At 68.1% G+C, this 56,538-nt stretch carries 55 protein-coding genes (1 of these 55 only partly in view); 20 read left to right on the top strand and 35 right to left on the bottom strand.

Annotated elements, in window-relative coordinates:
• Together A3OM_RS0100275 and A3OM_RS0100270 are read right to left on the bottom strand one after the other, a co-directional pair.
• On the bottom strand, nt 1-135 hold the start of the coding sequence (locus A3OM_RS0100275) for an isopenicillin N synthase family oxygenase (protein WP_018041724.1). Its footprint begins 927 nt before the window's first position; the window shows 135 of its 1,062 coding nt (coding positions 1-135); the start codon lies at nt 133-135; the stop codon falls past the left edge of the window.
• Between the two features lie 2 nt (nt 136-137).
• Complete coding sequence (locus tag A3OM_RS0100270; protein WP_018041723.1) at nt 138-1,478, bottom strand: PLP-dependent transferase; 1,341 nt, start codon at nt 1,476-1,478, stop codon at nt 138-140.
• Between the two features lie 503 nt (nt 1,479-1,981).
• Here A3OM_RS0100270 and A3OM_RS0100265 point away from each other — a divergent pair.
• Entirely contained in the window at nt 1,982-2,197 is a 216-nt protein-coding gene (locus A3OM_RS0100265; protein WP_018041722.1) for a hypothetical protein, read from the top strand.
• A gap of 37 nt (nt 2,198-2,234) precedes the next feature.
• Here the strand turns inward: A3OM_RS0100265 and A3OM_RS0100260 are convergent, their stop codons facing one another.
• The 4 genes from A3OM_RS0100260 to A3OM_RS0100245 form a co-directional block, all read right to left on the bottom strand.
• Nucleotides 2,235-2,618, bottom strand: coding sequence for a hypothetical protein (locus tag A3OM_RS0100260; protein ID WP_018041721.1), 384 nt, complete (start codon nt 2,616-2,618; stop codon nt 2,235-2,237).
• A gap of 87 nt (nt 2,619-2,705) precedes the next feature.
• On the bottom strand, nt 2,706-2,915 hold the full coding sequence (locus A3OM_RS0100255) for a molybdopterin-binding protein (protein ID WP_018041720.1): 210 nt from the start codon (nt 2,913-2,915) through the stop codon (nt 2,706-2,708).
• A gap of 12 nt (nt 2,916-2,927) precedes the next feature.
• Entirely contained in the window at nt 2,928-3,710 is a 783-nt protein-coding gene (modA, locus tag A3OM_RS0100250) for a molybdate ABC transporter substrate-binding protein (protein WP_018041719.1), read from the bottom strand.
• A gap of 37 nt (nt 3,711-3,747) precedes the next feature.
• On the bottom strand, nt 3,748-4,803 hold the full coding sequence (locus A3OM_RS0100245) for an NAD(P)-dependent alcohol dehydrogenase (RefSeq protein WP_018041718.1): 1,056 nt from the start codon (nt 4,801-4,803) through the stop codon (nt 3,748-3,750).
• Nucleotides 4,804-5,010: 207 nt separating this feature from the next.
• On the opposite strand from A3OM_RS0100245, the gene A3OM_RS0100240 reads away from it, so the two are divergent.
• Nucleotides 5,011-5,361 (top strand): winged helix-turn-helix domain-containing protein, encoded by a 351-nt coding sequence (locus tag A3OM_RS0100240; RefSeq protein WP_018041717.1) that lies wholly within the window; start codon nt 5,011-5,013, stop codon nt 5,359-5,361.
• Nucleotides 5,362-5,388: 27 nt separating this feature from the next.
• Here A3OM_RS0100240 and A3OM_RS0100235 read toward each other — a convergent pair whose 3' ends face one another.
• From A3OM_RS0100235 to A3OM_RS0100220, 4 genes are all read right to left on the bottom strand, one after another.
• Complete coding sequence (locus tag A3OM_RS0100235; protein ID WP_245257750.1) at nt 5,389-6,300, bottom strand: alpha/beta hydrolase; 912 nt, start codon at nt 6,298-6,300, stop codon at nt 5,389-5,391.
• 10 nt (nt 6,301-6,310) lie between these two features.
• A complete protein-coding gene (locus A3OM_RS0100230) occupies nt 6,311-7,318 on the bottom strand; it encodes an SDR family oxidoreductase (RefSeq protein ID WP_018041715.1) in 1,008 nt (335 codons plus the stop codon).
• A gap of 133 nt (nt 7,319-7,451) precedes the next feature.
• A complete protein-coding gene (locus tag A3OM_RS0100225; RefSeq protein WP_018041714.1) occupies nt 7,452-7,706 on the bottom strand; it encodes a hypothetical protein in 255 nt (84 codons plus the stop codon).
• Nucleotides 7,707-7,762: 56 nt separating this feature from the next.
• A complete protein-coding gene (locus A3OM_RS0100220; protein WP_018041713.1) occupies nt 7,763-8,542 on the bottom strand; it encodes a site-2 protease family protein in 780 nt (259 codons plus the stop codon).
• A 201-nt stretch (nt 8,543-8,743) separates the two neighbouring features.
• Between A3OM_RS0100220 and A3OM_RS0100215 the strand changes: the two genes are divergently transcribed.
• From A3OM_RS0100215 to A3OM_RS0100205, 3 genes are all read left to right on the top strand, one after another.
• Nucleotides 8,744-9,577 carry an alpha/beta hydrolase gene (locus A3OM_RS0100215; protein WP_018041712.1) on the top strand — a complete coding sequence of 278 codons (834 nt, stop codon included), beginning with the start codon at nt 8,744-8,746 and terminating at the stop codon, nt 9,575-9,577.
• A 10-nt stretch (nt 9,578-9,587) separates the two neighbouring features.
• Entirely contained in the window at nt 9,588-9,971 is a 384-nt protein-coding gene (locus A3OM_RS0100210; protein WP_018041711.1) for a hypothetical protein, read from the top strand.
• Between the two features lie 170 nt (nt 9,972-10,141).
• Nucleotides 10,142-11,236, top strand: a complete 1,095-nt coding sequence (locus A3OM_RS0100205) for an acyltransferase family protein (RefSeq protein ID WP_018041710.1) — start codon at nt 10,142-10,144, stop codon at nt 11,234-11,236.
• A 2-nt stretch (nt 11,237-11,238) separates the two neighbouring features.
• Here the strand turns inward: A3OM_RS0100205 and A3OM_RS0100200 are convergent, their stop codons facing one another.
• Both A3OM_RS0100200 and A3OM_RS0100195 read right to left on the bottom strand, forming a co-directional pair.
• A complete protein-coding gene (locus A3OM_RS0100200) occupies nt 11,239-12,141 on the bottom strand; it encodes a DNA-binding response regulator (RefSeq protein ID WP_018041709.1) in 903 nt (300 codons plus the stop codon).
• Nucleotides 12,134-15,568, bottom strand: coding sequence for an ATP-binding protein (locus tag A3OM_RS0100195; RefSeq protein WP_018041708.1), 3,435 nt, complete (start codon nt 15,566-15,568; stop codon nt 12,134-12,136). Before A3OM_RS0100195 ends, A3OM_RS0100200 begins: the two co-directional genes overlap by 8 nt.
• A gap of 340 nt (nt 15,569-15,908) precedes the next feature.
• On the opposite strand from A3OM_RS0100195, the gene urtA reads away from it, so the two are divergent.
• From urtA to A3OM_RS0100155, 8 genes are all read left to right on the top strand, one after another.
• Nucleotides 15,909-17,168 carry an urea ABC transporter substrate-binding protein gene (gene urtA, locus A3OM_RS0100190; protein WP_018041707.1) on the top strand — a complete coding sequence of 420 codons (1,260 nt, stop codon included), beginning with the start codon at nt 15,909-15,911 and terminating at the stop codon, nt 17,166-17,168.
• Nucleotides 17,169-17,374: 206 nt separating this feature from the next.
• A complete protein-coding gene (gene urtB / locus A3OM_RS0100185; protein WP_018041706.1) occupies nt 17,375-18,301 on the top strand; it encodes an urea ABC transporter permease subunit UrtB in 927 nt (308 codons plus the stop codon).
• 13 nt (nt 18,302-18,314) lie between these two features.
• Complete coding sequence (gene urtC, locus A3OM_RS0100180; RefSeq protein ID WP_018041705.1) at nt 18,315-19,481, top strand: urea ABC transporter permease subunit UrtC; 1,167 nt, start codon at nt 18,315-18,317, stop codon at nt 19,479-19,481.
• A gap of 14 nt (nt 19,482-19,495) precedes the next feature.
• On the top strand, nt 19,496-20,281 hold the full coding sequence (gene urtD, locus A3OM_RS0100175) for an urea ABC transporter ATP-binding protein UrtD (protein WP_018041704.1): 786 nt from the start codon (nt 19,496-19,498) through the stop codon (nt 20,279-20,281).
• Between the two features lie 77 nt (nt 20,282-20,358).
• Complete coding sequence (gene urtE / locus A3OM_RS0100170; protein WP_026175570.1) at nt 20,359-21,048, top strand: urea ABC transporter ATP-binding subunit UrtE; 690 nt, start codon at nt 20,359-20,361, stop codon at nt 21,046-21,048.
• A gap of 227 nt (nt 21,049-21,275) precedes the next feature.
• On the top strand, nt 21,276-22,505 hold the full coding sequence (gene fmdA, locus A3OM_RS0100165; protein WP_018041702.1) for a formamidase: 1,230 nt from the start codon (nt 21,276-21,278) through the stop codon (nt 22,503-22,505).
• A gap of 239 nt (nt 22,506-22,744) precedes the next feature.
• Nucleotides 22,745-23,062, top strand: coding sequence for a zinc ribbon domain-containing protein (locus tag A3OM_RS0100160; protein WP_018041701.1), 318 nt, complete (start codon nt 22,745-22,747; stop codon nt 23,060-23,062).
• A 69-nt stretch (nt 23,063-23,131) separates the two neighbouring features.
• Nucleotides 23,132-24,160, top strand: a complete 1,029-nt coding sequence (locus A3OM_RS0100155) for an aliphatic amidase (protein ID WP_018041700.1) — start codon at nt 23,132-23,134, stop codon at nt 24,158-24,160.
• 276 nt (nt 24,161-24,436) lie between these two features.
• Here the strand turns inward: A3OM_RS0100155 and A3OM_RS0100150 are convergent, their stop codons facing one another.
• Complete coding sequence (locus A3OM_RS0100150) at nt 24,437-26,137, bottom strand: HWE histidine kinase domain-containing protein (protein ID WP_018041699.1); 1,701 nt, start codon at nt 26,135-26,137, stop codon at nt 24,437-24,439.
• 248 nt (nt 26,138-26,385) lie between these two features.
• Between A3OM_RS0100150 and A3OM_RS0100145 the strand changes: the two genes are divergently transcribed.
• Together A3OM_RS0100145 and A3OM_RS0100140 are read left to right on the top strand one after the other, a co-directional pair.
• A complete protein-coding gene (locus A3OM_RS0100145; protein ID WP_018041698.1) occupies nt 26,386-27,273 on the top strand; it encodes an aldose 1-epimerase family protein in 888 nt (295 codons plus the stop codon).
• Nucleotides 27,270-27,953: a TenA family protein gene (locus tag A3OM_RS0100140; protein ID WP_018041697.1), complete on the top strand. Its 684-nt coding sequence runs from the start codon at nt 27,270-27,272 to the stop codon at nt 27,951-27,953. The genes A3OM_RS0100145 and A3OM_RS0100140 overlap by 4 nt, the downstream gene beginning before the upstream one ends.
• Here the strand turns inward: A3OM_RS0100140 and A3OM_RS23260 are convergent.
• The gene (locus A3OM_RS23260; protein WP_051074292.1) at nt 27,926-28,783 is read right to left on the bottom strand and encodes a class II glutamine amidotransferase; all 858 of its coding nucleotides are present in this window, start codon (nt 28,781-28,783) and stop codon (nt 27,926-27,928) included. The genes A3OM_RS0100140 and A3OM_RS23260 overlap by 28 nt on opposite strands.
• 254 nt (nt 28,784-29,037) lie before the next feature.
• Between A3OM_RS23260 and A3OM_RS0100130 the strand changes: the two genes are divergently transcribed.
• On the top strand, nt 29,038-31,590 hold the full coding sequence (locus A3OM_RS0100130) for an ABC transporter ATP-binding protein (protein WP_018041695.1): 2,553 nt from the start codon (nt 29,038-29,040) through the stop codon (nt 31,588-31,590).
• A 90-nt stretch (nt 31,591-31,680) separates the two neighbouring features.
• Here A3OM_RS0100130 and A3OM_RS0100125 read toward each other — a convergent pair whose 3' ends face one another.
• A complete protein-coding gene (locus A3OM_RS0100125) occupies nt 31,681-32,073 on the bottom strand; it encodes a RidA family protein (protein WP_018041694.1) in 393 nt (130 codons plus the stop codon).
• A 266-nt stretch (nt 32,074-32,339) separates the two neighbouring features.
• Between A3OM_RS0100125 and A3OM_RS0100120 the strand changes: the two genes are divergently transcribed.
• Nucleotides 32,340-33,530, top strand: a complete 1,191-nt coding sequence (locus A3OM_RS0100120) for a murein L,D-transpeptidase family protein (protein WP_018041693.1) — start codon at nt 32,340-32,342, stop codon at nt 33,528-33,530.
• Between the two features lie 271 nt (nt 33,531-33,801).
• On the opposite strand, the gene A3OM_RS0100115 is transcribed toward A3OM_RS0100120, so the two are convergent.
• The 16 genes from A3OM_RS0100115 to A3OM_RS0100040 form a co-directional block, all read right to left on the bottom strand.
• Nucleotides 33,802-35,025: a divergent polysaccharide deacetylase family protein gene (locus A3OM_RS0100115; protein WP_026175569.1), complete on the bottom strand. Its 1,224-nt coding sequence runs from the start codon at nt 35,023-35,025 to the stop codon at nt 33,802-33,804.
• A 161-nt stretch (nt 35,026-35,186) separates the two neighbouring features.
• Nucleotides 35,187-36,509 (bottom strand): S41 family peptidase, encoded by a 1,323-nt coding sequence (locus tag A3OM_RS0100110; protein WP_018041691.1) that lies wholly within the window; start codon nt 36,507-36,509, stop codon nt 35,187-35,189.
• Entirely contained in the window at nt 36,509-37,888 is a 1,380-nt protein-coding gene (locus A3OM_RS0100105; protein WP_051074291.1) for a peptidoglycan DD-metalloendopeptidase family protein, read from the bottom strand. Before A3OM_RS0100105 ends, A3OM_RS0100110 begins: the two co-directional genes overlap by 1 nt.
• Nucleotides 37,885-38,385: a 23S rRNA (pseudouridine(1915)-N(3))-methyltransferase RlmH gene (gene rlmH, locus A3OM_RS0100100; protein ID WP_018041689.1), complete on the bottom strand. Its 501-nt coding sequence runs from the start codon at nt 38,383-38,385 to the stop codon at nt 37,885-37,887. The genes A3OM_RS0100105 and rlmH overlap by 4 nt, the downstream gene beginning before the upstream one ends.
• Before the next feature lie 32 nt (nt 38,386-38,417).
• Nucleotides 38,418-38,849, bottom strand: coding sequence for a ribosome silencing factor (rsfS, locus tag A3OM_RS0100095; protein ID WP_018041688.1), 432 nt, complete (start codon nt 38,847-38,849; stop codon nt 38,418-38,420).
• 73 nt (nt 38,850-38,922) lie between these two features.
• A complete protein-coding gene (locus A3OM_RS0100090; RefSeq protein ID WP_018041687.1) occupies nt 38,923-39,534 on the bottom strand; it encodes a nicotinate-nucleotide adenylyltransferase in 612 nt (203 codons plus the stop codon).
• Nucleotides 39,535-39,569: 35 nt separating this feature from the next.
• Nucleotides 39,570-40,868, bottom strand: coding sequence for a glutamate-5-semialdehyde dehydrogenase (locus tag A3OM_RS0100085; protein ID WP_018041686.1), 1,299 nt, complete (start codon nt 40,866-40,868; stop codon nt 39,570-39,572).
• A gap of 107 nt (nt 40,869-40,975) precedes the next feature.
• A complete protein-coding gene (proB, locus tag A3OM_RS0100080; protein ID WP_018041685.1) occupies nt 40,976-42,130 on the bottom strand; it encodes a glutamate 5-kinase in 1,155 nt (384 codons plus the stop codon).
• On the bottom strand, nt 42,127-42,549 hold the full coding sequence (locus tag A3OM_RS0100075; RefSeq protein WP_018041684.1) for a type II toxin-antitoxin system VapC family toxin: 423 nt from the start codon (nt 42,547-42,549) through the stop codon (nt 42,127-42,129). The genes proB and A3OM_RS0100075 overlap by 4 nt, the downstream gene beginning before the upstream one ends.
• The gene (locus A3OM_RS23255) at nt 42,549-42,824 is read right to left on the bottom strand and encodes a type II toxin-antitoxin system VapB family antitoxin (RefSeq protein WP_018041683.1); all 276 of its coding nucleotides are present in this window, start codon (nt 42,822-42,824) and stop codon (nt 42,549-42,551) included. Before A3OM_RS23255 ends, A3OM_RS0100075 begins: the two co-directional genes overlap by 1 nt.
• 52 nt (nt 42,825-42,876) lie before the next feature.
• A complete protein-coding gene (obgE, locus tag A3OM_RS0100065) occupies nt 42,877-43,911 on the bottom strand; it encodes a GTPase ObgE (RefSeq protein ID WP_018041682.1) in 1,035 nt (344 codons plus the stop codon).
• 83 nt (nt 43,912-43,994) lie between these two features.
• Nucleotides 43,995-44,465 (bottom strand): hypothetical protein, encoded by a 471-nt coding sequence (locus A3OM_RS0100060; protein WP_018041681.1) that lies wholly within the window; start codon nt 44,463-44,465, stop codon nt 43,995-43,997.
• A gap of 155 nt (nt 44,466-44,620) precedes the next feature.
• The gene (gene rpmA, locus A3OM_RS0100055) at nt 44,621-44,887 is read right to left on the bottom strand and encodes a 50S ribosomal protein L27 (protein WP_018041680.1); all 267 of its coding nucleotides are present in this window, start codon (nt 44,885-44,887) and stop codon (nt 44,621-44,623) included.
• 32 nt (nt 44,888-44,919) lie between these two features.
• Nucleotides 44,920-45,234: a 50S ribosomal protein L21 gene (gene rplU / locus A3OM_RS0100050; RefSeq protein WP_018041679.1), complete on the bottom strand. Its 315-nt coding sequence runs from the start codon at nt 45,232-45,234 to the stop codon at nt 44,920-44,922.
• 204 nt (nt 45,235-45,438) lie between these two features.
• Nucleotides 45,439-47,124 carry a HAMP domain-containing methyl-accepting chemotaxis protein gene (locus tag A3OM_RS0100045; RefSeq protein ID WP_018041678.1) on the bottom strand — a complete coding sequence of 562 codons (1,686 nt, stop codon included), beginning with the start codon at nt 47,122-47,124 and terminating at the stop codon, nt 45,439-45,441.
• A 254-nt stretch (nt 47,125-47,378) separates the two neighbouring features.
• Complete coding sequence (locus A3OM_RS0100040; RefSeq protein ID WP_018041677.1) at nt 47,379-48,899, bottom strand: helicase HerA-like domain-containing protein; 1,521 nt, start codon at nt 48,897-48,899, stop codon at nt 47,379-47,381.
• 159 nt (nt 48,900-49,058) lie between these two features.
• On the opposite strand from A3OM_RS0100040, the gene A3OM_RS0100035 reads away from it, so the two are divergent.
• Nucleotides 49,059-49,445, top strand: coding sequence for a hypothetical protein (locus A3OM_RS0100035; RefSeq protein ID WP_018041676.1), 387 nt, complete (start codon nt 49,059-49,061; stop codon nt 49,443-49,445).
• 245 nt (nt 49,446-49,690) lie between these two features.
• Nucleotides 49,691-50,746, top strand: a complete 1,056-nt coding sequence (locus A3OM_RS0100030) for a GNAT family N-acetyltransferase (RefSeq protein WP_018041675.1) — start codon at nt 49,691-49,693, stop codon at nt 50,744-50,746.
• A 6-nt stretch (nt 50,747-50,752) separates the two neighbouring features.
• On the opposite strand, the gene A3OM_RS23250 is transcribed toward A3OM_RS0100030, so the two are convergent.
• The 4 genes from A3OM_RS23250 to A3OM_RS0100010 form a co-directional block, all read right to left on the bottom strand.
• Nucleotides 50,753-52,558 carry a GGDEF domain-containing phosphodiesterase gene (locus tag A3OM_RS23250; RefSeq protein WP_198290805.1) on the bottom strand — a complete coding sequence of 602 codons (1,806 nt, stop codon included), beginning with the start codon at nt 52,556-52,558 and terminating at the stop codon, nt 50,753-50,755.
• 868 nt (nt 52,559-53,426) lie between these two features.
• Complete coding sequence (locus A3OM_RS0100020) at nt 53,427-54,290, bottom strand: SDR family oxidoreductase (RefSeq protein WP_018041673.1); 864 nt, start codon at nt 54,288-54,290, stop codon at nt 53,427-53,429.
• On the bottom strand, nt 54,287-55,417 hold the full coding sequence (queG, locus tag A3OM_RS0100015) for a tRNA epoxyqueuosine(34) reductase QueG (protein ID WP_081612719.1): 1,131 nt from the start codon (nt 55,415-55,417) through the stop codon (nt 54,287-54,289). The genes A3OM_RS0100020 and queG overlap by 4 nt, the downstream gene beginning before the upstream one ends.
• An 83-nt stretch (nt 55,418-55,500) precedes the next feature.
• Nucleotides 55,501-56,193, bottom strand: coding sequence for a glutathione S-transferase family protein (locus A3OM_RS0100010; RefSeq protein WP_018041671.1), 693 nt, complete (start codon nt 56,191-56,193; stop codon nt 55,501-55,503).
• A gap of 205 nt (nt 56,194-56,398) precedes the next feature.
• Here A3OM_RS0100010 and A3OM_RS24895 point away from each other — a divergent pair.
• Nucleotides 56,399-56,538 (top strand): undecaprenyl-diphosphate phosphatase (locus A3OM_RS24895; RefSeq protein ID WP_280790502.1); only part of this gene is annotated, 140 nt, incomplete at its 3' end.

Genomic DNA, 56,538 nt, shown 5'->3' with positions numbered 1-56,538 from the left:
ATCACGCAGTTCGGCCAGGAAGGCCTCCCGCTCGGCCGGCCCGGCATCCAGCCGGCGCAGGTCGAGACGGGGGATCGAGGCGGCGGGAGCAGAGGATTCCGGTGCCGCCCACGAAGCCAGCGGGGAGGCCGCCACGGTCAGGCGGCCTTCGCGAAGGACCCGACCGAGGCCAGGGCCTGGTCGAGATCGGCCAGGATGTCGTCGATGTGCTCGAGGCCGATGGAGAGGCGGACATAGCCGTCGGACACGCCGGTGGCGCGCTGGTCCTCGGGCGTGAGCTGCGCGTGGGTGGTGGTGGCCGGATGGATGGCGAGGCTGCGGGCATCGCCGATATTGGCCACGTGATAGAACAGCGACAGGGCCTCGATGAAGCGACGGCCGGCCTCGCGCCCGGCGGCGAGCTCGAACCCGACGAGGCCGCCATAGCCGCCCTTGAGGTAGCGTTCCGCCCGCTCGCGCGCCTTGCCGGTGGCGTGCGAGGGATGGATGACCCGCTCGATCTCCGGCCGGGCCGCGAGGTAATCGACCACGGCCTGCGCGTTGCGGCTGTGGCGTTCGATGCGCAGGGCCAGGGTCTCCAGCCCCTGCAGGGTCAGGAAGGCGTTGAACGGCGAGACCGACGGGCCGAGGTCGCGCAGCAGCCGGACCCGGGCGCGCAGGATGTAGGCGATAGGTCCGAGGGGCTTGGCCGCCTCCGTCCAGACCGCGCCGTGATAGCTCGGATCGGGGGTGTTGAGGGCGGGCTGGCGCTGGGGGTTGGCCGCCCAGTCGAACCGCCCGCCATCGATGATCGCCCCGCCGATGGCGATGCCGTGGCCGCCGAGATACTTGGTGGTGGAATAGACCACGATGGCCGCGCCATGGTCGAACGGGCGCGCCAGGAGCGGCGCGGCGGTGTTGTCGACGATGAGCGGGATGCCGAAGCCCCGGCCGATCTCGGCCACCTCCGCGATGGGGAAGACCGCGAGTTTCGGGTTGGCCAGCGTCTCGCCGTAATAGGCGCGGGTGCGATCGTCGGTGGCGCGGCGGAAATTCTCCGGGTCGGCCGGATCGACGAAGCGGACCTCGATTCCCTGCTCGGCCAGCGTGTTGGCGAAGAGGTTCCAGGTGCCGCCATAGAGATCGGTGGAGGCGACGATGTTGTCGCCCACCCGCGCGAGGTTCTGCACCGACAGGGCGGAGGCCGCCTGGCCCGAGGCGAGGGCCAGCGCCGCCGCCCCGCCTTCGAGGGCGGCGAGGCGCTGCTCCAGCACGTCGACGGTGGGATTGGTCACGCGGGTATAGAGGTGGCCGAGTTCCTTCAGGGCGAACAGGTTCTCGGCATGGGCCGTGTCGCGGAACTGGAACGAGGTGGTCTGGTGGATCGGCACTGCCACCGAACCCGTGGTCGGATCGGCGCGCCAGCCCGCATGCAGGGCGAGCGTCTCGGGGTGAAGCGAGGCGGGCCGGGGCGAGTTCGGCGTGTTCTGGTTCGACATGGGGTGGCTCCGGAAAAGGGAACGGGGCGGGGCATCGGCCAAGGGATATCGATCACCGCTTCGCAGAAGCGGCGGGATCCCGGCATCGAGCGGAATGATCGGAACTACAGTTCCGTCGACGATGAAGTCTGTTCCGGCCCTCGACTAGGCCGCTTGGCGATTAATCAAGATGACATCCGTATCATGAGACACGCGCCGCCCATGTCAACGAAATGGAATTTCGATTTTCGAGATCGATCGACACAAAGTCTTCGGCGGCAGGGGCGAGAGGGGGAAGAGACCGTTCCTTCCCTCACATTGGCCCGCCTGCCACCGGCCGGGACTCTCTTCCGCGGTTTCAGCCTCGTGCTTCTCTAACGCCGGCGCGCCGCTCCGGCCTGGACAGAGCGGACGGGCCATGGTCCTGCACTTTGGGAAGTCCCACCCCTCGGAATGTCGGGCGGGCCGTGTCGTCCATCGGCCCATGGATGCCGCCCGTCGTATCCTCGTCGAACGGAGGCCCGATGAACGTCCTGATCGCCATGCTGGCGCTGAAGATCCTGACCCTGGCGGGATCGACGGCCACGACCATCGGCCTCGTCGGCCTGTTCGCCTTCCGCGACACCCTCGGTCCGCATCTCGTCCCGCTCTGGGTCGGCGGCTTCCTGGCCATCGCCCTCGGCGAGGGCGGGACATGGCTCATCGCCCGGCGGAACGCGGCCAAGACCGCCGAGGATTAGCCGAAGCGCGGGCTGTCGGGGTTCACAGGCCCGCCCCTCACCCCTGCCGTCGCTCGAACCGGAAAGGGCGGTGCTGGTCCTCGAAGGCCCGCATCTCGACCGTCCACAGCCCGCCATCGTCGCCGTCCAGGGTGAAATGGAGCGCGTAGGCGGTAGCGTCCTCCCCGGCGGGGTCGCGGAACTCGATCTCGTCCAGCCACCAGGGCTCGTCCGAGCGGCCGCAGGCTTTCGTCCTGTCCACGAACAGGTCGAGATAGGCCGAGGCCGCGTCCCGCACGGCCGGGAGCGAGGCGGCGACCTTGGCCGCCAGATCGGCCTGGGCGCGGTCCACCGCGCCGCTCTCGTCGCTCAGGTAGAGGGGGATGCCATCGATCCGGGCGACCCAGCCGGCGGCCCCCATCTGCGTGAAATTCAAGGCCACGGCGTCACCTCCCCTCCCCCACCCCTGCGGGGACCGCCTCTCCCTGCGGAACGAAGGTGCCGGCCAGGATGAGGCGGATGGGATCGCTCAGTCGACGGCGATCATCACGTCTGAGGATTTGACGACGGCATAGGCCTCGCCGCCCACGGTGAGGCCGAGCGCATCCACCGACTCGTTGGTGATCGAGGCGGTGACGACGGTGCCGTCGGCGATCTCGATCTTCACATGGGCGGTGGTGGCGCCCTTCTCGACGGCGACGATCTTGCCCTTGAGGGTGTTGCGCGCGCTGATCTTCATGGTGTTTCCCTTTTACCGTGCGGAATTGGGGCCGAGGATGGTGAAGCCTTGGGCCTCGAAGAAGGGCCTCGCCTCGGCGCTCTTCAGGAAGTCGAGGAACTTGGCGGCCCCCTCTCCCCTGGCCTCGGCCGTGACGGCGAACGGGTACACCACCGGGGGATGGCTGTCCGCCGGAAACACGCCCACCACCTTCACCCCCGGATCGGACTTGGCATCGCTCTCGTAGACCACGCCCAGCGGCGCCTCCCCGCGCGAGACCAGCAGCAGAGCGGCCCGCACGTTGTCGGCCTGGGCGAGGCGCGGCTGCAGGCCTCCCCACAGGCCGAGCGTCTCGAAGGCGGCTTTCGCGTACTTGCCGATGGGCACCGAATTGACCTCTCCGGTGGCGAGACGACCGTCGGGTCCGAGCGCGGCGGCGAAGCCCTCCGCCGTGAACGGCACGTCGGCGGTCGCGGCATCCTTCGGCGCGATGACGACGATGCGGTTGCCGAGCAGGTTCACCCGGCTCTCGGCGCGGATCAGGGTCTTCTTGCCGAGATAATCCATCCATTCGAGATCGGCCGAGGCGAACAGATCGGCCGGCGCGCCGGATTCGATCTGCCGCGCCAGGGCCGAGGAGGCGGCATAGCTCGCCTTCACCTCGACGCCGCTCCTGGCGGTGAAGGCCTTGCCGGCATTGTCGAGGGCGTTCTTCAGGCTCGCGGCGGCGAAGACCGTGGCCGTCTCGGCCGCCCTGGCGGCAGGCGCCAGAACGACGAGACCGGCGAGCACGAGGGCACGGAAGGCGTGGCGCATGAAGGGGAGCTTCCCGAAGACAGGCAGGGACGGATCGTCAGGCGGCTTTGGGCAGGGACGCCATGTCGATGACGAAGCGGTATTTCACGTCGCTCTTGAGCATGCGGCCATAGGCCGTCTCGATCTGGTCGATGGGGATGATCTCGATGTCGGAGGTGATTCCGTGCGCGGCGCAGAAATCGAGCATCTCCTGCGTCTCGGCGATGCCGCCGATGAGCGAGCCGGCGAAGTTGCGCCGCCGCCAGATCACGCTGAACACGTTGACCGAGAGCGGCTTCTCCGGAGCGCCCACCTGCACGAGGGTGCCCTCGCGCTTGAGCAGGCCGAGATAGGCGTTGATGTCGTGGTCGGCCGCCACGGTGTCGAGGATGAAGTCGAAGGTCTCGCCCTGTGCCGCCATGGCGTCGGGATCCTTCGAGATCACCACCTCGGAGGCGCCGAGCCGCCGGGCATCGGCCTCCTTGCCGGGCGAGGTGGTGAACAGGACCACATGCGCGCCCATGGCGTGGGCGAGCTTGACGCCCATATGGCCGAGGCCGCCGAGCCCCACCACGCCGACCTTCTGCCCGGCCTTCACGCCCCAGTGGCGCAGGGGCGAATAGGTGGTGATGCCAGCGCAGAGGAGCGGGGCGACGGCGGCGAGATCCAGGTTTTCGGGGATGCGCAGCACGAAGTGGCCGTCGACCACGATATGGCTCGAATAGCCGCCGAACGTGTGTCCGCCGGTCTGCGGCTCGGGGCCGTTATAGGTGCCGGTGAAGCCGGGCACGCAATACTGCTCCAGCCCTTCTTTGCAGCTGTCGCATTCGCGACAGGAGGCGACCATGCAGCCGACGCCGGCGAGGTCGCCCGCCTTGAAGGCCGAGACCTCCGCGCCGACCCGCGTCACCCGGCCGACGATCTCGTGGCCGGGAACGCAGGGGTAGAGCGTGCCGCCCCATTCGTTGCGGGCGGTGTGCAGGTCCGAGTGGCAGACCCCGCAATACAGAATCTCGATCTCGATGTCGGAGGGGCCCGGGTCGCGACGCTGGAAGGTGAAGGGCGAGAGCGGCGCTTCCGCGCTGGTGGATGCGTAGCCGGTGCAGGTGAACATGCTCGTCTCTCCGCGATCTGCTGGCCGAGGCGACCCGGTGCCACCCCGCCCCATCCTCGCCCGACCTCGTCATCGACGAAAGTCCCGGCATGCCGCTATATACATCTGAACATACCGGTCGCTCAAGGATTGATCGCCCGACGGCATGGCCTATCGTCGATCCTCACCGGAACGATTCCAGGGCGTGGCCCGGCGAGGGGCGGTGAGATGGCGACGTTGAGCATCCGGATCGATCTCGGCCCCGGGAACCGCCTCGGACCCGGCAAGATCCGCCTCCTCGAAATGGTCGCCGAGCACGGTTCGATCTCCGCGGCGGGCCGGGCCCTCGGCATGTCCTACCGGCGCGCCTGGACGCTGATCGAAGCGGTGAACACCGGCTTCGGCCGACCGGTGGTCGAAGCGCAGATCGGCGGCAGGAGCGGCGGCGGCGCGCGGCTCACGGCCTTCGGGACGGTTCTGGTCCGCGATTACCGCGCCATCGAGGCGGCGGCGGAGAAAGCGGCCGCGCCGTACCTCGACGCCCTCGACCGGGAGACGGTCGCGGCTGGGGGCCGATGATCGGGCAACGCTCCCCAGCGGCACCGTTCACGCCTCGTCTCCACGTCTGCGCTGGATGTCCAGCGCCGCCTCCACCACCGCGTCGACCTCGAAATGGTGCAGCATGTGGCCGAGGCCATGCAGCCATCGGAAGGTCGCGTCCGGGATCAGGCGTGCGGCTTGGCGCCCGTGCATCAGCGGGTTGGTGACGATGTCGGCGCTGCCGCACAGGATGGCCACGGGCACGCGGCAGGTGGCATAGCCGAGCGCGCTGCGGGAGAGGTCGCTCCACAGCATGTTGGCGTTCTCGCCATCGGCGACGAGGCGCCGGGACTGGCCCGCGAGGCCGAAGGGGAACTCGGCGGCGAAACGCGCCGGCATCGGCTGCGGCAGGAACATGGCCCGCCACAGCAACGGCATCAGGAGAGCGTCGCTTCCGGCGAGCATCCTGGACAGCACGTCCCCGCCCATCGGGCTGGCGCGCGGCCCGAACAGGACCTGCTCGAGGCGAGGCTCGGGAAAGCAGATGGGTGAGATGGCCACCACGCCGCTCGCCTCGTCGGGATAGGCCATGCCGAAGGCGAGGCAGACGGCCCCGCCGAAGGAATGGCCGACGAGGACCGGACGCCGGAGCCCCAGGCCCCGTGCGACCTCACGGACGATCTCGGCCTGCCGCCAGACCGACGCATCGCTGAAGGGGATATGCTCGCTCTCGCCGTGGCCGGGCCGGTCGATGGCGACCACGCGGAAATGCCGCGACAGCGCCTCCATCGGGCCGAGCCACATGTCGTCCAGGGTCATCACTGCGCCGTGGACTAGGATCAGGTCCGGCCCCGACCCCGCTTCCACGTAGGCGATCCTCGGCCCGGCCGGGATGTCGAGGAAGCGGCGTGGCGGCCTGTCCGCCCGGACCGGCGCCGTGGAGGACGATTCATCCCGCCGGGACCGGCCGTCGATCACGCCCACCATCTCAGGACCGCCTTCGCGGGGACGGCTTGCGGCCGAGGAGAAGGGCGGCGGTGGCGGCCAGGCCCGCCACCGCGCTCAGGGTCACGAGGGGATGGAGTGTCGCCCGGGTATAGGCGCTCGATCGCATGACGGGAAACGGCGGCGAGCCCCTGACCGCGCCGGCACCGCGCGGAGCGTACAAGGCCCCCTCGGAATGCTCCGCCGGCTCGGATCGGTGCTGGAGCGCGATGATGGCGGAGGCCAACCGGTCGTAGGCGCCGGGCGCGAAGTCCTTGCCCATGACGAACAGCTTGCCGCCGCCGCCGACGATGATGTCGCGCTGGCCATGCTCCGCCGCGTGGAGGATCGCGTTGGCGACCTCCTCCGGCGGGTAGATCGGCGGCGGCAGGGTCGGGCGCCGGTCCATGTAGTTGCGGGCGCGGTCGGGGAGCGGGGTGTCGATGGAAGCGGGCTTGATCAGCGTCACGGTGACCGGCGCATCCTCCGCGATCAGTTCCATGCGCAGCGTGTCGGTGAAGCCCTTCACCGCGTGTTTCGAGGTCGCGTAGAGGCCCTGGAACGGGAAGGCGAGGTCGGAGGCGATGCTGCCGACATTGACGAGCGCTCCCCCGCGCCGGCGCAGATGCTCGACCGCGATCAGTGAGCCGTTCACCGTGCCCCAGAGGTTCGTCCGGATGAGCCGTTCGTGGTCCTCCTGGGCGATTGCCGAGAGCGGCCCGTAGACGGTGAGGCCGGCGACGTTCACCCAGGTGTCGAAACCGCCGAAGGTGGCGATGGCAGCGTCGGCGATGGCCTGGACATCCTCGCGGGACCCCACATCGGCAACGACGGAGACGGCCCGGCCGGGGCCTCCGAGTTCCTCGCAGAGTCCGGCGAGGACATCCCCGCTCCGTGCGGCGAGGACGACACGTGCGCCCCGCGCGGAGGCCATGCGGGCGGTGGCGAGGCCGATGCCGCTCGATGCCCCCGTGATCACGATCACCTGCTCGCGCAGGGGTTTATGTCTCATCGGCGGGGGCTCCCGGTCGCTGCAGGGGTTGGAAACAACCTCCAAACCTACGCGTGAGGCGGGAGTGCGTTGCCGCCGCCGCCGGCCTGCGCGGTTTTCACGCGCGCCCGCCCCTCATCCGCTGGTGAGCCTGTCAGCCGCCGGTGAGGCTTTCGGCGAAATCGTCGGGCACCTCACCGAACTGGCCGAGGATCGTCGCGCTTTCGAGCTCGCCGGTCTCGTCGTCGGCCACCACCTTCAGGGCGGCGGTGCCGGGCAAGCGGCCGGACATGGCCTCCGCCTTCTTCAGCGCGCCGCTCTCGGTGGGCGCCACCTCGCGGTCGCCGGGCACGAGGCGCTTGCGCTTGATCACGAAGGTCTGGACCACGAACGTCGTCTTCAGGGCCATTGCCGTCTCCGTGGGCCGCACCGCCCTCCCTGCCTCATAGGCCGGGCGCGGACGCCTTACCAGAGACGGATCAGGCCGTAGCCGACGCGCGCGTCCACGATCTCGATGCCGAGAAGGCCGATGAGGAGGAGGCTCGCCCGGAACACCGCCGGGCCGAAGGCGCTGGAGAACAGGAAGAGACCCGCCAGGATCAGGTTGACGTGCAGGGCCGCCTGGTCGGCGACGCGGCGCACCGGCTCGGGGAGCCAGGGCTGAAGGATGCCGTAGCCGTCGAGGCCCGGCAGCGGCATCAGGTTGAGGATGATGGCGGTGCCCTGGAACAGGGCGGAGACGGCCAGCACCGCCCGCAGCGTGTCGGATTCCTCGCCCGTGAGGGAATAGAGCAGGGCCAGCGCGAGGAGGACGAGGCCATTCATCGCCGGGCCGGCCGCCGACACGGCGGAGATCCAGACCTTGCTGCGCAGGAGATGGGTGTTCACGAACACCCGCCCGCCGGGAAACCCGATCCCGCCGAGGATCGTGAACAGCAGCGGCAGGACGATGGAGGAGAGCGCGTCGGCGTAGAGACGCGGGTCCAGGGTGAGGTAGCCGCTCTGCGGGATGTCCGCATCGCCCCCTTTCCAGGCGACGAAGGCATGGCCGAATTCGTGCAGGCACAGGCTGAGCAGCCAGCCCGCCATCACGAAGACGAAGGCCGCGCCGGACCCCTCCACGACGCCGGTGCCGATGGCGAGGCCGGTCCCGAGGAAGATCAGGGCGATCAGCAGGAAGTTCGCGCTCGGGCCGACCGGAAGGGTCGCGGCGCGAACTTGGCTTGGCGGAAGCTCTGACGACATCTCACCCCCGATGGAGCCTCGGACCGACGGACGGGCGGCGGCGGGTGACGATCCCGGCCTTCCCTCCGCGCGCACCCCCGCGCGGCACTGTCGCAACGCGGGATGCTTCGTGCGCATGACACGATAAGGTGGTGGTCTCAACAGCGCACCGTCCCCGACGGCGCTTCTCATCCACTCTTCCGTGAGCCAAGCCCGCCCCGCATGACCCTGCTCCGCCTCATCCTGTTCCTCGCCCTCGGGCTCACCGCCTCGGCCCTCGGCGCCCTGTTCCTGTTCCAGCGTCATCTCATCTATCCCGGCGCTTTCGGGGCCGGTTTCGGCGAGGGCGTGCGCGGGGTGCCGGCCGGGACGGAGGCGGTCACGCTGAATACGGCCGACGGCCACCGCCTCTACGGCCTGTGGCGGGCACCGGAACCCGGACGCGGCGTGGTGCTGACCTTCCACGGCAACGGCTCGCTGCCCGAACCGCATGCCGCGCGGTTCTCGAACGGGGTCTGGCGCGCCGCCGGCTGGGGCACCCTCGCCATCGCCTATCGCGGCTATCCGGGCTCCACCGGCTCACCGAGCGAGGCGGGCCTCATCGAGGACGGGCTGGCCGCTTACCGCTTCGTGCGAGACCGCGCCCCGGACGCACCGATCCTGCTCCACGGCCATTCCATGGGGGCGGCGGTGGCCGTGGCCGTGGCCGCGCGCGAGCCGCATCTCGGCCTCTATCTCGAAGCGCCCTTCGTCTCCCTCACCCGCCTCGTCGGCGAACACTTCCCTCTGCTGCCCCGACTGCTCCTGCGCGATACCTGGCGCTCGGATCGCCGCATCGGCGAGGCGGCGGGGCGCATCCTCATCGTCCATGGCACCGGCGACCCCGTCATCCCCGTGGCGCATGGGCGCGACCTCGCGGCCCTCGCCGGCACCAGGGCGCGCTTCGTCGCCGTGCCGGGCGATCACGTCTCGCTCCTCGGCCAGCGCGACGCGGAGGCGGAAGCGACGTTCCATCCCGTCAGGAGTGCCGAGCCCAGTCCGGCGCTGCCGCGTTGATACCGGCAGGATGGGAGAGGGGAATTTGGGACGGCGCGCCCGGCAATGGCGGGAGGACGAGGAGACGGAGAACCGCTCGTCCGGCCCAACGATCTGCCCGCTCTGCGAACGGCCGATCCCGCCGCGCGCCAAATCGAGCCTGCACCACCTCACGCCCAAGCTGAAGGGCGGCGCGAAAGCCGGCACCGTCCGCCTGCACCAGATCTGCCATTCGGCGATCCACGCCCGCTACAGCGAGGCCGAGATCGCCCGGCGTCTGGCCGATATCGAGGTTCTGCGGGCCGACCCCGAGATCAGCGGCTTCCTCGCCTGGGTGCGCACCAAGCCGGACGATTTCCACGCCGCCACGCGGATGACGCGGGCTCGCAAGCTCTCGCGCCGCAAGGTTTCCTGACGCCCCGCCATCCCGGCGCCCCGCTTCAAGGGTCCGCCGCGGATCGCCCGGCATCCGGGCCGTCGCGTTGACCGTGCATCCGGCATCGATCAAGGAAAGCTGCATCACAGGCAGCCGGCCTCGACCCCGGATCGGCCATGCTCGTCCCCCGATTGCGACGGAGTGCAGCTTTGGCCCCAGCGACCCAGATCCCAGGCCCCGGCACCGAGGAGGGGCTGAGACTCGCCTGGGTCGACGTCGCCAAGGGCCTGTGCATCGTCCTCGTGGTGATGATGCACTCGACCCTCGGCACCGGCAACGAGATGGGTGGCGAGGGCGTCCTCCATACGGTCGTCGCCTTCGCCAAGCCGTTCCGCATTCCCGATTTCTTCCTGCTGTCGGGCCTGTTCGTCGGCCGCGTGATCGACCGGGACTGGCGTCTCTTCGCCGACCGGCGGGTCGTCCACTTCGCCTATTTCTACCTGCTCTGGGTGCTGATCCAGTCGACGGTGAAATACGGCCAGATCGTCGACGGCGGCGGGCCGGGGGCCTTCCTCGCCCATCTCGCGCACGCTCTGGTGGAGCCCTATTCGACCCTCTGGTTCATCTATCTGCTCGCCGTGTTCTCGGTGCTGACGAAGCTCCTGCGGGGCCTGCATCCGGCGCTGCTCCTCGGCGGGGCCGCCCTGCTCCAGAGCCTTCCCCTCGACGGATACTCGGATCTCGTCACCGAATTCTGCGGCCGCTACGTCTGGTTCGTCGCCGGCTACCTGTTCGCGGCCCGGATCTTCCGGTTCGCCGACCTCGTCCGTCGCCGCCCCCGCGCCGCACTCGGCGGTCTCGCGGCCTGGGCCGTGGTGAACGGCCTCTTCGCCTTCACCGGCACCGGCCACGAGACTTATCCCACCCTGGCGAGCCTGCCCCTCGTCAGCCTCGCCCTCGGCGGGGCCGGGGCGCTCGCCATCGTGGCCGTCGGCGCATTGTTCACCCTCGCCGGGGGGCCTTTGACGGCGGCGCTCAGAGCCTGCGGCGAGCGCTCGATCGTCATCTACCTCGCCTTCTTCCTGCCCATGGCGGCGACCCGGACGCTGATCGTGAAGACCGGCGCCGTCACCGATATCGGGCTGGCCAGCCTCGTCGTGACCCTCGTCGCCGTGCTCGTCCCCCTCGCCATCGAACGGGTGGTGCGCCACACGCCTCTCGTCTTCCTGTTCCGCCGCCCGGCGGCGTTCCACATCGTCGCCGAGACGCCGCCGCGATCCGCGAGGACGGAAGCGGCGCGCTGACGTCAGGCCTGATCGTCGATGTAGCGGGAGGCGATCATCGAGGCGGCTGTGCGGTTCTCGACGCCGAGCTTGGCGTAGATGCTCTCCAGATGCTTCGTCACCGTGCGCGGTGACAGGCCGAGGATGTCGCCGATATCGCGGCTCGCCTTGCCCCGCGACAACCAGAACAGCACGTCGGCCTCGCGGGCGGTGATCGGCAGGTTGGCGCGCAGGCGCTCGACGCCGCTGGCGGAAGCGTCGCGGGAGAGGCGCAGCAGCACCTCGTCGCCGGTGGTGCCGATCAGGCTGAGGCTATGGGCGGCGCCCTCCGTATCGGGGAGCGTGACGGAGGCCGCGTTGCCGCCCTTCAGCTGTTCGGCGAGCCAGGCACGGCCGGCCTCGGGCAGACGCGAGCCCCCGTCGCCGAGCTTGGCCAGCACGCGGGCGGCCTGCGGGGTGCTCCACAGGACGGTGCCCTGGCGATCCACAGCGAAAAGCGTGCGGCCGGTCGTGTCGAGGGCGGCCCGCGCGCTCTGCGCGGCCCGCGCGCTCGCCAGATGCACGCGGATGCGGGCCAGGATCTCGTCGGGGGCGATCGGCTTGGTGACGTAGTCGCTGCCGCCCGCCTCCAGGCCCTTCACGATGTGTTCGGTCTCGGACAGGCCGGTCATGAAGATCACCGGCACCAGGGCGAGGTCGCTGCGCGCCTTCAGGCGGCGGCAGGTCTCGAACCCGTCCATGCCGGGCATCATCGCATCGAGCAGGATGATGTCGGGGGTGATCTCCCCCACCAACGCCAAGGCGAGGTCGCCGGCCACCGCCACCAGCACGGTGGCGCCGGAGCGCTCGATCGCCTCGGTGAGGAAGCTCAGGGTTTCGGGGGAATCGTCGACGACGAGGACGATGTCGCGCTGCGTGTTAGCCATCGCGCATCCCTTCGAGGATGCGCACATAGCGTCGGAGGTCGTAGGAGGCGACGAGCCCGCGCATCTGCGCGGCGATCTCGGCGGGCATGGCCGACTGGCCTTCGAGCTCCGTCAGCTTGGCCTCGATGCCGCGGACATGGCCGATGCGGCCGAGGCGGATCAGCTCGGCGATGTGGTCCTGGCGCAGGGTTTCGCCGCCTCGTCCGCTCCGGGGCGGAGCCTCGGCCAAGGCGGGCGCGGGCGGGGCGGGCTGGCCCAGGGCCAGCAGCCGGTCGATCCGCTCCAGGAAGTCGCGCAGGTCGAAAGGCTTCGGGATGATCTCGTCATGCGGGGCGTCGTCGCCCCGGATCGGGCTGATCTCGTGGACGTTGGCGGACATGATGGCGATGCGAGAGGTAAACCCGCCGTCGCGCAGGGCCTTGGCCACCGCCCAGCCGCTCATCCCCGGCATGGCGATGTCGAGGAGGATGATGTCGGGCCGCCGCTCCATCGCCAGGTTCAGGCAATGCGGGCCGTCGGGGGATTCCAGCACGACGAGGCCGAGCGGTTCGAGCACCTCGCGCATGAGGGCGCGATGCGCGGCATCGTCGTCCGCCACCAGCACCACGCGCGGCGGCCCGACATGGACCGGCCTCTCCCGCCGGCTGCCGGCGGCGCGCTCGGACGGCTCGGCGGGCTTGGGGCCGGCCGGGCGGTGCACCGAGGCCAGCATGAGCCGGAGGCTGAAGCAGGTGCCGCGGCCGACCTCGCTCTCCACGGTGACCTCGCCGCCCATCACCTGGGCGAGGAGATGCGCGATGGTGAGCCCGAGCCCGGTTCCCGGCGTGTTGCGGGCGGCGGGCAGCGAGCCGCGCTCGAAGGGCCCGAAGATCCGCTGCAGGTCGCCCTCGGGAATGCCGAGGCCGCTGTCGCGGATCGAGAACACCGCGACCTGGCTACGATAGGTCATTTCCAGGGCGACCCAGCCGGTTTCCGTGAACTTGATCGCGTTGGAGAGGAGGTTGAGCAGGATCTGGCGCAGGCGCTTTTCGTCCGCCGCCACCACGGCCGGCAGCACGGGCGGGCGCGAGAATCGGAATTCGAGGCCGGCGGCGTTGGCCTGGAGCCGGACCATGTCGACGATCTGGTCCAGGAATTCGGCGAGGCGGAACTCGTTGCGGTGGATCTGGAGGCGCCCCGCCTCCATGCGGGAGATGTCGAGGAGGCCGTCGATCAGGCCCGACAGGTGCTGGGCGCTGCGCCGGATGACGCGGATGCCGTTGCGGCGCGGAGCGGGGATGTCGTCGTCCCCCTCCAGCAGTTGCGCGTAGCCGAGGACGGCGTTGAGAGGCGTGCGCAGCTCGTGGCTCATGCCCACCACGTAGCGGCTCTTGGCGAGGTTGGCGGCCTCGGCCGTCTCCTTGGCCTGCTGCAGCTTGGCGTCGGTGATCTTGTGGGCCTCGATCTCGGCCTCGTAGAGGGCGGTCTGGCGGGCGGTCTCCTCCTGCGCCACGCGACGGCTCTCCTGGGCGAGGACGAACAGCCAGGCGACGATGCCGAGGATGACCACGAGGATGAAGAACACGCTGGTCAGCGCGGCGCGCAGGGTCTCGCCATGCTCGGGCTGGGCGGTGGCGATGCCGGCATGGACGATCCCGAGGATCAGCCCGATCACCGAGACCAGCGTGAGCATCAGGGCGAGGTAGCGCCCGAGAGGCGCCCCGATCCAGGCGGCGGTCTTGGCCGGCATGATCCGGGTCAGCGCGCTCTGGGCCTGTGCCTCCAGACGGCCATGCGGCTTGCACAGGTCGCCGCAGCGAGCGTCCAGCGAGCAGCAGAGCGAGCAGATCGGCCCGGCATAGGCAGGGCAACGGGCCATGTCCTCGCCCTCGAACGGATGCTCGCAGACGGTGCACTGGATCTCCGCGCGGGCGCCCCAATCGGCGATGGCGGGCCGCGCGAGATAGTAGCGTCCGCCGGTGGCGAAGGCGATGGCGGGCGCCGCCGCGAAGGCGGTGACGAGGGAGAGCAGCGGCGCGAAGTTCTGAAGTCCCGCGCCGAGCAGGCCCGCATGAGCGAGGAAGCCGGCGAGCAGCGCCAGGGCCGAGGCCCCCGTGCCGACCGGGTTCACGGCATAGAGATGCGCGCGCTTGAACTCGATCCCCGGCGGCGACAGGCCGAGGGGCTTGTTGACGGCGAGATCCGCCGAGAGCGCGCCGACCCAGGCCGAGACCACCACCGCATAGAGCGAGAGCGTGCTGGCGAGGGTCTTGTCGATGCCGAGCTCCATCAGCAGCAGCGCGATGGCCACGTTGAAGACGAGCCAGACCACGCGGCCGGGATGGCTGTGGGTGAGGCGCGAGAAGAAGTTCGACCAGGCGATGGAGCCGGCATAGGCGTTGGTGACGTTGATCTTGAGCTGCGAGATCACCACGAACAGGCCGGTGAGGAGCACCGCCCCCTCCCGCGAGGGCATGACGTGGCCGAAGGCGACCACGTACATCTGCGTCGGCTCGGCCGCTTGTTCGTGCGGCACGCCCTGTCCCAGGGCCAACACCGCCAGGAAGGCCCCGAGCATGATCTTGAACATGCCGGGCAGGATCCAGCCCGCCCCGGCCCCGAGCACGGCGAGCCACCAGCGCGGATTGCTCCCCGATTCGGACGTCTCGGCCGGCGGCACGAATCGGAGGAAATCCACCTGCTCGCCGATCTGCGCCAGCAGCGCGAGGAGGATGCCGGAGGCGAGGCCGAACTGGGCGAGGTCGAAGCCGGAGATCGGGTAGCCCATGAATGTGGAGATCGAGCCGACGGCTTCCGACGCTCCCGGATAGGACAGGAGGTTACTGAGGGCGGGGCCGCCCTTCCACGCGATGAAGCCGAGCGGCAGGAGGTTGAGCCCGATCCAGAGCGGCTGGGTCCAGATCTGGAACCGGCTGATCAGGCTGATCCCGTAGACGACCAGTGGAATCACCACGACCGCGCTGACGATATAGCCGATCCAGAGCGGCAGGCCGAGGCAGAGTTGCAGCGCCAGCGCCATGATCGACGCCTCGATGGCGAAGAACAGGAAGGTGAAGCTCGCATAGATCAGCGAGGTGATGGTGGAGCCGAGATAGCCGAAGCCGGCCCCGCGGGTGAGGAGATCGATGTCGACGCCGTAGCGCGCCGCATAGAGGCTGATCGGCACGGCGGTGGCGAAGATCAGCACGCCCACGAACAGCACCGCCGCCGCCGTGTTGGTGAAGCCCGTGGCCAGGACCAGGGTGCCGCCGATCGCCTCTAGCGCCAGGAACGACAGCGACCCGAGCGCCGTCTGCGCAACCCGCAGGCTCGACCAGCGCCGCGCCTTCTTGGCGGTGAAGCGAAGGGCGTAATCTTCGAGGGTCTCGTCCGCGACGAAGCGGTTATAGGCTCGCCGGATCGGGGGAATCTGCTGGCGGCCGCTCATGGGGTCGTTCAGTCTGCCCGGTCGGCGTCACGTGGGGGGAAGGGCCGGCCCGCATGGGGTCACGGGCAAACGGCGGTCGATCAGCAATCCCCGTGCCGCGGGGCCGGGAGACATTGGTACACCAGGAGAGCCGCGTCGAGGCCCTGCTCCACAGGGAAGGCATGCCTCGCACAGGGAAGACGATACTCCGAAGGGGGCGAGAGGCGGGGCGCACAACCTCCCTCCCTACGCAAAACAGCGTATATGCTGCGCCGCGCCATCACGCCTAGCTTCCGCCATCCGCAACGGCCCGCCTTATGCAGGAGCCGGCGGGACATTTCCTGGAAGGGGTTCACGCAGGATGGCAGCCGACAACGAGCACGGACCGCACTCGGCCCTCCGTCGCAAACTTCTCATGGGTCTGGCGAGCATTCCGGCCATGGCCCTGATGCCGCGCAGCGCCTTCGCTGCGGCCCCTCCGACCTCGGCGGTGAACACCACCGGCCTCGCGGTGACCGACACCGAAGTCACCGTCGGCATCCTCCATTCCGCCACCGGCACCATGGCGATCTCCGAGACCGGATCGATCCAGGCGGAGAAGCTCGCCATCGCGCAGATCAACGAGATGGGCGGCGTGCTGGGCCGCAAGATCAAGGTGATCCAGGAGGACGGCGCCTCCGACTGGCCGACCTTCGCCGAGAAGGCCAAGAAGCTCCTCGTCAACGACCATTGCGCCGCCGTGATGGGCTGCTGGACCTCCGCCTCGCGCAAGGCCGCGCTCCCTGTATTCGAACAGTATAACGGCCTGCTGTACTACCCGACCTTCTACGAGGGCCTGGAGCAGTCCAAGAACGTCATCTATACCGGCCAGGAAGCCACGCAGCAGATCCTCGAATCGCTCAACTGGGTGACCAAGGAGAAGGGCGCCAAGACGTTCTTCTTCATCGGCTCGGACTACATCTGGCCGCGCACCTCGAACAAGATCGCCCGCAAGCACATCGAGAACGTACTGAAGACCAAGGTCGTCGGCGAGGAATACTTCCCGCTGGGCCACACCCAGTTCAACTCGGTCATCAACAAGATCAAGCTGACCAAGCCCGACGTGATCTTCACCGACGTCGTCGGCGGTTCCAACGTGGCGTTCTACAAGCAGCTCAAGGCGGCCGGTATCGACCTCAACAAGCAGACCCTGCTGACCATCTCGGTCACGGAAGACGAGATCGACGGCATCGGCGGCGACAACATCGCGGGAGCCTATTCCTGCATGAAGTACTTCCAGTCGCTCAAGAACGCCAACAACGAGAAGTTCGTGGCCGCCTTCCACAAGATGTGGGGCGAGAAGACCGTCATCGGCGACGTGACCCAGGCCGCCTATCTCGGCCCGTTCCTGTGGAAGATGGCCTGCGAGAAGGCCGGCTCCTTCGATGTCGACAAGGTGGTCGCGGCCTCCGCCGACATCGAGTTCAAGGAAGCCCCCGAGGGCTACGTCAAGATCCACCCGAACCACCACCTCTGGTCGAAGACCCGCGTCGCCAAGGCCCTGCCGAGCGGCCAGTTCGAGATCGTCTACGAGAGCCCCGCGCTCATCGAGCCGAACCCCTTCCCGAAGGGCTACCAGTAGCACTGCGCCCCCCTCCCCCTTGTGGGGAGGGGTTAGGGGTGGGTGTGGTTGGGTGATCCTCCCGGTGCGGAGACCAGCGAGCCACCCCCACCCCGGCCCTCCCCGCGAGGGGGGAGAGAGCCTGCCCTTTCAGGGTCGCACCGCGCCACGCCCGATCGGCCCAATGCTTGCAAAGCAGACGTCGGATTCTTCGGAAGGTCGAAAACATGCTCGGTGACTATTCACTCGGAGATCTCGGCGCGATCTTCGCGATGCAGGGTTTCGCCGGCCTGATCCTGTTCTCGGTCTACGTGCTGATGGCGCTCGGCCTCGCGGTCATCTTCGGCCAGATGGGCGTGATCAACATGGCGCACGGGGAGTTCATGATCCTCGGCGCCTACGTCACCTATCTGTGTTCGACCTTCTTCCAGACCCACCTGCCCGGCCTGTTCGGGGTCTACTTCTTCGTGGCGATGATCCTGGCCTTCCTGGCCTCGGGAGCCCTGGGGATGATCGTCGAATGGACGCTCATCCGCCATCTCTACAAGCGCCCCCTCGATACGCTGCTCGCCACCTGGGGCCTCTCGCTGATCCTGCAGCAGGCCTACCGCACCATCTTTGGCGCGCGCGAAGTCGGCGTCGAGTTGCCCTCCTGGCTCATCGGCTCGGTCCAGGTCACCGACACGATCGAGGTGCCGATCAACGGCCTGTTCGTGATGGCGATCACCACCCTCATCACCGTCGGCGTCGGCCTGCTGATGTACCGCTCGCGCTTCGGCCAGCAGGTCCGCGCGGTGATGCAGAACCGCCCCATGGCGGGCGCGGTCGGCATCGATACCGAGAAGGTGGATCGCTACACGTTCGGCCTCGGCTGCGGCATCGCCGGTGTGGCGGGCTCGGCCTTCACCATGATCGGCTCCACCGGGCCGACCTCGGGCCAGCTCTACATCGTCGACACCTTCCTGATCGTCGTCTTCGGCGGCGCGGCGAGCCTCCTCGGCACCATCGCCTCGGCCTTCTCGATCTCGCAGACTCAGTCGACCCTCGAATTCTTCCTGTCCGGCTCCACCGCCAAGGTTCTGACGCTGCTCGCCGTCGTCGGGATCCTGATGGTTCGCCCGCAGGGTCTGTTCACCCTCAAGGTCCGGCGCTGAGGAGGCCATCCCGATGACAAGCCCCGTCCAGACCCTGTCGAAGTCGCTCACCGTGAACGACAATCCCTTCATGAAGCCGATGGAGTGGGTGAGCCTCGCGCTGCTCGCCGGCCTCATCCTCTTCGTCCTGCCGGCGACCCTCGACGCGTTCCGCCTCAACCTCGTCGGCAAGTACCTGACCTACGCCTTCGTGGCGCTGGGCCTCGTCATGTGCTGGGGCTATGCCGGCATCCTGTCCCTCGGGCAGGGCGTGTTCTTCGGGCTCGGCGGCTATTGCATGGCCATGTACCTGAAGCTCGAAGCCTCGAGCGTCGAGAACACCAAGATCCAGTCCACGCCCGGCATCCCGGACTTCATGGACTGGAACCAGATCACCGAACTGCCCCTGATGTGGAAGCCGTTCCAGAGCCTGCCGCTGACGCTGATCCTCGTCGTGGCCGTGCCCGTGTTCTTCGCCTTCATCATCGGCTTCGCGATGTTCACCCGCCGGGTCGGCGGCACCTACTTCGCCATCATCACCCAGGCCATCGCCGCCATCCTGACGATCCTCATCGTCGGCCAGCAGGGCTATACCGGCGGCATCAACGGCATCACCGACCTGCGCACCCTGCACGGCTGGGACATCCGCACCGACAGCGCGAAGTTCATCCTCTACTTCGTCAATGGCGGCCTGCTCCTCGGCTGCATCCTGGCGGCGCAATACGTGAAGAAGGCCAAGCTCGGGCGCATCCTCCTCGCCATGCGCGACAAGGAGGACCGGGTCCGGTTCTCGGGCTATTCCGTGGCTGGATTCAAGGTCTTCGCCTTTTGCCTCGCGGCCGGCTTCGCCGCCATCGGCGGCGCGATGTTCACCCTGCAGGTCGGCTTCATGTCGCCGTCCTTCGTCGGCATCGTGCCCTCCATCGAAATGGTGATCTACGCCGCCGTCGGCGGGCGCCTGTCCCTGTTCGGCGCGGTCTGGGGCACGCTTCTGGTCAATTGGGCCAAGACCACCTTCTCGGAGAGCTTCCCCGAACTCTGGCTCTTCGGCCTCGGCGCCCTGTTCATCGCCGTCGTGCTCGCCTTCCCCAATGGTCTCGCCGGCATCTACCGCAGCTACGTCGAGCCGCGCCTGACCCGCAAGGTCAAGGCCCTGGCGCCGGCGGGCGGACCCGTCCCCCACGGCACCCCCGCCGAATAGGAGCGAGACTGACGATGAACGCCGCCATCCTGAGCTCGCCGATCATCGGTGAATCCCCCGACGCGAAGGACTTCCTCCTCTCGGTGGAAGCCCTCACCGTCTCCTTCGACGGCTTCAAGGCGGTGAACGACGTGTCGTTCTACGTCGATCCCAACGAGATCCGCGTCATCATCGGCCCCAACGGCGCCGGCAAGACCACGGTGCTCGATCTGATCTGCGGGCGCACCAAGGCCAGCGCCGGCTCGATCAAGTTCAAGGGCCAGGAACTCACCAAGATCTCGGAGAGCGCCATCGTCCAGGCCGGCGTCGGCCGCAAGTTCCAGACTCCGTCGATCTATGACGATCTCACGGTGTTCGAGAATCTGGAGATCTCCTTCCCCCGCGGCCGCACGGTGTGGGGTGCGCTGACCTTCAAACGCGATGCCGAGGTCCGCGACCGCATCCACGAAGTCGCGACCATGATCTTCCTGAAAGATCAGCTCAAGGAGCGGGCCGAGTTTCTCAGCCACGGCCAGAAGCAATGGCTCGAGATCGGCATGCTGCTGATCCAGGACCCCGAACTCCTGATGCTCGACGAGCCGGTGGCCGGCATGAGCGTCGGCGAGCGCATCAAGACCGCCGAACTCCTCAACCAGATCATCGTCGGCCGCTCGGTGCTGGTGATCGAGCACGACATGAAGTTCGTCGAGGACATCGCCCACCGGGTCACCGTGCTGCACCAGGGCAAGGTGCTCTCCGAAGGCTCGATGGAGCGGGTGAAGAACGACCCGAAGGTCATCGAAGTCTATCTCGGCCACTGAACAGGACCGGCGCCATGCTTCAGACCAGTTCCGCCTCGGCCAGCCTCTCGCCGGCGCCCGCTCTCGGGGCTCAGCCCATGCTGGCGATCCGCGACCTCCACTCGGCCTACGGCCAGAGCGAGGTGCTGCACGGCCTCGACATCAGCATCGCACCCGGCGAGATCGTCGCCGTGATGGGCCGCAACGGCATGGGCAAGACCACGCTGATGAAGACCCTGATGGGGATCGTCCCGGTGAAGTCCGGCACCATCACGGTCGACGGCCGGGACATCACCGCCCTCAAGAGCCACCAGCGCGTGGCGGGCGGCCTCGCCTACGTGCCGCAGGGCCGGATGATCTTCTCGGCCATGACGGTGCAGGAGAACATCGAGACGGGCCTGACCGTCACCAAGGAACGCAAGGTCCCGCAGGACCTCTACACGATGTTCCCGGTGCTGCTGGAGATGAAGGGCCGGCGCGGCGGCAACCTCTCCGGCGGCCAGCAGCAGCAACTCGCCATCGCACGGGCGCTGGCGAGCCGGCCGAAGGTGCTCCTCCTCGACGAGCCCACCGAAGGTATTCAGCCCTCGATCATCCGCGAGATGGGACGGACCCTGAAGAAGATCCGCGACGAGCGCGGCCTCTCCATCGTCGTCTCCGAGCAGGTGCTGAGCTTCGCCCTCGACGTCGCCGACCGGGTCCTCGTCATCGAGAACGGCAACATCGTCCACGAGGCGATGCGGGCCGACATCGACGAGGCGCAGGTCGCCCGCTTCCTCTCGGTCTGAAGAAGGGGCGCTGTTTCCCCTCCCCCTTGCGGGGAGGGGTAGGGGTGGGGTGGTGCAGAAGGCACCGTGAAGCTCGATCCTACACCACCCCCACCTCCGGCTCCTCCCCACAAGGGGGAGGAGAGCGCGTTCCGGCACGCGCGGAACTTAAGGCTTTCACGAGAGCGGCCGGGCAACGCCGGATACGCGATGCGAGCGGCCGTCCACTTTCTGGAGGAGCGCAAAATATGGCTGAGACCCTGATCAAGGTCGACCTGACGCAGTCGGCCTACGACAACGACATGGTCCACAATCGCTGGCACCCGGACATTCCGATGGTGGCCATGGTCAAGCCCGGCGACGACTTCATCGTCGAAACCTATGACTGGACCGGCGGCTTCATCAAGAACAACGATTCCGCCGACGACGTGCGCGACATCGACCTGTCGATCGTCCACTTCCTGTCCGGCCCCATCGGCGTCGAGGGCGCGGAGCCCGGCGATCTCCTGGTGGTCGATCTCCTCGATATCGGCGCCAAGCCCGAGAGCCAGTGGGGCTTCAACGGCTTCTTCTCCAAGAAGAACGGCGGCGGCTTCCTCGACGAACACTTCCCCCAGGCCCAGAAGTCGATCTGGGACTTCGAGGGCATGTTCACCAAGTCGCGCCACATCCCCGGCGTGCGCTTCCCCGGCCTGATCCATCCCGGACTGATCGGTTGCCTGCCCGATCCGAAGATGCTGGATACCTGGAACACCCGCGAGAAGGCGCTCTACGACACCAATCCCGGCCGGGTGCCGGCGCTCGCCACGCTGCCCTTCGGCCCCACCGCCCATATGGGCCGGCTCAAGGGCGAGGCGAAGGACAAGGCCGCGGCGGAAGGCGCCCGCACGGTGCCGGGCCGCGAGCATGGCGGCAATTGCGACATCAAGGATCTGTCGCGCGGCTCGAAGATCTACTTCCCCGTCTACGTGCCGGGTGCCGGCCTCTCCATGGGCGACCTGCATTTCAGCCAGGGCGACGGCGAGATCACCTTCTGCGGCGCCATCGAGATGGCGGGCTGGGTCCATCTCAAGGTGAGTCTCATCAAGGACGGCATGTCGAAATACGGGATCAAGAACCCGATCTTCAAGCCGTCGCCGATGACGCCGAAATTCGACGACCACCTGATCTTCGAGGGTGTCTCGGTCGATGAATACGGAAAGCAGCATTACCTCGACGTGACCGTGGCCTACCGTCAGGCCTGCCTCAACGCCATCGAATACCTGAAGAAGTTCGGCTATTCGGGCGCCCAGGCCTATTCGATCCTCGGCACCGCCCCGGTCCAGGGCCACATCTCCGGCGTCGTCGACATCCCGAACGCCTGCGCCACGCTCTGGATTCCCACGAAGATCTTCGACTTCGACATCAACCCCGGCGCCGACGGGCCGATCAAGCACATCGACGGCTCGATCCAGATGCCGCTCTCGCCGGATCTGTGAGAGGCGGTTCTGCCCTTCAGTCGAGCGCGTCCCCCTCCCCCTTGTGGGGAGGGGTTAGGGGTGGGGGTGGGGGTGGCTCCGCCAGCCTCCAGAGGTCGAGGGTCACCCAACAACCCCCACCCTCGATCCCTCCCCACAAGGGGGAGGGTAGGCGCGCGACGTGTGTAACCGACTGCCCTTGAGGGGGAAGTACGTCGCCCCCGTCGCGTCGCCCATTGTCGATCCTTCGAGAGGCCCCCATGCCCGTCTACGATTATGCCTGCGACGCCTGCGGGCCCTTCACGGTGCTGCGCCCCATGGCTCAGTTCAAGGACCCGCATGACTGCCCCGATTGCGGCTCGTCCTGCGGCCGCGCCTTCCTCACGGCGCCCAACCTCGCCTCCATGGATGCGGGCCGGCGCAAGGCGCATGCGGTCAACGAGCGGAGCGCCCATGCGCCCCGCAAGTCGTCGGGGCACGGGGCCGGCTGCGGCTGCTGCTCGGGGGCCTCGAAAACCAAGCAACCGGCGGCCGCGAAAAGCTTCCCCAACGCGCGACCGTGGATGATCAGCCACTGACGGCTGGGCGCCCACGCCTCTCCCCGCCTGGCGGGGAGAAGCGACGCAAACAACAGGAGAACCCCACCGATGATGCACGGCGACATTTCCTCGAGCAACGACAGCGTCGGCGTCGCGGTCGTCAACTACAAGATGCCGCGTCTCCACACGAAGGCCGAAGTTCTGGAGAACGCGCGAAAGATTGCCGACATGGTGGTGGGCATGAAGTCCGGTCTGCCCGGCATGGACCTCGTGATCTTCCCCGAATACTCGACCCACGGCATCATGTATGACGGCAAGGAGATGTATGAGACCGCCTCCGCCGTGCCCGGGGAGGAGACGGCGATCTTCGCCGAGGCCTGCCGGAAGGCGGGGGTCTGGGGCGTGTTCTCGCTCACCGGCGAGCGCCACGAGGAGCATCCGAACAAGGCGCCCTACAACACCCTCATCCTGATGAACGATCAGGGTGAGATCGTGCAGAAATACCGCAAGATCATGCCCTGGACCCCGATCGAAGGCTGGTATCCGGGCGATTGCACCTATGTCTCGGACGGGCCGAAGGGCCTCAAGATCAGCCTCATCATTTGCGACGACGGCAATTACCCCGAGATCTGGCGCGACTGCGCCATGCGGGGCGCCGAGCTCATCATCCGCTGCCAGGGCTACATGTATCCGGCCAAGGAGCAGCAGATCCTCATGTCGAAGGCGATGGCGTTCGCCAACAACACCTATGTCGCCGTGGCCAATGCGGCCGGCTTCGACGGCGTCTATAGCTATTTCGGCCATTCGGCGATCATCGGCTTCGACGGCCGGACGCTGGGCGAATGCGGCACCGAGGAAATGGGCGTGCAATATGCCGCCCTCTCGAAGTTCCTGATCCGCGACGCCCGCGCCAACATGCAGTCGGAGAACCACCTCTTCAAGCTGCTGCACCGTGGCTATACGGGCATGATCAACTCGAAAGAAAACGAGCCCGGCAAGGCCGATTGCCCGTACGATTTCTATCGGCGCTGGATCGAGGACCCGGCCGGCACCCGCGAGGCGGTCCGCGCCATCACCCGCCCCGATCTCGGCACACCGGAATGCCCGATCGAAGGCATCCCCAACGCGGCCAAGTAGGGGCTCGCGAAGAGCCTGTTTGATCTGTTTGTCCAAGGCTTGGCCTCATCCTGAGGTGCCGCGTAGCGGCCTCGAAGGAGGCTTCCAGAGATCGCGCGATGACTGGAGAGCTCCTTCGAGGCCCGCTGACGCGGGCGCCTCAGGATGAGGGGGCTGATTGGATGATCGACTTCGGCATGAGCATCCGCCGAGAAATCAGATCAAGCAAGCTCTTTAAACGGGGATTCTATGAGCCCCATCCATGGGTTGGGCGCATCGAGGCTTGGTCTCGAAAGTTCAGTGGAAGCGGACCGTCGGCGCGGTCTCGATGGGGACGTCGATGCGGCAGCGCAGGCCTTCGGCTTGGAAATCGAGCTCGACCGAGCCCGCGAGTTCACGGGCAATGCCGCCGGTGATGAGCCGGGTGCCAAAGCCGCGGCGCTTCGGCTGCGACACGGCCGGGCCGCCGCGCTCCCGCCACTCGATTTCCAGCCGCCGCCCACCGATGCCGTCCTCGGTGACGCGCCAGATCACCGACAGGCGGCCCTGGTTGCCGGACAGGGCGCCGTATTTCGCCGCGTTGGTGGTGAGTTCATGCGCGGTCATCCCCAGGGCCAGGACGTAGCGCGGCGGCAGGTCGATATCGGGGCCGACGAGTTCCATGTGGTCCGCCGAGCTGCGGTAGGGGCTGAGCTCGTTCTCGAGCACGGCGCGGAGCGGCGCGCCGGTCCAGTCGTCGCGGGTCAGGAGGTCGTGGGTCTTCGACAGGGCGAGGATGCGGCCTTCCAGTTGCGCCGCCTGCTCCTCGCCGCCGCGCGATTGCCGGGCGAGGGACTGGACCGTGGCGAGGGTGTTCTTCACCCGGTGGTTCAGCTCGTGCATCATCGTCACCTGCTGCTCCTGCAGGCTGCGCGTGCGTTCGAGCTCGGCCCGCAGCCCCTCCTCGTGCGTCTCCAGCGTGGCGGCCATGGCGTCGAAGGCCTGGCCGAGCTGTCCGAATTCGGACCGGCCCGTCAGGCCCGACCGGGCGAAGAGCTGGCCGGAACGCCAGGCGCGGGACGCCTTCAACAGCCGCCGCACCGGCTTGCGGATGAAGACGCGGCCGCCGATCAGAGCCGCCACGATGGCGACCAGCGTCCCGAGGAAGATCAGGATCACGCCGCGCCGCGTCGCCGCGTCGATATCGGCGAAGGCGGTGTCACGGGCGAGGCCCACGGCGACGGTCATTCCGTCGAGGGCGCCGCCGGGATGGACCACGCCGGTGATGCGGCGCACGCCATCGAGACCGGGCATCTCCCCGATGCTTCCTTCGGAATCCGCCTTGCTCAGGTCGGACGCGAAGGCCGCCGGCAGCGCCTTGCCGACCCAGGTGCCAAGGTCGGGATTCTGGACGATGATGGTGCCGCTCCGGTCGGCCACCGTGACGGCGGCGTCCTTCGGCAGGCCGGCATGGGCCAGGCGGTCACCGAGCCAGGCGGGATCGAAGCCGAAGATGAGCAGGCCGGAGGATTTGGCGTCGGAATCCCGGATCGGATAGGCGAACTGAATGGTGGGAACCCCGCTGCCGCGACCGAGCACGTACTCGCCGATCACCGGCACGCCCGACACCATAGCCTTCTGAAAATAGGTCCGGTCGCCGATGGAATAGGCGCCCCGTTCCATCCCGCGGCTGTTGCAGACCAGACGACCCTCGGCATCCGCGAGGATGAGGATCGTCGCCCCCGACAGCTTGCGGATGATGGAGCGCAGGAAGCTGGTGCACCCCACCGCCTCCTGGTCGCGGATGAACGGAGCCTCCGCGAGGATGTCGAGGAGTTGGCGCATGCCGCCGGCGAATTGAGTGAGGTCTTCCGCCACCGCGCGGGCGTTGCGCAGGGCCGAGGCCGTCACGGCATCCTCGCGGGCGCTGCGCAGCGCGTGCTCGTTGAAGCTCTGGACCGCGATGGCGGGGACGAGGGCGAGCACGACCAGCGCGACGATACGGGATGTGAGCGTCATGACGGGAGGTCGGCCATGGGGAACGTTTCAGCCAGACGGAACCGGTTTGGCCGACCGAATCAGCTTGACCGTAATACTGTATGCCTGACTTGCCGGGGCGGTCGTATCGGTAATTTCGCACGGCGCAGGGATTTCTCCGCGACGGTGAACGCTCAATCGTCCCGGTTGAGGCTGGACCGGCGCTCAGCCTGCGGCCACAACCGCGTCAGCGTGAAAGCCCCGAGCGTGACAGCACCGAGGAAGACCACATGAGCGACCGCATCACTCTCAAGGCCGGCGACGGCACCGTGGCGGTGATCTCGTCGTCCGGTGCCGAGCCCGTCTCCTGGCAGGTGAGCGGCCGGGATTATCTCTGGAACGGCGATCCGGCGCATTGGAACCGGCACGCGCCCTGGCTCTTCCCGGTGGTGGGCGCCTCGTCCGGCGGCGTGGCCCGGGTGGACGGCACGGCCTATCCGATGGGCCAGCACGGTTTTGCCCGCGACCTGCCCTTCGCCATCGTTTCGCAGAGCGACGACACCGTCACCCTGCGCCTCACCGAGAGCGAGGCGACGCGCGCCCGCTACCCCTATCCGTTCCAGCTCGACATCACCACGCGGGTCGGCCCGGCCCATCTCGATTTCGAGATCTGGATCGAGAATACCGGCGAGACGGCCCTGCCCTACGCCCTGGGCTTCCACCCGGCCTTCCCCTGGCCCTTCGCCGGCGGGGAGCGCAAGGCCGGAGGCGGCTACGCGGTGGAGTTCGAGCACCCCGAACGGGCGATGGCGCCCGAGGTGGGGGATGGCGGCCTGCTCCTGCGCCAGGAACGCCCGTTCCCCCTCGAAGGTCGCATCCTGCCCCTCGATCCCGATCTCTTCGCCGAGGCCATCGTCCTGCGCGATGCGGCGAGCGCGCGGATGCGCTTCACCGCGCCCGATGGCAGCGCCATCCGCATGAACGTCTCGGACTTCCCGCACCTCGCCATCTGGACGAAGCCCACCGCGCCGTTCCTGTCCCTGGAATGCTGGACCGGTTACGCCGACTGGGCCGGCTTCGACGGCGACCTGACCCGCCGGGATTCGCAGCGCCTCATCGCCCCCGGCCAGCGTGCCCGCCACGGGGTCAGCCTCACCCTGGAAGGTCCGCGCTCATGATCCGCCCCGTCGACGAGAACGGCTTCTCGGCCGAAGCCTGGACACGGAACGCGGCGGCCTACGAGGCCATCCGGACGATGCCATTCAATGCCGAACTCGCCGCCGGCACCCTCGGCGAGGCCCGCTTTCGCCACTACATCCTGCAAGACGCGCATTACCTCATCGGCTTCGGCCGGGCGCTGGCACTGGCCGCGGCGAAATCGCCCGAGCCCGAGGGCATCGTGCAGTTCGCGAAAGCCGCCGAGACGGCCATCGTGGTCGAGCGCTCCCTCCATGGCGGCTTCTTCCGGGATTACGGCATCTCGGCGGAGACCTTCGCCGCCACGCCGCTGTCGCCCCCTTGCGACCACTACGTCTCGTATCTCCTCGCCACGGCCTACGGCGAACCCTACGAAGTGCTGGTCGCGGCCCTGCTGCCATGCTTCTGGATCTATGCCGAAATCGGCACCGACATCCTGTCGCGGGCGAGCGCCGGCAATCCCTACGCCGCCTGGATCGACACCTACGCGGGCGAGGAATTCGGCGCCGCCGTCGCCGAGATGATCGCGGCCACGGACGCCGCCGCGCGGGATGTCTCGCCCTCGCTGCGAGAGCGGATGCACCGCGCCTTCACCCGCGCGACCCAGCTCGAATGGATGTTCTGGGACGGGGCCTACCGCGAGGCGGCCTGGCCGGTCTGACCGTCGGGACGCCCGACGCCGGAGCACGGCGGCGGAACCCGCACCGGCTTTTGCGCGCCCGGCTTGACGATGCGGACGATGCCGTCGCGCAGGGAGAGCATGTGGCCGCGCTCCACATCGGTCCAGCACTCGTCGCGGGTGAGCGCCTTGGTGGCGATGACGGTCACCACGTCGTCGGTCCGCGTCTCCTGCGCGAAATCCACGTGCCAATCCTCGTCGATCAGGGTCGCGGTGCCGAAGGGCGCGCAGCGGGTGAGGTAGCACAGGCGCTTGCCGCAATGGGCATAGAGCGTCCGGCTGTCGCTGAGCAGCATGTTGAACACGCCGAGCCCGTGCAACTCGGCGCAGAGTTCAGCGACGGCGTTGTCGAGCCGCGCCGGGCTCGGCAGGCTCGGATAGCGGGCCTGCAGCCGGTCGAGCATCCAGCAGAACGCGTATTCGCTGTCGGTGGAGCCCACCGGCTTGAACCAGGTCAGCGGCCACTTCTTCACGCCCTTGAGCTGGCCGTTATGGGCGAAGGTCCAGCGCCGTCCCCAGAGCTCGCGGCTGAACGGATGGGTGTTCTCGAGCCCGACCCGGCCGCGATTGGCCTTGCGCACATGCGCGATCACGATCCGGCTCTTGATCGCGTAGTCGCGCAGGAGCTTGGCCAGAACCGAGCGCGCGCTCGGCTCGGGCTCGTGGAAGGCGCGCGCCCCCCGCCCCTCGTAGAAGGTGATGCCCCATCCATCGGCGTGAGGCCCGGTCTCCCCGCCGCGCCGGGCGAGGCCCGCGAAGGAGAAACGGATGTCGGTGGGCACGTTCGCGCTCATGCCGAGCAATTCGCACATGGAAAATCTTGCAGCTTCTGGCGATGCGCTTGCGACGAGAAAGCGGGCTGTGGGGGGAGCGGGCGCCGAGGACGCCGGGGAGACACAAACCTAGGAGTGTTTGGCACGGCCGACAACCGCGGAGGCGCATGTGCCGGGCGACACGACAAGATTCCTCACCGGCGGACTCGCGCCTTCCCTGCCCGGCGGCGATCCTCTAAGCCGACCTCGGATGATGGACCGTACCCGGCGCGGGCCGCCGGAGGGAAACGTCGATGGATCGTGATCCGATCGCCTTCGCCTGGAAGTCGGCGCGGACACTCCAGGTTTCCGCCATCGCCCTGACCTTGGGGATCGGCCTTCCCCTCGCTTTGTTCGCCCTGCTCTGCCTGCGCGATCTCGTGAGCGTCCTGGTCCAGGCACCGGCGCAGACCGTTCCCTTCCTCCGGATCGCCATGGAACGGCCCTGGAACGCGGCCGGTGAGCCGGCCCTGGTGGCCGTCTCCGGCTGGCCCCTTCCGCCCGTCGACGTGATCCTGTGGGCGCTGACCGGCCTCGCCGCCGTCGCCATGCTCGCGGCGGCCCTGGGCTGGATCGTGGCCCGCCTGTGCTTCTCCGCCCAGTCCCGGACGATCCGTCTCCTCAACGAACGGGTGACCACGGCGATCCTGCACGCCCCCACGGCCGCACGGGACGAGGCCCGCAGCCTGGCGCAGCATGTGGGCGCGATGCTGGCGCGGCTCGACACCCTGTTCGGCCTCGGCATCGTCGTCCCGGTCACCGCTCTGGCGACCATCATCCTGGCCCTCGCCATGGCCGGCCTCGCTGCCCCGAGGCTGGTGCCGACGGTGGCGGTGGGCCTTCTCGCCGCCGCCCTCGCCCGCCTCCTGATCCTCCGCCGCACCCGCAAGCGGACGATCCTGCGCCTCAGTTCCGGCGTCTCGGCGGAACGGTTCCTCTCCGACCTCATCCGGCGGGTCCCGGCGGTGCGTGCCCATGGGGCCGAGGCGTTCGAGCGCGACCGTCTCGCGGCCAGGGGGGCGGCGATCCGCGATGCCCTCGCGTCCGCCGAATCCTCCCTCGCCTTCGCGCGGGCGCCCTCCCTCGCCCTCGGCGTCCTGCTGCCCGCCATCATGCTGGCCGTGGCTCTGTGGCGCGGCGAGAGCGGCACGGCGCCTCCCGTGGCGCCCGGCGCCCTGGTGGCGGCCGGCGGTGGCTTCGCCCTCGCCGTCCTCGCCCTGGCGGTGACCCTGCGCCTGCGCTCGATCCACGAGGGGGTGTCCCCGGTCTTCCGCGATCTCGCAGCGACCCTCGTCTCCCTCGAAAGTCGCGGCGGCTACAGGCCCGGGCCCTTCGCCGCCTTGCCGAAGGGCGGGACGCTCGCCGCGTCCGGGGTCGGCGTCTACGATCCCGCCAGCGGGGAGCGCCTCACCGGTGTCGACGTCACCGTGGCAATGCCCTCTCACCTTGCCATCGTTGGCGAACGCGGCAGCGGCGCGCGGGCGCTGGCCGCCCTGCTGGCCGGCCAGCTCGAACCCACGGCGGGGTCGGTGACCTATGACGGGATCGACCTGCGCAGCCTCGATCCGGCCGAGCGGGCCAGCCACATCGCCCTGGCGGGCGCCGAGGCGATCCTGATCGAGGGCACGCTGGAGCAGAACATCCTCTACGGCGCGGCGCGGCAAGAGCGTCCCTCGGAGACGGACCTCATCGAGGTGCTGCGCCTGACCGGGCTCGACGCCTTCGTCTATGCGCGCGGCCTCGAAGGCACCGTGGATCCGGCGGCCGAGCCGGCCGTCGCGAAGACGATCGTCGCCGCCCGCCACGCCGTGCGCGAGGCCCTGGTGGCGGACAAGGCGGCGCGGCTGGTGGAGCCGTTCGATCCTGCCCGCTACAACCATCAGGCGACGGTGGGCGAGAACATCCTGTTCGGCGAGGCCGTGGGTTCCGCCTTCTCCGGCAGCCATATCGCCGCCCATCCCTACCTGCGCGCGGTGCTGGAGGCCGAGGACCTGACCCGGCCCTTCACCGAGATCGGGCTGCAGGTGGCGCGCAGCACCATCGAGATCTTCGCCGACCTTCCGGACGATCACCCCCTCTTCGATGCGTTCTCACTGTTTCCCGCGGCCGAGCGCGGATTCTTCGAGGATCTCGTCAGCCGCCAGCCCGAAGCGAAGGGCTGGCGCCGGGGACCGGCGGGACAGCGCGACCGCAAGCGCCTGATCGGGCTGGCGCTCCGCTACAGCGAGACCCGGCACCGGTTCGGCCTGATCGACGCCGCCTTCGAGGACCGCATCGTCGCCGCGCGCCATTCCTTCGCCCGGCTGATGCCGCAGAGCCTGCGCGCGAGCGTCGAGTTCTACGATCCCACCCGGCTCAACCCGGCCGCCAGCCTGGAGGAGAACCTGCTGTTCGGCCGGATCAACGGCGAGGAGGCGGGGGCCGAACAGCGTGTGCGGGCGCTGGTGCGCCGCGTCCTCGTCCAGCAGCATCTTGAATCCGCCGTCTACCGGCTCGGCCTCGCCAGCCGCGTGGAGCCGGGCATGGGCGGCGGCGGGGCGAGCCTCGGAGAGAACGCCATCGGCTCGCGCGAGCGCATCGGCATCGACCTCGCCCGCTGCCTCGTGCGCAAGCCGGACATCGTCGTCGTCGCCATCGCCCTCGACGACGGCAAGTCCGCCGAGATCCGGGAGCGCCTCGCCAGCCTGCGCGCGGCGAGGGCCGGTCGCGGCCTCATCGTCTGCCTGCCGAGTGCCGACACCCTCGACGCGAACGATCCCTTCGGCGCGGTGCTGCATGTGGAACGCAACACGGTACTGGCCGCCTGACCGGGCCGTGAGACGCCCCTCCTCGTCGCCGCTTTTCCCAGTTGGTCCGCTTCGCCACGCCGCTGCCGCTGCCGCTCAACAGTGGCGTGGCTAGGCGGGCAGGAACGCCATCGCATCCACCTCGACCAACATGTCGGGGAATGCCAGCGCCGCAACGCCGATCAATGCGCTGGCCGGGGGGCATTCGGCGTTGATCCAGCGATCGCGCACCGCCCGGATGACCGGTAGCTGGCTTGGATCATAGTCCCGGACATAGATCGTGAGACGCGCCACGGCGCTGAAATCGGCACCCGCCGCCTGAAGCGTCGCCTGCATGTTCTGGAACACCCGATCGAGCTGGGTTGCCAGATCCCCGCTGACCACTTCGCCGGTGCCGTCGAAGGGGACATGGCCCGAGAGGATGAGCAATCGGCCTTCTGAAACCAGCATCGCCTGCGAGATGCCGGGTATCGAGGGACCGGGCGGATTGATGGGTCGCAGCATCTCGCTTCTCCATTGCCGGCATGGGGCGACGGCCCACGAATGCCAGGCCGACGATACGTCTCTCCGATGTGATCTTCGCGACAGAGCATCCCTCGAGCCGCAGAACTCCGCATTTCCATCGGCGTCAGTGATCGTCGGTCGACCAAAGAAGGAAGGCGGGGGCGCTTCCCCTATTGCCGCCCCATTGGGATGGGATAAGCAAGGCTTCGTGCACCCTGTTGCACGGTGCCGGCGGTCGGTCGGTGCATCCCTCTCCAGGGCCGGGCATGGTCGTTCTACCCTCGCCAGTCGTACAGCGCCGCGCCGCCTGGCTTCTTCTGTTCGCCCTGGCGCTCGCCGTGCCCGGCATCGCGCGGGCGCAATCGGCCAAGGCCACCGCGCCGATCCCGGCGGCGACCCTCGCGCTGATGAGCCAGAAGGGCACCAGCGCCTCGGCACCGGTCCTGTTCAGGGCCTACAAGAAGGAATCCGAGATCGAGGTCTGGAAGAAGGCCGCCAGTGGGCGCTTCGTCCATATCAAGACCTTTCCGATCTGCCGCTGGTCGGGCCAACTCGGCCCCAAGCGCAAGACCGGCGACCGGCAGACGCCGGAAGGGTTCTATTCGGTGCCCCCGCGCCAGATGAACCCGAATTCGAGCTACTATCTTTCCTTCGATGTCGGCTACCCCAACGCCTACGACCGTGCGCAGGGCTCCACCGGCTCGGCCGTGATGGTCCACGGCGTCTGCTCGTCCATGGGGTGTTTCGCCATGACCGACCAGGTCGTCGGCGAGATCTACGCCATCGCCCGCGACGCCTTCGCCGGCGGACAGGCGGCATTCCAGTTCCAGTCCTACCCGTTTCGGATGAATGCGGCGAACATGGCCCGCTACCGGACGGACCCGAACATCGCCTTCTGGCGCCAGCTCAAGGAAGGCTCGGACCGGTTCGAGGCGACGGGCGAGGAGCCCAACGTCATCGTCACCGCCGGCCGCTACGCCTTCCTCCCCTATAAGGACCCTGCCCTCGAATCCCTGGTGACGGCGCGCCGGGTGCAAGAGGAGGCGCGCATCGCCAGCCTCGTGGAGGAAGGGAGTGCCGCCGTGCGCACCACCTATTCCGACGGCGCGCAGCATCCGTTCTGGGCCGCCCTCTCCGCCAAGGGCGTCTCCCTCGGCGATGTGAGCCGGCCCGAGGCCCTGGCCTATGCCGGCCAGGACGTGATCGTGATCCCGGCCCAGCGCCGCCCGATCCTCGTGGCGGAAGCGGTCTGGTCGCGCTGGATGGTGGCGGCCTCGGTTCCCGCGCTCATGCGGGTGCGCGGGTTCAAGCCGGCCTACGAGCAGGCGCCGTCGCGCTTCGCCGTCCTCGTCACGCGCTACGATCAGACCCTGCCGACGATCCTCTCGGCCTCTCTCACCGGACAAATGCCGGCCCCGACCCCGCCGGCCATCATAGAGACTCTGGCGCAGCGCTAGCGCATACGGATGAGCGGGTTCCCCTCCCCCCGCGCGCGGGGAGAGGATCACAGGCACCTTGTCGTGCCTGTGATGAGCGGAGCGAGGGTGAGGGGGCGGTTCCGAATGAGCCTCACCCCGGACGAGCCCCCTCACCTTCGGCTACCGCCTCGACGCGCTCCCCGACGAGAGGGAGACGCGTCCCTCTCCCCGCAGGCGGGGCGAGGTGATGCTCACGCCCGGACCGCACGCGGTCGCTCAGCTCAGCCGAATAACTCAGCCGCCGCCCCTCTCACGGCCCCGCGCTCGACAGGCGCGCGGGCGGCGTCCCTCGCAGGGCGGTGCTGACGGGGACGAGGCGGATGCCACGGGTTTCGAGGTCGCGCGACCAGCGGGCGATCCGCTCGATCGTCATGGGCATCGCCCCGGCCGAGGCCAGCGCGAACCCGTTGGCCTTGGCCTGGGCTTCGAGCCGGGCGAGTTCGCGGTCGATCGCCTCGGCCTGGGGCATGGCGTCGAGGACGATCTCGGCGCGGGCGACGGGAATCTTCAGCTTGCCGCCGAGAGACGTGGCCAGGGAGCGCGACGAGGTGCCGTCATCCACGAAGCCGAGCCCCCTGGCGCCGATCTCGCGCAGCACCGGTTCGAAGGCGGCCGCATCGCCCTCGAGCTTGGCTCCCATGAAGTTCACGAGGCCGACATAGCCCCCGAACCGGCTCATCACCCAGGACAGCCGGTCGAGATTTTCCGGCGGTCGCGAACTCGTCAGCATGGTCTGCGGGCCGGGATCGCTGTCGGGATAGTCGAACGGCTCCATCGGCGCCTGAACCAGGATCTCGTGGCCGAAATCGCGGGCGCGGGCAACGCTGCGTTCGAGGTCGCCGCCATAGGGCGAGAAGGCGAGGCTGATTGCGGGCGGTAGCTTGGCGATGGCGCCTGCCGTGGCGGCCTGCCCGACGCCGAGGCCGGTGACGAGAATGGCGATGCGCGCGCCCGGCGCCCCCGCGCCGGGATCGGGGCGGGCATAGACGTCGAGGGGCCGGCGGCGACCGTCGCCGATTTTCGGGACGTTGCCATGACGGCCCCGTTCCATCAGCCGGGGATCGGGACCGGCGAGGCGCACGGGTTCGCTGTCGGGCACACGGATGATCACCGCCTCGGTGGGGGCCTCCGTGCCGGCAGGCCGCACCACACGGACGCCCGATGCCGTCTCGACCTCGCCGGCCGAGCGCGGGGCAGATGGCGGGGGCTCGGGGGCCTTCGCCACGGGGGGAGGAGCCGCCGGTTCGCGCAGGGTGATCGTCGCGACGGCGGACGGCTCGCCGCCCTGGGGGTCGCCAACCATCGCCAGGACGGTGAGGCCGATGGCGAGGCCCGCCACCGCCATGGCGACCACGGCCGCCGGGCTCATCCGGGGCATCGAGACGCCGCGCAACCGCTGGCCGAGCGTGCGGGACGCCGCAGCACTCTTGGTCCCCAGCGGACGGGTCAGGATGTCGTCGGTGGCCACGGTCAGCCGTTTCCCTGAAGGCTCGCGACCGACGGATGCTGGGCGCGCACGATGCGAGAAACGAAGCGGCCCGCAGAGTCGGTTCTCACCGACATTGCGGGCCGCGCTGGTTAATGTTTGTTTAAATCCGGCGACACGAGTCGCGTTTCAGGACAGTGCCGGGATCGTCAGTTCGGAACGGCGGCCTTCGGCGTGTTGGCCGCGCCCTTCTGGATGCCGCGGATGAAGTCGACGGCGGCGATGAGCTGCTTGTCCTTGGCCGGGTCCGGCGGGACGTAAGCCGACGAACCGCCGCGCTCCTCGACATCCTTCTGCTTGAGGTGCCCTTTCAGGCCGGCCTCGCCCTTGGTCTCGTCCTTGCCCTTCAGCTCGTCCGGGATCTCCTGCAGGACCTCCTGGTCCGGCTCGATGCCCTTGGCCTGGATGGAGCGGCCCGACGGCGTGTAGTAGCGCGCCGTGGTGAGGCGCAGGGCGCCGCTGCCGCCCAGCGGGATGATCGACTGGACCGAGCCCTTGCCGAAGGAGCGCGTGCCGAGCACCGTGGCGCGCTTGTGATCCTGCAGGGCGCCGGCCACGATCTCCGAGGCCGAGGCCGAGCCGCCATTCACCAGGACGACGATGGGCTTGCCCTTGGTGAGGTCGCCGGACTTGGCCGAGAAGCGCTGGGTCTCGTCCGGGTTGCGGCCTCGGGTGGAGACGATCTCGCCCCGGTCGAGGAACGCGTCGGAGACCGACACCGCCTGATCGAGGAGGCCGCCCGGATTGTTGCGCAGGTCGAGGACGTAGCCCTTCAGCTTGTCCTGGCCCACTTCCGTGGAGAGCTTGTCGATGGCGTTGCGCAGGCCGTCATAGGTCTGCTCGGTGAACTGCGTCAGGCGGATGTAGCCGACATCGCCGCCCTCGGCCCGCGAGCGCACCGGCTTGATCTTGATGACGTCGCGGTTGAGCACGACATCGATGGGATCCTTGGACTCCTTGCGGGAGATCTTGAGCTTCACCGGCGAGTTCACCGGACCGCGCATCTTGTCGACGGCCTGGTTCAGGGTGAGACCCTGAACCTGGTCCTCGTCGATCTGCGTGATGATGTCGTTGGTGAGGATGCCGGCCTTGGAGGCGGGGGTGTCGTCGATGGGACTGACCACCTTGATCAGGCCGTCCTCCATCGTGACCTCGATGCCGAGGCCGCCGAACTCGCCCTTGGTCTGCACCTGCATGTCACGGAAGCTCTTCGAGTCCATGTAGCTCGAATGCGGGTCCAGCGAGGTGAGCATGCCGTTGACGGCAGCCTCGATCAGCTTGGCCTCGTCGGGCTTCTCGACATAGTCGGTCCGCACCTTCTCGAACACGTCGCCGAACAGGCTGAGTTGGCGATAGGTCTCCGCGGAGGCCGCCACCGCGCTGGTCCCGGAGAGCAGATGCGTCTGGGTCGCGAGGAGGGAGGAACCGACGCCAAGAAACGCGCCGGCCAGGACTAGGGAAATCTTGCGCATTATCCGCGAACCTTCTCGCTGGGGCTCTTCGCCCACCACGGCTCCGGATCGATGGAGCCGCCGTCTTTCCTGAACTCGACGTATAGAACCGGCCCGTCACGGTCGCCCGGAGCGGTGCCCTGGCCGCCCTCACCCATGGCCGCCACCGGTTCCCCCGCAAGCACGAACTGTCCGACCTCGACGCTGATCTGATCCATACCGGCCAGCAGCAGATAGTAGCCATCGCCGGCATTGATGATCAAGAGTCGTCCATACGAGCGAAACTGCCCGGCGAACGACACCCACCCATCGGACGGAGACGAGACCACCGCCTTCGGGCGGGTCGCGAGCGATATGCCGCGGGTCGTTCCGCCATTGCCGTCGGGCTGGTTGAAGCCGCGCAAGGTCGCGCCGCTTACGGGCTTGGGCACCTCGCCGCGGGTGTCGACGAAGCGAATCTTGGGGGCGAGCCGCGCGGGATCGCGCGTGCCGGCCGCCGCGAAGCGCTCCTGGGTCGCGCGCGCCTCCTTCGTCTCGGCGGCGCGGGCCTCCTCCGCCGCTCGGCGGGCCGAGGCGACCTCGTTCTCCATCCGGTCGAGGAGCTCCTTCAGACTTTTCGCCTGGACGCCGAGCTCGGCCGTGCGCGCGCGCTCGGTGACGAGCCCGCTCTCCACCTCGGCGAGGCGGGTGCGGCGGGCCGAGATGAGGGCGTTGATCCGCTGCTGCTCCCTGGCCCAGCCGGTGAGGTCGTTCTGCAGGCCCTCGCGATCGGCGGCGATGAGCCCCTTCAGCCGCACCATCTCGGTGAGGTCGGCGGCCAGGGTCTCGGCCTCGCCGCGCAGTTCGGGCACCACGGCCCCGAGCAGCATCGAGGTGCGGATCACGGCGAGCACGTCCTCCGGCTGGACCAAGACGGCCGGGGGCGGCCTCCGGCCCATGCGCTGCAGGGCGGCGAGGATTTCAGCGATGACGCCCCGGCGGGCTTCCAGGGAGCGGCGGATGCCGGATTCGCTGGCGGTGAGCGTCTTCAGGCGCTCCTCCAGCCGGCTCATCCGGTCCTCCGTCGCCTGGGCCTGGCGTGCGGCATCGAGGAGGGCGGCATTCAGCTTGGCCCGGTCTCCGGCGACCGAGACGATCTCCGCCTCGAGCTTGGCCCGCGCGCCGGTGGAGGCGGCAAGCTGCTCCTCGATCCGCTTCAGGTTCTCGGCGCGGCGGGCCTTCTCGTCGATGGCGCGCTGCACCGCGTCGGTGGCGGCGGCATCCTGCGGTTTCGGCGCGTCCTGTTGTTTCGCGCTGTCCTGGGCCTGGGCACGACCGAGCGCCAGCACCGCCATCGCCGCCAAGGCAGCGATGCGGATCGCTCCGCCGTCAGGCCCGCGCCGCGCGTATCCGCCCCTCATGCGTCGATGTCGCCCCGGTGATAGGGATGTCCCGCAAGGATCGTCAGCGTTCTGTACACCTGCTCCAGGGCCAGCACGCGCACAAGGCCGTGAGGCAGGGTGGCCGCCCCGAAGGCGAGGGAGAGGTCGGCGCGCGTGCGCACCGCAGGCGCCAGCCCGTCGGCGCCGCCGATGGCGACGACCAGGGTCGCCGTGGCCGCGTCGCGCCAGGACGCGATCCGCTCGGCGATGCGCTCGCTGGTCCAGTCGGAGCGCCCGCGCTCGTCATAGACCAGCAGCACGCTCGACGCCGCCGGGGCATGGGACAGGATCATTGCCCCCTCCTCCACGCTGCGGTCGATCGCGCGCCGGGCCCGGCTCTCCGGGATTTCGACCACGTCGCAGGCGGTGAGACCCAATCCGCGACCGAGCTGGACCGCCCGTTCACGATAGCGCGAAGCCAGGTCCCGCTCGGGACCGGGCTTGAGGCGGCCCACCGCCGTCACGAGCAGACGCACGCGTCAGGCGCCCCGCGCCATCGGGCCGGTACTCAGCCGGCCATGAGGTCGGTGGTGGGACGATCGGCGCCCCACATCTTTTCGAGATTGTAGAAGCCTCGGACTTCCGGGCGGAAGATATGGACGATGATGTCGCCCGTATCGATCAGCACCCAATCGCAGGCGGGCAAGCCCTCGACACGGGCCGTTCCGAAGCCCTTGGACTTCATTTCCTGCAGGATCCGGTCGGCGATGGCGCTGACATGGCGCTGCGAGCGGCCGGAGGTGATGATCATCGTGTCGGCGAGCGAGGTCCGACCGGCGAGATCGATCTCGATGGTTTCCTCGGCCTTCATGTCCTCGAGACAATCGAGCGCGAGCGCCTTGAGATCGCCGATGCGCTGATCGGTGGCGTGGTCGGAACCTGTGGTCCCGGAAGGGTGCGAATCGGTCAGTGTCTCGATTCCCGAAGTGACGGCGGTCATTTTACCTGAACAATCTATAGTCTGGAGAGAGTGGAACGATCACTCTCCGTTTTCAAGAGTCGCGACGCGCTCGTCATCGTCCGGCCCGGAGGGCCGTGGACGACAGGGTCGAGCGCGGGCCATGGAGAAACACCCAGGCCGGGGGTTCGAGATCGGCGAGGAGACCCGCATCCGATTCGTCGATGCGCCATCGTCCCATCGCCTGCGCCCCTCGGGCGCTCGGCGCCGTCAGGGTGAAGCCCGGCCTATCGATGATGGCAATCGGCATCGTGGCGGCGATAGCACGAAAATCGCGCCAGCGGTGAAATGCCGCGAGAGAGTCGGCCCCCATGATCCAGACGAAGCGCACGGCGGGGTGGCGGGCCTGGAGGTAGGCGAGGCTCTGGCGGGTGTAGCGGGCGCCGATCTGCGTTTCGAAACCGGTGATGGCGATGCGCGGATGGTCGGCGACGGCGGATGCCACCGCGACCCGCGTCTCGAGGGGGGCGAGAGCCGTGCGGTCCTTGAGCGGGTTGCCGGGGGTGACCATCCACCAGATGCGGTCGAGCCGCAGCCGTTTCAGCGCCACGAGGCTCACGTGGCGATGGCCGAGATGGGCCGGATTGAAGGACCCGCCATAAAGGCCGATCCGCAGACCTGGTACGGCGGGAGGCAGCCGGACGAGCCCCTCCGCCTCAAGCCGCACGGGTGGAGCCGACACGCCGCATCAGGCAGGCCGCATCAAGGACGCGTCTGCCCGCGGCCATGGACCCGGTACTTGAAGGTCGTCAGCTGCTCGACGCCCACCGGACCGCGCGCATGCATGCGCCCGGTGGCGATACCGATCTCGGCGCCGAAACCGAACTCGCCGCCATCGGCGAATTGCGTCGAGGCGTTGTGGGTGACGATGGCCGAATCGACTTCCGCGAGGAAGCGCGTCGCCTCGGCGGCGTCGGCCGTGACGATAGCGTCGGTATGGTGCGAGCCGTTTGCCTCGATATGGGCGATCGCCGCGTCGAGCCCGTCCACCACCTTCACGGCGATGATGGCGTCGAGATACTCGGTGCGCCAATCGATCTCGGTGGCGGCGGTGACCCGCGCATCCACCGCCTGCGTCGCCTCATCGCCGCGGACGCTGCAGCCGGCCTCGATCAGCGCCGTGACCAGGGGGGCGAGGTGGGTCTCCGCCACGGCGGCATCGACGAGCAGGGTCTCGGCGGCGCCGCAGATGCCGGTGCGGCGCATCTTGCTGTTGATCACCAGGGTGCGGGCCATGTCGAGATCCGCGCCGGCCGCCACGTAGACGTGGCAGATGCCGTCGAGATGGGCGAAGACCGGGACCTTGGCCTCGGACTGGACGCGCTCCACGAGGCCGCGCCCGCCACGGGGCACGATGACGTCGATGCAGCCGTCGAGGCCCGACAGCATGGCGCCCACCGCCGCGCGGTCACGGGTGGGGACGATCTGCACCGCGTCCGCCGGCAGACCGGCGGCCTCCAGCCCCTCGCGCATGGCACGCGCGATGGCCATGGCGGTGCGGTGGCTGTCCGACCCGGCGCGCAGGATAGCGGCATTGCCGGCCTTGAGGCACAGGGCCCCCGCATCGGCGGTGACGTTGGGACGGCTCTCGAAGATGACGCCGACGACGCCGAGCGGCACGGCAATCCGCTCGATCAGCAGCCCGTTCGGGCGCTCGAACGCCGCGAGCTGGCGACCGACGGGGTCGGGCAGCGCGCCGATCTTGGCCACCGCATCGGCCATGGCGGCGAGCCGGCCCTCGTCGAGGGTGAGACGGTCGATCAGCGCCTGGGTCTGTCCGCTGGCCTTCGCGGCGGCGACGTCGCGCGCGTTCTCGGCCAGGATCGCGTCCCGGCTCGCCCTCAGGCACTCGGCCACCTGGCGCAGGGCGACATCCTTCGCCTGGGCCGAGGCCTGGGCGATTTTGCGGGCGGCCGCGCGGGCGCGGTGGCCGATCTCCTGCATCTGCTCGGTGAGATCGGGGGCGGCGGCGAAATCGGATCTCAGGTTCAGAACGGGCACGGTCTGTTTCCTCGCAGCTCACCGTTCAAGGCGATGGCGGCATATCGATTGTGCCCTCATGCCATGCGTCGAGGCGGCAAAACAAGCACATTGCATAATAGTCGAGCCTATTCTCCCGCCATTGCGAGGTCATCGCGATGCACCATTTCAGCGCGACCGGGATGAGTAAGCAATTCTGCGATCTCCCGACTCGGGCGACCGATGATCTGTGCCGCCTGTGCACTGTCATAAGCCACGAGGCCACGCCCGAGGGTGCGGCCCTGCACGTCCCGGATGATCACAGCGTCCCCGCGCCCGAAGTTTCCCGACAGTCCGGTGACACCGACGGGCAGCAGGCTCGCGCCGCCCTGCAGGGCGCGGGCCGCCCCGGCATCGATCACGAGGATACCGCGCGGCTCGAGCGAACCGGCGATCCAGGCCTTGCGCGCGGCGACGGGGTTCGAGCCGGACAGGAACCAGGTGCAGCGCCCCCCCTGCAGGATGGTACGCAGGGGGTTCTTCTCGCGCCCGTCGGCGATGATCATGTGGGTGCCGCCGCTCGCGGCGATCTTGCCCGCCTCGACCTTGGTGCGCATGCCGCCCCGCGACAGTTCCGAGGCCGGCCCGCCCGCCATGGCCTCGATCTCCGGCGTGATCCGCTCGATGAGGGGCAGATGACGCGCGTTCGGGTCGCTTGCGGGGGGCGCCGTGTAGAGGCCGTCGATATCGGAGAACAGCACCAGCACGTCTGCCCCGATCATGGTGGCGACACGGGCGGCGAGACGGTCGTTGTCGCCGTAGCGGATCTCGCTGGTGGCCACCGTGTCGTTCTCGTTGACCACCGGCACGGCACGGACTTCGAGGAGCTTCAGCACGGTGGCGCGGGCATTGAGGTAGCGGCGGCGCTCCTCGGTGTCCTGCGGCGTCACCAGGATCTGGCCCGCCGCGATGCCGTGATGGCCGAGCGCCTCGGCCCAGTAGCGCGCGAGCGCGATCTGCCCGACGGCGGCGGCGGCCTGGCTTTCCTCCAGGCGAAGGGTGCCGGGCGCGTAGCCGAGCACCGTCCGCCCCAGGGCGATGGCGCCCGAGGAGACGACGAGGACGTCGACGCCCCGCGCATGCAGATCGGCGATGTCCTCGGCGAGCGCCGCCAGCCAGGCATGGCGCAGGCGACCGCGCGCGCGGTCGACGAGCAGCGCCGAGCCGACCTTGATGACGACGCGGCGGAAATCCTGAAGGGAGGGGATCTGCGAAGAAGCGTTTTGGTGAGAAGAGGTCATCATCGGGAGCTTTGCACGGCGCAGGCGAGGTCCGTTCGTGAAAAATCGTTGCCCTTGAACAGGAGCGGCACGCCCGCCGCCTTCGCGACGGCATACGCGAAACAGTCGCCATAGTTGAGGGCCGCGGGATGGCGTCCCTTGCCGAAGCGCAGGAAGGCCTCCGTGGCCAGTCGGAGGTGCATCGCATCGAAGGCCACGACGCGGATGTTGGGCTGCTCATCGAGATACTCGACGAGTGTCCACTGATCGTCGCGTCCTGTCTTCACCGTCATGACACGGTGAAGCTCCGCAAGAGTCGGCGTGCCGATCAGGCAGATGGAACGGTGGAGAACGCGGCCGTAATCGACGGGGCCGTCTTCGCGCAGGAAGATCGCCACGAGGGCCGAGGTGTCGACGGCGATCGTATGATCCGCCGCAGTCATCAAATCGGCAGGCCGTTCTCGTCGTACATGTCGGAATGGTCAGACGTCGCGCCGGGCAGCTTGGTGGCCGCGCTCCGAGCCGACAAGGCCCGCAATTCCTGATATCTCCGCTCCACTTCCTCGGGGGCCAGCACGTCCCAAGCCTGGGACCGGCGATCCTTGAACTCCCTCAAGGCTGTTTCGACCACATCGGCGATGGATGTCCTGCTGGAGCGAGCCAGGGAATGTGCGATCTCGTAGGCGACGTCGCTCCTCACATTCAGTTGCTTCGTCATCCTCGAACTCCACCGACGGCAGCACGTAGCTTAGCGCTACATGCCCATGCCCTCAAGGCTGCCAAGCCTCCGCCGGCTGGGCCTCGGCCTCGGCGGCCTTGGCTTCCATCATCTCGCGGGTGATCGCGCGCAGAGCATCCTGCACGCCGAGGCCGGTAGCCGAAGACAGGATCAGCGGTTTGGACTTGGAGGCCCGCTTCAGTCGCGCCACCTGTTCCTTCAGCGTATCGGGATCGACGGCATCGGACTTCGACAGGGCCACGATCTCGTGCTTGTCGGCTAGGCCGTTGCCATAGGCCTCCAGTTCCTTCCGCACCAGCTTGTAGGTCTTGCCGGCATGCTCGCTCGTGGCTTCCACGAGGTGGAGCAGCACGCGGCAGCGTTCCACATGGGCGAGGAACTTGTCGCCGAGGCCGACGCCGTCATGCGCGCCCTCGATCAGGCCGGGAATGTCGGCGAGCACGAATTCACGCTCGTCCGAGCGGACCACGCCGAGGCCCGGATGCAGGGTGGTGAAGGGATAATCGGCGATCTTGGGCCTGGCCGCCGTCACCGTCGCGAGGAAGGTCGACTTGCCGGCATTGGGCAGGCCGACGAGGCCGGCATCGGCGATGAGTTTCAGGCGCAGCCAGATCCACTGCTCATGGCCTTCGAGGCCCGGATTGGCGTGTTTTGGCGCGCGGTTCGTCGAGGTGGTGAAATAGGCGTTGCCGAAGCCGCCATTGCCGCCCTTGGCCAAGCGCACGCGCTGCCCGATATGGGTCATGTCGGCGATCAGGGTCTCACCATCCTCGGCGATGATCTCGGTTCCGGCGGGCACCTTCAGCACCACATCCGCCCCATTGGCGCCGTGGCGGTTCGAGCCCATGCCGTGCTCGCCCTTCTTGGCCTTGAAATGCTGCTGGTAGCGGTAGTCGATCAGCGTGTTGAGGCCGTCGACACACTCGACCCAGACATCGCCGCCCCGGCCGCCATCGCCGCCGTTGGGGCCGCCGAACTCGATGAACTTTTCGCGCCGGAACGCGACGCAGCCGGCGCCGCCGTCACCGGAGCGCACATAGACCTTGGCTTCGTCGAGGAATTTCACGGGTGTTCTCGTCTCTGTCGTTCATTCGCCGAGCGCGGGGCCTACCGGCTCCGGACCTTGGCGAATCACATGCGGGTTCGGGTTCAGGCTGCGCCTTGTCGGCACTTCCCGTCGAGGTTCAGGTACTGCACGCTGCGCAGGCCCGCCTCGAACCACGCCCCACCCGACTTCGTCCGGTCGTAGGCGTAGAGATTGATGACGATGGCGCCGTCCGGCGAGGTGAGGGTCGCCGGTACCTGCGCGTCGTCGAAGGCCCAGATCGGGCGGGAATCGGAGCCGAACTCGGCCCGTGTCCCGTCCATCTCGAACTGGCTCACCTGGGCGAAGACCGGCCGCTCGTCATGGTCGGAGATCGCGAAGGTGAAGCCGACCTTGGGGCTTCGCCCGACGAAATTGTAGAATTCGCAGTAGAGCGTCGGGCTCCGTGGCGACGGTCTTTGAATGTCCGCGACCGGGGTCGCGGGAGGCTCCCCTCCGCCACCCAGAAGCACGAGGGCGACCGCGACCGAACCGGTCGCGGCGAGGGCCGCCAGAACGAGCGTGCGTTGCGTCATCGCGGCTCCGCTTCCGAGGGCGACACCGTCCGGACGACGGAGACCCGCGCAGACGACGAAAGGGAGGATGGCGCACCATCCTCCCTTCGATGTCCGACGATCGTCGATGACGGGATGCCCGGTGCGGGCGCCGCCTCGCGGTGGGAGGCCGTGGATTACTCCGCGGCTTCCTGGTGCGGCACGACGGCGACGAAGGCGCGGCCGCGCTTCACCTGGAACAGCACGCGTCCGTCCGCCTTGGCGAACAGGGTGTGGTCCGTGCCGATGCCGACATTGACGCCGGGGTGGAACTTGGTGCCGCGCTGACGGACGATGATGTTGCCGGCGATGACGGCTTCGGCACCGAACTTCTTCACGCCGAGGCGCTGACCGGCCGAATCACGGCCGTTGCGGGACGAGCCGCCTGCTTTTTTATGGGCCATTGTGGTTGACTCCGAATGTCTCGATCAGAACGTCAGGCGCTGATGCCGGTGATGCGCACCACGGTGTGGTGCTGGCGATGACCGCGCTTGCGACGCGAGTTCTGACGGCGGCGCTTCTTGAAGGCGATGACCTTCGCGTCGCGGCCGTGGCTGACGATCTCGCCGGCGACGCTGATGCCCGACAGAAGCGGCGCGCCGACCTGGGTGGCGCCCGCGTCGTCCGCGAACAGGAGGACTTCGCCGAAGGTCACGGCCGAGCCGGGCTCGCCCTCGACGGTGGCGATCGTGATGGTGTCGTTGGCGGCAACGCGATATTGCTTGCCGCCCGTCTTGATGACTGCGAACATCGTTCTCTCTTCGTGTTCTCTGCCGGCCTCCAGCCTTGCGAGCCTGGACCGTCTTCTTGTTCAGGTCATCCGCGACACCGATTCGAGCGATGCTGCGAACGCGAAACGCGCGGACTTCGTCGAGGAAGCCGCGCGTTGCGGATGTCAGCTAGTCGGGTTTCGCCCGCCTGTCAATGAATGGACAGGCCTTTGCGTCAAGCGCCGCTAGGCAGCGCGCACGTTGGCCAGGAACCGGCCGACCTCGGCTCTCAGGTGTTCGGACTGGCGCGACAGCTCGGAGGCCGACGACAGTACCTGGGAGGCGGCCGCTCCGGTCTCCTCAGCGGCGCCCGCCACTCCGGAGATGTTGCTCGTCACCTCGTTGGTGCCCACGGCCGCCTGGGCGACGGTCCGAACGATCTCCTGCGTCGCCGCGCCTTGTTCCTCGACGGCCGCGGCAATCGTGGCGGCCACCGCGTTGATCTCGCGGATGCGGGTCGAGATTCCACCGATGGCATGAACCGCATCGCCGGTCGCTCCCTGGATCCGTGTGATCTGGCTGGAGATCTCCTCGGTCGCCCGTGCCGTCTGGCTGGCGAGTTCCTTCACCTCCGTGGCGACCACCGCGAAGCCGCGACCCGCTTCGCCGGCCCGCGCGGCCTCGATCGTCGCGTTCAGGGCGAGGAGGTTGGTCTGCCCAGCGATGGTCGAGATCAGGCTCACCACGTCGCCGATCCGGCTGGCCGCCAGGCTCAGTTCGTTCACGAGGCGGGCGGTCTGGTCCGCCTCGCCGACCGCCGTGAGGGCGAGGGTCGCGGAGCCAGCGACCTGGCGGCTGATCTCCTGCACGGAGGAACCGAGTTCCTCCGCCGCCGCCGCGACCGTGCCGACATTGGTCGCGGTCTGCTCGGCCGCCGCCGCGACCGTCGTCGACTGGCTGGCCGTTTCATGGGCGGTGGCCGTCATGGTGGAGGCGGTGGCCTGCAGTTCTGTCGCGGACGACGAGACCATGCCGACGATTCCACCCACCGCCAGTTCGAAACCATCGGCGAGTTCGATCATCCCGCGGCGGCGCTCGGTAGCCGCGGCCTCGTCGGCGATGCGCGTGATCTCCGTCTGCTCGGCGGCCTTGGCGGCGACCATGGTCCGGATCCCGTCAACGGCCCTGCCGATCGCGCCGATCTCGTCACCGCGCGCGGCCTCGGAGATGCGAATATCGGTGGCGCCTCCGGCCATGCGCTGAAGCACGGCGACGAGGTTGCCCATGGGCCGGGTGATGCCGAAGATCGAGATCAGTCCCGCGCAGACCAGGCTCAGCACGATGCCGAGCCCACTCGCCACCAAAGCGGCGGACTGGGTCGACTCGGTCAGCGACGCCAGGGAGGCGGCCCCCGCATCCATGTAGCTGGCGACATCGTTCGAGAGCGCGCCACAGGCGGTGTAGATCTCCTTGAAGTTCGGATCGACCGCCTCGTGCATCAGATCGAGGGCCTTGGCGGTCTCGCCCTTCTCCACCAGCGCACGCACCTTGAGACTGTCCACGATCAGACGGTCGATCTGAGCGGCGATCGCCTGGACGCGGGCCGCGAAAGCCGGTGTCTCCTTCGGCAGGTCGATCATCAGTTGCTTGAGCCTGGGATACGCCTGATCCATCTGCGCCAGATAGCGCTTCTTGGCCTCGGCATCCGGCTCGGTGATGGCCCGGAAGAGGGCATGGTTCATCTCGAACACGAACCGGTTGGCGCGCCGCGCATTGGCCGCCCCCTTCGCTTCATGGGCGATGAACCGTCCATAATCCCCACCGATCTCGACGAGGCGTCCGGTCGTGTACCAGACGCAGGTACCGAGGACGGCACAGACCAACCCGATGGCGAGACCCAACTTGTAGATGATTTTGAGACGTCCAAGCATGACCCGCAGCCCTCGAGAGAGGGCGATAGATTTCGATTACATACATCAACATCACGTTAATTCAGTTTTTTTCGCGAAACACCGGTCGGCATTATCAATCCAGAGAAAATTATTCTATATTTTCAAAATCAAATGAATTCGCCGACGATACAACGATCCAGACATTATCGAAATCAAGTTCATCAATGGTCACGATCAAAGCAATAGCCCAACAGAATCGGAATTTTTCCAGTTTACTTGAAGCTCAGACGCCTCTACCGCTTCATCAACCCGCCGAGTACATTTCGCAGGATCGCATTCCCCACCTGCGTGCCCACCGTCCGCGCCATCGAGCGAGCGGCGTTGCCGATGACCTGTTCGGCCAGACTCTGCGGCGGGCGGCGACCGCCCTTGGCGGCGGGTTTCGAGCCGAGCACGCCGCCCAGCAGCCCACCGAGCATGCCGCTCAAGCCACCTTCCGATTGCTGCGCCGCCTCGGCTGGGGCGGAATCGAGCCCCTTGCGCCGGGCCAGGATCTCGTAGGCGCTCTCATTGTCCACCGCCTCGTCGTACTTCCCCCGCAGCGGGCTTTTCGCGATCAGCTCGGCGCGCTCCGCCTCGGTGAGCGGGCCGACCCGCCCCTGCGGCGGGGCGATGAGGGCGCGCTCCACGATCGAGGGCGTGCCCTTTGCCTCGAGGAAGCTCACCAGAGCCTCGCCGACGGCGAGTTCGGTGATGGCGGAGGCGACGTCGAAGCCGGGATTCTGCCGGAACGTGTCGGCGGCGGCCTTCACCGCCCGCTGGTCGCGGGGGGTGAAGGCGCGCAAAGCGTGCTGGACACGGTTGCCGAGCTGGCCGAGCACCGATTCCGGCAGGTCGAGGGGGTTCTGGGTCACGAAATAGACACCCACGCCCTTGGAGCGGATCAGGCGGACCACCTGCTCCACGGCGTCGAGGAGGGCTTTTGGCGCGTCGTCGAACAGGAGATGCGCCTCGTCGAAGAAGAAGACGAGCTTCGGCTTGTCGAGGTCGCCCACCTCCGGCAGCTGCTCGAACAGTTCCGACAGCATCCAGAGCAGGAACGAGGCGTAGAGGCGCGGCCGCTGCATCAGCTTGTCGGCGGCCAGGATGTTGACGATGCCGCGCCCGTCGCGGTCCCGCTTCATGAAGTCGTTGAGGTCGAGCGCCGGCTCGCCGAAGAACTGGTCCGCGCCCTGGTTCTCCAGCATCAGCAATTGCCGCTGGATCGCCCCGACGGAGGCGGCCGAGACGTTGCCGTACTTGGCCGAGATCTCCTTCAGGTTCTCGGTGCAGTAGAGCAGCAGCGCGCGCAGGTCCTTCAGGTCGAGGACCGGCCATTGGTTGTCGTCCGCCACCCGGAAGGCGATGTTGAGCACGCCTTCCTGCGTGTCGTTGAGCTCGAGCAGCCTGGCCAGCAGCAGCGGCCCCATCTCGATCACCGTGCAGCGGATCGGGTGCCCCTGCGCCCCGAACAGGTCCCAGAACACGGTGGGGAAACGGTCGGGCTCGTAGGCGATCCCGAGTTCCTCCGCGCGCTTGACGAAGACCGGCTTCGATTCGCCCGCCGCCGCCAGCCCAGAGAGGTCGCCCTTGATGTCGGCGGCGAAGACTGGGACGCCGGCATTGGAGAACCCCTCCGCCAGGACCTGGAGCGTCACCGTCTTGCCGGTGCCGGTGGCGCCGGCCACGAGGCCGTGGCGGTTGGCGAGCCTGAGGGTGAGCGCCTCCGGCTTGGTGCCGCTCTTGCCGACGAGGATGGTGCCGTCGCTCTGCATGATCGCCTGAACCCACCGCTTCGCGTCGCGCCCAGCGCAGCGACCCTGGGGTTATGACGCCAGGGGGACGCATTTTCCAGCAGCACCGCACCTGGCGCTTGATTTCATCGCGGACAGACCAGATGGACTACGCACACTCATGCGTTGGAGCATCGTTACATGGAAGAGTTGATCGCCCGCGTCACCACCAAGACCGGGCTCGACGCCGCGACGGCGCAGACGGCCATCGGCCACATCCTCGCCTTCCTGCAGAAGGAAGGCCCGGCCACCGAGGTCGCCCAGCTCTTCGCGGCGATGCCCGGTGCGGACGCGGCGGCGGCCCAGGCGAACGAGGGCGAGGGCGGCGGCGGCCTCATGGGCATGCTCGGCGGCATGATGGGCGGGGGCGTGATGGCGCTGGGCCAGAAGCTGATGTCGGCCGGCGTTCCCATGGGACAGATGCAGCCGCTGGGCGCCGAACTGTTCGCCTTCGGCCGCGAGAAGGCCGGCGAGGACGTGATGGGGCCGATCGTCGGTTCGATCCCCGGCCTGAACCAGTTCGTCTGAGACCGGTCCGGCTGCCCTCTCTTCCCCGTTGCCTGAGCCGGAAAAGAGGAGAATGGGAAAGGTTCGGCGGCTACCCATGGACAGGTCGCCGGCGAACCATTTTGGCGTGACACTAACCGTCTCTGGATTCACGCAAAAGCCTGTCATAAAAGCGTTCGGGCTTCGTGATGATGTGGCCTCGCGGATATGAGGCTCCAGGCTCCATCGGGAGCCGGCCTCGCGGGTCCGGCAGAGCGGAATGGACGATGGTCCCGAACTTCGCGCGTGATGCGTCCACGGCCTGGCTCAACGGCTGGGAGGCCCATGTCCACGCGCCCTTCGCCCGGTTCAAGCAGAAGCGCCTCGAGGCGGGACATGCCGGCTTCTCCGGCCTGCCGGGCTTCGCGAGCCTTCCCGGCGCCGGTGGCCGGTCCCTGATCCCGCCGGGCGGAACGCCGATCCGGTTCAAGCCGCGCCTGAAGAAGCCCCTGGCCGCTCCGGGGCTCGACCCGGTGCTCGGCCGCATCGGCGACCTCGAAGTGCGCCTCGCCACCACCGTCTCGGAGATCCGCCGCGCCCAACGCCTGCGCTACCGGGTGTTCTACCAGGAGATGTCGGCAGTCGCCTCCGGCATGTCGCTCCTGTCCCGGCGGGACATCGACGATTACGACACGGTCTGCGACCACCTGCTGGTGATCGACCATGCGGCGACGGAGGCGAAACCCTTCCGCCGCCCGAGGCCGAAGGTGGTGGGCACCTACCGCCTGCTGCGCCAGGACGCGGCCGACCGCAATTTCGGCTTCTACACCGCCGGTGAATACGACATCGCGCCCCTGCTCGCCGCGCATCCCGGCAAGCGCTTCCTCGAACTCGGCCGGTCCTGCGTGCTGAAACCCTACCGGACCAAGCGCACGGTGGAGCTGCTCTGGGCGGGGATCTGGGCCTATGTCCAGCACCACCGCATCGACGCGATGCTGGGCTGCGCCAGCCTGGAGGGAACCGACCCGGACAGGCTCGCCCTGGGCTTAAGCTTCCTGCACCACCATGCCCGCGCGCCCGAGCCCTGGTGCGCCAGGGCTCTGCCGGGACGGCACGTGGCCATGGACCGTCTGCCGCGCGAGGTGGTGGATGCCAAGGCCGCGCTCCAGTCGCTCCCGCCGCTGATCAAGGGCTACCTGCGGGTGGGCGCCACTTTCGGCGACGGCGCGGTCATCGACCACCAGTTCGGCACCACGGACGTGTTCGTGGTCCTGCCGGTCTCGGCCATCGCCGCCCGTTACATCGGCCATTTCGGCCCGGCCGCGAACAAGCGCGCGGCCTGATCCCGTTTATGCCGCCGCGCTCGCTCGGCGGGAGCGCAGGAACGCCTGGACCTCATGGGCGGGGAGCGGCCGGCTGAACAGGAACCCCTGGACCTCGTCGCAGCCCTCGCTCCTGACGAGATCGAGCTGTTCCGCGGTCTCGACACCCTCGGCCACGATGCCCATCCCGAGCCGCTCGCCGAGGCCCACCACCGCCCGCACGATGGCCGCCGCATCCGGCTCGGCGATGTCCTTGATGAAGGCGCGGTCGATCTTGATCTTGTCGAAGGGAAACCGCCGGAGATAGCTCAGCGACGAGTATCCGGTGCCGAAATCGTCGAGCGCGATCTTGACGCCCAGCGCCCGCAGGCGGTGCAACGTCGCCACGACGCCCTCCGGGTCCCGCATCAGTGCGCTCTCGGTCACTTCGAGCTTGAGCCGATCCGCCGACAGGCCCGCCCCGTCGAGTGCGCTCGACACCGAGCGTTCGAGGTCGTGCTGGAACTGCAACGTCGAGACGTTGACGGCGACGCGGATCTCGCCGGGCCACGCCATCGCCTCGCGGCACGCCTCGGCCAGGGCCCAGGCGCCGAGGGCCACGATCAACCCGGTCTCCTCCGCCACCGGAATGAATTCCATGGGCGAGATGAGGCCCCGTTCGGGGTGATGCCATCGCATCAGCGCCTCGAAGCTCGTGACCGTCTCCGCCGCCAGGTCGATGACCGGCTGGTAAACGAGGTAGAAGTCGCCCCGCCGGATCGCGTCCTTCATGTCGAAGGCGAGGAGGTGGCGCGCGGAATGGCGCGCGGCCAGAGCAGGCTCGAACCGGCGATACGTGTCACGGCCGGTCGTCTTGGCCTCGTAGAGCGCGATGTCCGCACGCCGGAGCAGGTCGTCGGCGGTGATCCCTTCGTTCGGCACCATCACCGCGCCGATACCGACACCGATCTCGACCACCATGCCGTCGATCTCGATGGGCGCACCGAGAACCGCGATCACAAGCTTGGCTACCGCGTCCGCTTGGTGCGGCTCCTCGAGTCCTTCGAGCACGAGCGCGAACTCGTCGCCCCCGAGCCGGGCCACGGTATCGCCGGCGTCCACGGCATCGAGCAGGCGACCGGCGACGATGCGAAGGAGACGGTCGCCGGCGCTATGGCCGAGCGTATCGTTGACGGCCTTGAAGCCGTCGAGGTCGCAGGCGAGCACCGCCGCGGTGAACCGGCCGTCCCGAGCGCGCATCACGGCCCGGTCGAGGCGCTGGCGAAGCAAGCGGCGATTGGGCAGGCCCGTCAGGTCGTCGTGCAGGGCCAAGTACTCGACACGGGCCTCGGCTTCCCGGCGGTGAGTGATATCGATCTGGGTCCCCACCGCGCGCACGGCCCGGCCCGCGCCGTCTCGTTCCACGACTCGCCCACGGGTCAGAACCCAGAACGACGTGCCGTCGCGGCAGACGACGCGATGCTCGCACTCGTAAGAAGGGGCGAGGCCCTTGACGTGCGCGACCATGGCGAGGGTCAGGCGCTCGCGGTCCTCCGCGTCGACGATGTGATCCATCGGCTGCCTGGCCTCGATGGCGTCGGTGGCATAGCCGAGACGGGCGAGCCAGCGCTCGGAGATCCAGATCGATCGGTCGGCGAAGTTGCAGTCCCAGACCCCCTCGACGCCGCTATCGAGGGCGAGCGTCAGACGCTCCTCGCTCAGCCGCATTCTCGACTCGCTCGTGCGCGACGCCCGCACGGATTTCAACCAGCCCCCCGGATCGATGCGGACGCCGGTTCGTCCGGCACCCGCGCCGGAGAAGACACGGAAGCTGGATTGAGTCCGGCCGGGCATGTCTGTCCGCGGATCCCCGGCATCGGTTGCGGCGAGGCCCATCCGCCTGACGATCGTTCGAAGCCACGCGGCCACCTTCAGTGACGACCTCGCCCAGCTCATAATCGGCAGGCTCGACGCGGGCGCTGCAATCGCCAGCGATCTTGCAGGTTGAGTGGATTCCGCAGTGACCGTGAACCGTTTGCCGTCACGACCCGCTTTCCCATTCGAATGGCGATACTTGCGCAGACCGCCAGAATCAGCCGGCACACCTCAGACTTCAAGCATCGTTATGCGAAGCGTCCGTTAATGGAAAGTCAATGAGTGAGAGGCGCAAACCGGATCGAACTGCATTCAAATTGCCGCACCGCGCTTTATGGCGAGATACCGCAACAAACCAGCATTTTACCGGTACATATATACCATTTTTGACCTTTAACCCTTGTCTCCCGGCCAGATCGTCGAGACACCATCCATCGACGATGAAAGTATGCTGGTACAGCGACGATGTCGTCGGAATCGATCGCAGACTAGACGCACATGTGGCTCCGAGAAATCAAAGACACGAACAGAACGATTCCACTACGTAGTTTCAATTATAGTTAGTATAAATACAGTTTTTAAAATTCATATAAGTTATTTTTTACCCTTATTGACAACATTCGCCACTATCCATCCGAAATCGATAGCCAATCTCCGCCGAAACGTATTTTTTGGCGATCAAAAAAATCACTCGATCACTATAAAATAACTTTTATCGACTCAGATCACTTATGGTTTTTAGTATAAATGCCACTGACATAACCGGCATCCCGCCACATCACGTCTATCGCAGCTGAAAGAAGAGACCGAAAAGCCGTTTTTCGCGCCAAGGGACTGGGCCAGAGCCTCAGGCCCTGGCGTCGGCCACCAGCGCCGCCAGCCCCTCGCGGTAGGTCGGATAGGCGAGATCGACGCCGAGCTCCTCGCGGATCAGGCGGTTCCGCACGCGCTTGTTCTCGCCGTAGAAGCTGCGCGCCATGGGGCTCAGATCCGCCGTCTCGAAATCGATCTCGGGCGGCAGCGGCAGGTTGGCGAGGCCGGCGGCGTATTCGGTCACCACCTGCGGCGGCGTCGGCTCGTCGTCGGTGACGTTGTAGATCGCCTGCGCCCTCGGCCTGTCGATGGAGGCGAGCAGGGTCGTGGCGATGTCGTCCACATGGATGCGGTTGAACACCTGACCCGGCTTGATGATGCGCTGCGACTTGCCTTCGCGCAGCTTCACGATGGGGTTGCGGCCCGGCCCGTAGATGCCGGACAGGCGGAACACCTGCACGGCCTTGCCGGTCTCCTGCCCGAAGGCGAGCCAGGCCTTCTCCACGGCGATGCGGCCATGCGAGCGCCCGCTCGCGGGGTTGGGCGGCGTCGTCTCGTCGATCCAGGCGCCCTGCTGGTCGCCGTAGATGCCGATGGTGGAGAGATAGCCGATCCAGCCGATCCGGCTGTCGGCGATGGCGTCCCGGTAGCGGGCGAGCACCGTGTCGCCATTGCGAGACGGCGGGGCGGACACCAGCAGCACGTCCGTATCGGCGAGGTCGCCCGCGATCCGCGCGTCATCCGTCTCGGGACCGAAGCCGCGCAGGGCGACATCGCCGAGGCCGGCACCCGGCCGGGCCGGGTCGGTGACGGTGGCGCGGATCTCGCCGAACCGCTCCGCCGCGCGTTCGACGAAGCGGCGCGCCGTGAAGCCCAGACCGAAGACGAAGAGGTTCATGCCGACGTGTTTCCCGCGTGATCGAGTGCCGCGCGCCATTCGGCGCCGACCTCGGCATCGGTTTCGCCGATGGCGTGGCTGTTGAAAAGGCCGCGCATCGCCGCCCCGTCGGTGAGGCGGCTCGATGCCCAGACCGCCATGCCCCGCACCAGGGGCGACGGATCGGAGAGGCAGCGTTCGGCTTCCCGAGCGAGCGCCGGATCGCCGGAATTGCCGATGGCGATGAGGACGTTGCGCAGGAAGCGGTCGCGCCCCGTGCGCTTCACCGGGGTTCCGGCGAACCGCGCCCGGAAGGCCGCATCGTCCAGCCGCGCCAGTTCGGCGAGGGGAGGCGCGGCGAGGTCGGCCCGCGCGCCGAGGCGCGCCTCCGAGGCGGCGACGGCGAACTTGTTCCAGGGGCAGACCGCGAGGCAATCGTCGCAGCCGAAGACGCGGTTGCCGATGGCCTCGCGGAATTCGGGCGCGATCGGCCCCTCATGCTCGATGGTGAGGTAGGAGATGCAGCGCCGCGCATCGAGCTGGTAGGGGGCGGGAAACGCGGCGGTCGGGCAGATGTCGAGGCAGCGCCGGCACGAGCCGCAACGGTCGGCCTCGGGCAGGTCCGGCACGAGATCGGCGGAGGTGTAGATCGCCCCGAGCAGGAGCCAGTTGCCGTGCTCGCGCGAGACGAGGACCGTGTGCTTGCCCTGCCAGCCGAGGCCGGCGGCGGCGGCGAGCGGCTTCTCCATCACCGGCGCGGTATCGACGAACACCTTCACCCGCACGTCGCCCTTGGCGGAGAGGTAGCCGCCGAGCTCCTTCAGCTTGCCCTTCACCACATCGTGATAGTCACGGCGCTGGGCATAGGCCGCGATGGCGCCGCGATCCTTGAGGGCCAGCAGCGAGAGCGGATCGGCCTCGGGGCCGTAGTTCATGCCCAGCATCACGATGCTGCGAACGCCCGGCCACAGGATCGACGGATCGGCGCGCTGGTCCGCGCGCTCCACCATCCACTCCATCTCGCCGTGATGCCCGGCGGCGAGCCAGGCCGGCAGCCGCTCGCGCAGGGCCGGCACCGCATCGGGGGTGGTCACCCGCACCGCGTCGAAGCCGAGATGCCGGGCGCGGGCCTCGAGCGCCTGCCTCAGGGCATCGCCGGAGAGAATTTTGCGCTGCTCCCGGCGGCCGGCGGCCTGCTTGCCCTCTGCCCGGAACTGGCCCGAAGGGGAGTTCAGAAATCGAGATCCGCGTAATGATCCGCCGGGGCCATGCCCGGAACCCGGTCCGCCAGCAGCGTCCGGAAGGAGGGGCGCGATTTCAGCCGCGCGTACCAGTCCCTCGCCGTCTCGTCCTCGTCCCATGGCACGTCGCCGAGATAATCCACGCAGGAGAGGTGAGCCGCGGCCGCGAGATCCGCATAGGTCAGATGGTCGCCGGCGATCCATTTCCGGCGGGACATCAGGTAGCCAATATACTTCATATGGTAGCGCACATTGGTGCGCGCCGCACGAATGGCATGCATGTCCGGCGGACCGCCGCCATTGGCGCTGGTCATGAAGCGCTTCGAGATCTTCTCGGTGACGAGATAGCCGGTCACCTCCGCGTCGAACTTCACCAGGAACCAGTCGAGCAGGCGGCGGACCTCCACGCGATCGGCGGTGGCCTCCGGCAGCAGCCGGCGCCCGGACAGGCCGAGGCCGCGGGTCTCGTCCAGATACTCGGCGATGATGCCGGCCCCCGGCACGGCGAGCCCGGTCTCCTCCACCAGGACCGGCGTCGTCCCGGCCGGATTGATGAGGAGGAAGGCCTCGCGCCGGTCCCAGACCCGCTCTTCCACGAGCGCGGGCTCCATGCCCATCTCGCTGAGCACGAGACGGATGAAGCGCGAATGCGGACAGAAGGGGGAGTGGTGAAGCGTCGCCATAGAGGCCGTTTCGAAGGGGATGGAACCGCGGGACGCGCCGTATCGGGACCGCCGGTGGGTGAGGGTCGCCGGTCGAGACTTATTGCCCGATCATTGCCGCCTCATTAACACGCTGGACATGTTCCGGTAACCGCTCGTCAACTCTGATCGCCGACACCATGCGGCGACCCGCGCTCCCACCCCACAACAACCGAGGCGAGACATGATGGATGCCATGAGCATCGTGAAGGCGGTCGTGCTCGCCGTCGTCGAAGGCGCCACCGAGTTCATTCCGGTCTCCTCCACCGGCCACCAGCTCCTGGTCGGCCACTTCATCGGCTTTCAATCGCCCAACAACACGTTCGA

Origin of the sequence: Methylobacterium sp. 88A (assembly GCF_000376345.1) — a bacterium.
Lineage (GTDB): Bacteria > Pseudomonadota > Alphaproteobacteria > Rhizobiales > Beijerinckiaceae > Methylobacterium > Methylobacterium bullatum.
This window is presented reverse-complemented; position numbering and strand designations above follow the sequence as displayed.

Coding starts and splice junctions, on each gene's coding strand:
- A3OM_RS0100105 (WP_051074291.1), bottom strand. CDS start 37,888: ATGAGGGGCGGATACGCGCGGCGCGGGCCTGACGGCGGAGCGATCCGC.
- A3OM_RS0100030 (WP_018041675.1), top strand. CDS start 49,691: ATGGTCCCGAACTTCGCGCGTGATGCGTCCACGGCCTGGCTCAACGGC.
- A3OM_RS0100045 (WP_018041678.1), bottom strand. CDS start 47,124: ATGCTTGGACGTCTCAAAATCATCTACAAGTTGGGTCTCGCCATCGGG.
- A3OM_RS0100150 (WP_018041699.1), bottom strand. CDS start 26,137: ATGACGCTCACATCCCGTATCGTCGCGCTGGTCGTGCTCGCCCTCGTC.
- urtC (WP_018041705.1), top strand. CDS start 18,315: ATGACAAGCCCCGTCCAGACCCTGTCGAAGTCGCTCACCGTGAACGAC.
- A3OM_RS23250 (WP_198290805.1), bottom strand. CDS start 52,558: ATGCCCGGCCGGACTCAATCCAGCTTCCGTGTCTTCTCCGGCGCGGGT.
- urtB (WP_018041706.1), top strand. CDS start 17,375: ATGCTCGGTGACTATTCACTCGGAGATCTCGGCGCGATCTTCGCGATG.
- A3OM_RS0100270 (WP_018041723.1), bottom strand. CDS start 1,478: ATGTCGAACCAGAACACGCCGAACTCGCCCCGGCCCGCCTCGCTTCAC.
- A3OM_RS23260 (WP_051074292.1), bottom strand. CDS start 28,783: ATGTGCGAATTGCTCGGCATGAGCGCGAACGTGCCCACCGACATCCGT.
- rpmA (WP_018041680.1), bottom strand. CDS start 44,887: ATGGCCCATAAAAAAGCAGGCGGCTCGTCCCGCAACGGCCGTGATTCG.
- A3OM_RS0100230 (WP_018041715.1), bottom strand. CDS start 7,318: ATGAGACATAAACCCCTGCGCGAGCAGGTGATCGTGATCACGGGGGCA.
- urtD (WP_018041704.1), top strand. CDS start 19,496: ATGAACGCCGCCATCCTGAGCTCGCCGATCATCGGTGAATCCCCCGAC.
- A3OM_RS0100075 (WP_018041684.1), bottom strand. CDS start 42,549: ATGACTGCGGCGGATCATACGATCGCCGTCGACACCTCGGCCCTCGTG.
- A3OM_RS0100245 (WP_018041718.1), bottom strand. CDS start 4,803: ATGTTCACCTGCACCGGCTACGCATCCACCAGCGCGGAAGCGCCGCTC.
- A3OM_RS0100145 (WP_018041698.1), top strand. CDS start 26,386: ATGAGCGACCGCATCACTCTCAAGGCCGGCGACGGCACCGTGGCGGTG.
- A3OM_RS0100060 (WP_018041681.1), bottom strand. CDS start 44,465: ATGACGCAACGCACGCTCGTTCTGGCGGCCCTCGCCGCGACCGGTTCG.
- rsfS (WP_018041688.1), bottom strand. CDS start 38,849: ATGACCGCCGTCACTTCGGGAATCGAGACACTGACCGATTCGCACCCT.
- A3OM_RS0100130 (WP_018041695.1), top strand. CDS start 29,038: ATGGATCGTGATCCGATCGCCTTCGCCTGGAAGTCGGCGCGGACACTC.
- A3OM_RS0100160 (WP_018041701.1), top strand. CDS start 22,745: ATGCCCGTCTACGATTATGCCTGCGACGCCTGCGGGCCCTTCACGGTG.
- A3OM_RS0100210 (WP_018041711.1), top strand. CDS start 9,588: ATGGGAGAGGGGAATTTGGGACGGCGCGCCCGGCAATGGCGGGAGGAC.
- A3OM_RS0100040 (WP_018041677.1), bottom strand. CDS start 48,899: ATGCAGAGCGACGGCACCATCCTCGTCGGCAAGAGCGGCACCAAGCCG.
- A3OM_RS0100195 (WP_018041708.1), bottom strand. CDS start 15,568: ATGAGCGGCCGCCAGCAGATTCCCCCGATCCGGCGAGCCTATAACCGC.
- urtE (WP_026175570.1), top strand. CDS start 20,359: ATGCTGGCGATCCGCGACCTCCACTCGGCCTACGGCCAGAGCGAGGTG.
- urtA (WP_018041707.1), top strand. CDS start 15,909: ATGGCAGCCGACAACGAGCACGGACCGCACTCGGCCCTCCGTCGCAAA.
- A3OM_RS0100120 (WP_018041693.1), top strand. CDS start 32,340: ATGGTCGTTCTACCCTCGCCAGTCGTACAGCGCCGCGCCGCCTGGCTT.
- proB (WP_018041685.1), bottom strand. CDS start 42,130: ATGATGACCTCTTCTCACCAAAACGCTTCTTCGCAGATCCCCTCCCTT.
- modA (WP_018041719.1), bottom strand. CDS start 3,710: ATGCGCCACGCCTTCCGTGCCCTCGTGCTCGCCGGTCTCGTCGTTCTG.
- A3OM_RS0100200 (WP_018041709.1), bottom strand. CDS start 12,141: ATGGCTAACACGCAGCGCGACATCGTCCTCGTCGTCGACGATTCCCCC.
- A3OM_RS0100010 (WP_018041671.1), bottom strand. CDS start 56,193: ATGGCGACGCTTCACCACTCCCCCTTCTGTCCGCATTCGCGCTTCATC.
- A3OM_RS0100125 (WP_018041694.1), bottom strand. CDS start 32,073: ATGCTGCGACCCATCAATCCGCCCGGTCCCTCGATACCCGGCATCTCG.
- A3OM_RS0100220 (WP_018041713.1), bottom strand. CDS start 8,542: ATGTCGTCAGAGCTTCCGCCAAGCCAAGTTCGCGCCGCGACCCTTCCG.
- A3OM_RS0100035 (WP_018041676.1), top strand. CDS start 49,059: ATGGAAGAGTTGATCGCCCGCGTCACCACCAAGACCGGGCTCGACGCC.
- rplU (WP_018041679.1), bottom strand. CDS start 45,234: ATGTTCGCAGTCATCAAGACGGGCGGCAAGCAATATCGCGTTGCCGCC.
- fmdA (WP_018041702.1), top strand. CDS start 21,276: ATGGCTGAGACCCTGATCAAGGTCGACCTGACGCAGTCGGCCTACGAC.
- A3OM_RS0100110 (WP_018041691.1), bottom strand. CDS start 36,509: ATGCGCAAGATTTCCCTAGTCCTGGCCGGCGCGTTTCTTGGCGTCGGT.
- A3OM_RS0100265 (WP_018041722.1), top strand. CDS start 1,982: ATGAACGTCCTGATCGCCATGCTGGCGCTGAAGATCCTGACCCTGGCG.
- A3OM_RS0100020 (WP_018041673.1), bottom strand. CDS start 54,290: ATGAACCTCTTCGTCTTCGGTCTGGGCTTCACGGCGCGCCGCTTCGTC.
- A3OM_RS23255 (WP_018041683.1), bottom strand. CDS start 42,824: ATGACGAAGCAACTGAATGTGAGGAGCGACGTCGCCTACGAGATCGCA.
- A3OM_RS0100240 (WP_018041717.1), top strand. CDS start 5,011: ATGGCGACGTTGAGCATCCGGATCGATCTCGGCCCCGGGAACCGCCTC.
- A3OM_RS0100255 (WP_018041720.1), bottom strand. CDS start 2,915: ATGAAGATCAGCGCGCGCAACACCCTCAAGGGCAAGATCGTCGCCGTC.
- A3OM_RS0100155 (WP_018041700.1), top strand. CDS start 23,132: ATGATGCACGGCGACATTTCCTCGAGCAACGACAGCGTCGGCGTCGCG.
- A3OM_RS0100225 (WP_018041714.1), bottom strand. CDS start 7,706: ATGGCCCTGAAGACGACGTTCGTGGTCCAGACCTTCGTGATCAAGCGC.
- A3OM_RS0100140 (WP_018041697.1), top strand. CDS start 27,270: ATGATCCGCCCCGTCGACGAGAACGGCTTCTCGGCCGAAGCCTGGACA.
- A3OM_RS0100215 (WP_018041712.1), top strand. CDS start 8,744: ATGACCCTGCTCCGCCTCATCCTGTTCCTCGCCCTCGGGCTCACCGCC.